45 protein-coding genes (1 of these 45 running past the window's edge) are annotated in these 57,671 nt (G+C 72.3%); 36 read left to right on the plus strand and 9 right to left on the minus strand.

Going from position 1 to position 57,671, the window contains the following annotated elements:
* The first annotated feature begins 343 nt into the window (after window positions 1–343).
* Window positions 344–2,731 carry a hypothetical protein gene (locus H297_RS0122175; RefSeq protein WP_158693718.1) on the plus strand — a complete coding sequence of 796 codons (2,388 nt, stop codon included), beginning with the start codon at window positions 344–346 and terminating at the stop codon, window positions 2,729–2,731.
* A 126-nt stretch (window positions 2,732–2,857) separates the two neighbouring features.
* Window positions 2,858–4,168, plus strand: a complete 1,311-nt coding sequence (locus H297_RS0122180) for a geranylgeranyl reductase family protein (RefSeq protein WP_027738846.1) — start codon at window positions 2,858–2,860, stop codon at window positions 4,166–4,168.
* A 103-nt stretch (window positions 4,169–4,271) separates the two neighbouring features.
* On the opposite strand, the gene H297_RS0122185 is transcribed toward H297_RS0122180, so the two are convergent.
* On the minus strand, window positions 4,272–5,075 hold the full coding sequence (locus H297_RS0122185; RefSeq protein ID WP_027738847.1) for a C40 family peptidase: 804 nt from the start codon (window positions 5,073–5,075) through the stop codon (window positions 4,272–4,274).
* A gap of 783 nt (window positions 5,076–5,858) precedes the next feature.
* Between H297_RS0122185 and H297_RS0122190 the strand changes: the two genes are divergently transcribed.
* The 15 genes from H297_RS0122190 to H297_RS0122260 all read left to right on the plus strand — a co-directional run bounded on the left by H297_RS0122190 (window position 5,859) and on the right by H297_RS0122260 (window position 22,629).
* Complete coding sequence (locus H297_RS0122190; protein ID WP_019354165.1) at window positions 5,859–6,218, plus strand: NADH-quinone oxidoreductase subunit A; 360 nt, start codon at window positions 5,859–5,861, stop codon at window positions 6,216–6,218.
* Between the two features lie 14 nt (window positions 6,219–6,232).
* Entirely contained in the window at window positions 6,233–6,787 is a 555-nt protein-coding gene (locus H297_RS0122195; protein ID WP_027738848.1) for a NuoB/complex I 20 kDa subunit family protein, read from the plus strand.
* On the plus strand, window positions 6,784–7,521 hold the full coding sequence (locus tag H297_RS0122200) for an NADH-quinone oxidoreductase subunit C (protein ID WP_027738849.1): 738 nt from the start codon (window positions 6,784–6,786) through the stop codon (window positions 7,519–7,521). Before H297_RS0122195 ends, H297_RS0122200 begins: the two co-directional genes overlap by 4 nt.
* Complete coding sequence (locus H297_RS0122205) at window positions 7,521–8,852, plus strand: NADH-quinone oxidoreductase subunit D (RefSeq protein WP_027738850.1); 1,332 nt, start codon at window positions 7,521–7,523, stop codon at window positions 8,850–8,852. The genes H297_RS0122200 and H297_RS0122205 overlap by 1 nt, the downstream gene beginning before the upstream one ends.
* Before the next feature lie 11 nt (window positions 8,853–8,863).
* Complete coding sequence (nuoE, locus tag H297_RS37820; protein WP_078514468.1) at window positions 8,864–9,583, plus strand: NADH-quinone oxidoreductase subunit NuoE; 720 nt, start codon at window positions 8,864–8,866, stop codon at window positions 9,581–9,583.
* Entirely contained in the window at window positions 9,583–10,980 is a 1,398-nt protein-coding gene (nuoF, locus tag H297_RS0122215; protein WP_027738851.1) for an NADH-quinone oxidoreductase subunit NuoF, read from the plus strand. Before nuoE ends, nuoF begins: the two co-directional genes overlap by 1 nt.
* Window positions 10,977–13,490: an NADH-quinone oxidoreductase subunit G gene (locus H297_RS0122220; RefSeq protein WP_027738852.1), complete on the plus strand. Its 2,514-nt coding sequence runs from the start codon at window positions 10,977–10,979 to the stop codon at window positions 13,488–13,490. The genes nuoF and H297_RS0122220 overlap by 4 nt, the downstream gene beginning before the upstream one ends.
* Complete coding sequence (nuoH, locus tag H297_RS0122225; protein WP_027738853.1) at window positions 13,487–14,878, plus strand: NADH-quinone oxidoreductase subunit NuoH; 1,392 nt, start codon at window positions 13,487–13,489, stop codon at window positions 14,876–14,878. The genes H297_RS0122220 and nuoH overlap by 4 nt, the downstream gene beginning before the upstream one ends.
* A gap of 37 nt (window positions 14,879–14,915) precedes the next feature.
* Window positions 14,916–15,542, plus strand: a complete 627-nt coding sequence (nuoI, locus tag H297_RS37825) for an NADH-quinone oxidoreductase subunit NuoI (protein WP_486589627.1) — start codon at window positions 14,916–14,918, stop codon at window positions 15,540–15,542.
* Window positions 15,539–16,471 carry an NADH-quinone oxidoreductase subunit J gene (locus tag H297_RS37830; RefSeq protein ID WP_037795118.1) on the plus strand — a complete coding sequence of 311 codons (933 nt, stop codon included), beginning with the start codon at window positions 15,539–15,541 and terminating at the stop codon, window positions 16,469–16,471. Before nuoI ends, H297_RS37830 begins: the two co-directional genes overlap by 4 nt.
* Window positions 16,468–16,767 carry an NADH-quinone oxidoreductase subunit NuoK gene (gene nuoK, locus H297_RS0122240; RefSeq protein ID WP_027738854.1) on the plus strand — a complete coding sequence of 100 codons (300 nt, stop codon included), beginning with the start codon at window positions 16,468–16,470 and terminating at the stop codon, window positions 16,765–16,767. Before H297_RS37830 ends, nuoK (H297_RS0122240) begins: the two co-directional genes overlap by 4 nt.
* A gap of 13 nt (window positions 16,768–16,780) precedes the next feature.
* Window positions 16,781–18,727: an NADH-quinone oxidoreductase subunit L gene (gene nuoL, locus H297_RS0122245; RefSeq protein WP_027738855.1), complete on the plus strand. Its 1,947-nt coding sequence runs from the start codon at window positions 16,781–16,783 to the stop codon at window positions 18,725–18,727.
* Window positions 18,728–18,732: 5 nt separating this feature from the next.
* Window positions 18,733–20,409, plus strand: a complete 1,677-nt coding sequence (locus H297_RS37835; RefSeq protein WP_037795121.1) for an NADH-quinone oxidoreductase subunit M — start codon at window positions 18,733–18,735, stop codon at window positions 20,407–20,409.
* A gap of 5 nt (window positions 20,410–20,414) precedes the next feature.
* A complete protein-coding gene (nuoN, locus tag H297_RS0122255) occupies window positions 20,415–22,085 on the plus strand; it encodes an NADH-quinone oxidoreductase subunit NuoN (RefSeq protein WP_027738856.1) in 1,671 nt (556 codons plus the stop codon).
* Window positions 22,086–22,239: 154 nt separating this feature from the next.
* The gene (locus tag H297_RS0122260; protein ID WP_027738857.1) at window positions 22,240–22,629 is read left to right on the plus strand and encodes a cupin domain-containing protein; all 390 of its coding nucleotides are present in this window, start codon (window positions 22,240–22,242) and stop codon (window positions 22,627–22,629) included.
* Window positions 22,630–22,690: 61 nt separating this feature from the next.
* Here H297_RS0122260 and H297_RS37840 read toward each other — a convergent pair whose 3' ends face one another.
* The gene (locus H297_RS37840; protein ID WP_199787249.1) at window positions 22,691–23,290 is read right to left on the minus strand and encodes a hypothetical protein; all 600 of its coding nucleotides are present in this window, start codon (window positions 23,288–23,290) and stop codon (window positions 22,691–22,693) included.
* A 364-nt stretch (window positions 23,291–23,654) separates the two neighbouring features.
* Between H297_RS37840 and recQ the strand changes: the two genes are divergently transcribed.
* On the plus strand, window positions 23,655–25,733 hold the full coding sequence (recQ, locus tag H297_RS0122270) for a DNA helicase RecQ (RefSeq protein WP_027738858.1): 2,079 nt from the start codon (window positions 23,655–23,657) through the stop codon (window positions 25,731–25,733).
* A gap of 470 nt (window positions 25,734–26,203) precedes the next feature.
* Here the strand turns inward: recQ and fahA are convergent, their stop codons facing one another.
* Window positions 26,204–27,409 (minus strand): fumarylacetoacetase, encoded by a 1,206-nt coding sequence (gene fahA, locus H297_RS0122275; protein WP_027738859.1) that lies wholly within the window; start codon window positions 27,407–27,409, stop codon window positions 26,204–26,206.
* Window positions 27,410–27,578: 169 nt separating this feature from the next.
* Between fahA and H297_RS43335 the strand changes: the two genes are divergently transcribed.
* Together H297_RS43335 and H297_RS0122285 are read left to right on the plus strand one after the other, a co-directional pair.
* A complete protein-coding gene (locus H297_RS43335; protein ID WP_158693719.1) occupies window positions 27,579–29,570 on the plus strand; it encodes a hypothetical protein in 1,992 nt (663 codons plus the stop codon).
* Window positions 29,557–30,909: a hypothetical protein gene (locus H297_RS0122285; RefSeq protein WP_027738861.1), complete on the plus strand. Its 1,353-nt coding sequence runs from the start codon at window positions 29,557–29,559 to the stop codon at window positions 30,907–30,909. The genes H297_RS43335 and H297_RS0122285 overlap by 14 nt, the downstream gene beginning before the upstream one ends.
* A gap of 116 nt (window positions 30,910–31,025) precedes the next feature.
* Here the strand turns inward: H297_RS0122285 and H297_RS0122290 are convergent, their stop codons facing one another.
* A complete protein-coding gene (locus H297_RS0122290) occupies window positions 31,026–33,053 on the minus strand; it encodes a CocE/NonD family hydrolase (protein WP_027738862.1) in 2,028 nt (675 codons plus the stop codon).
* Window positions 33,054–33,142: 89 nt separating this feature from the next.
* A complete protein-coding gene (locus H297_RS0122295; RefSeq protein WP_027738863.1) occupies window positions 33,143–34,582 on the minus strand; it encodes an oligopeptide:H+ symporter in 1,440 nt (479 codons plus the stop codon).
* Between the two features lie 492 nt (window positions 34,583–35,074).
* On the opposite strand from H297_RS0122295, the gene H297_RS0122300 reads away from it, so the two are divergent.
* The 4 genes from H297_RS0122300 (at window position 35,075) to H297_RS0122315 (ending at window position 39,611) form a co-directional block, all read left to right on the plus strand.
* Window positions 35,075–36,088, plus strand: coding sequence for a polyprenyl synthetase family protein (locus tag H297_RS0122300; protein WP_027738864.1), 1,014 nt, complete (start codon window positions 35,075–35,077; stop codon window positions 36,086–36,088).
* A gap of 256 nt (window positions 36,089–36,344) precedes the next feature.
* Window positions 36,345–37,604 carry an outer membrane lipoprotein carrier protein LolA gene (locus tag H297_RS0122305; RefSeq protein ID WP_027738865.1) on the plus strand — a complete coding sequence of 420 codons (1,260 nt, stop codon included), beginning with the start codon at window positions 36,345–36,347 and terminating at the stop codon, window positions 37,602–37,604.
* Window positions 37,605–37,693: 89 nt separating this feature from the next.
* Window positions 37,694–38,662 carry an ABC transporter ATP-binding protein gene (locus H297_RS0122310; RefSeq protein ID WP_027738866.1) on the plus strand — a complete coding sequence of 323 codons (969 nt, stop codon included), beginning with the start codon at window positions 37,694–37,696 and terminating at the stop codon, window positions 38,660–38,662.
* Window positions 38,649–39,611, plus strand: a complete 963-nt coding sequence (locus H297_RS0122315) for an ABC transporter permease (protein ID WP_027738867.1) — start codon at window positions 38,649–38,651, stop codon at window positions 39,609–39,611. Before H297_RS0122310 ends, H297_RS0122315 begins: the two co-directional genes overlap by 14 nt.
* Before the next feature lie 59 nt (window positions 39,612–39,670).
* Here H297_RS0122315 and rarD read toward each other — a convergent pair whose 3' ends face one another.
* The 3 genes from rarD to H297_RS0122330 all read right to left on the minus strand — a co-directional run bounded on the left by rarD (window position 39,671) and on the right by H297_RS0122330 (window position 44,051).
* A complete protein-coding gene (rarD, locus tag H297_RS0122320; protein WP_027738868.1) occupies window positions 39,671–40,696 on the minus strand; it encodes an EamA family transporter RarD in 1,026 nt (341 codons plus the stop codon).
* A gap of 261 nt (window positions 40,697–40,957) precedes the next feature.
* Entirely contained in the window at window positions 40,958–41,992 is a 1,035-nt protein-coding gene (locus H297_RS0122325; protein WP_486589628.1) for a 2-oxoacid:ferredoxin oxidoreductase subunit beta, read from the minus strand.
* A 121-nt stretch (window positions 41,993–42,113) separates the two neighbouring features.
* Window positions 42,114–44,051: a 2-oxoacid:acceptor oxidoreductase subunit alpha gene (locus tag H297_RS0122330; protein ID WP_027738870.1), complete on the minus strand. Its 1,938-nt coding sequence runs from the start codon at window positions 44,049–44,051 to the stop codon at window positions 42,114–42,116.
* Window positions 44,052–44,694: 643 nt separating this feature from the next.
* On the opposite strand from H297_RS0122330, the gene H297_RS0122335 reads away from it, so the two are divergent.
* From H297_RS0122335 to H297_RS0122390, 12 genes are all read left to right on the plus strand, one after another.
* Complete coding sequence (locus tag H297_RS0122335) at window positions 44,695–45,066, plus strand: NADH-quinone oxidoreductase subunit A (RefSeq protein WP_027738871.1); 372 nt, start codon at window positions 44,695–44,697, stop codon at window positions 45,064–45,066.
* Window positions 45,057–45,752, plus strand: a complete 696-nt coding sequence (locus H297_RS37845) for a NuoB/complex I 20 kDa subunit family protein (protein ID WP_078514460.1) — start codon at window positions 45,057–45,059, stop codon at window positions 45,750–45,752. The genes H297_RS0122335 and H297_RS37845 overlap by 10 nt, the downstream gene beginning before the upstream one ends.
* Complete coding sequence (locus H297_RS42890; protein WP_051352084.1) at window positions 45,749–47,413, plus strand: NADH-quinone oxidoreductase subunit C; 1,665 nt, start codon at window positions 45,749–45,751, stop codon at window positions 47,411–47,413. The genes H297_RS37845 and H297_RS42890 overlap by 4 nt, the downstream gene beginning before the upstream one ends.
* The gene (locus H297_RS0122350; protein WP_486589623.1) at window positions 47,413–48,369 is read left to right on the plus strand and encodes a complex I subunit 1/NuoH family protein; all 957 of its coding nucleotides are present in this window, start codon (window positions 47,413–47,415) and stop codon (window positions 48,367–48,369) included. The genes H297_RS42890 and H297_RS0122350 overlap by 1 nt, the downstream gene beginning before the upstream one ends.
* Before the next feature lie 122 nt (window positions 48,370–48,491).
* A complete protein-coding gene (locus H297_RS37855; protein WP_051352090.1) occupies window positions 48,492–49,064 on the plus strand; it encodes a 4Fe-4S binding protein in 573 nt (190 codons plus the stop codon).
* Window positions 49,065–49,087: 23 nt separating this feature from the next.
* Window positions 49,088–49,822: an NADH-quinone oxidoreductase subunit J gene (locus tag H297_RS37860; protein WP_078514470.1), complete on the plus strand. Its 735-nt coding sequence runs from the start codon at window positions 49,088–49,090 to the stop codon at window positions 49,820–49,822.
* Window positions 49,822–50,262: an NADH-quinone oxidoreductase subunit NuoK gene (gene nuoK, locus H297_RS0122365; protein WP_027738873.1), complete on the plus strand. Its 441-nt coding sequence runs from the start codon at window positions 49,822–49,824 to the stop codon at window positions 50,260–50,262. The genes H297_RS37860 and nuoK (H297_RS0122365) overlap by 1 nt, the downstream gene beginning before the upstream one ends.
* Window positions 50,259–52,337 (plus strand): NADH-quinone oxidoreductase subunit L, encoded by a 2,079-nt coding sequence (locus H297_RS0122370; RefSeq protein ID WP_027738874.1) that lies wholly within the window; start codon window positions 50,259–50,261, stop codon window positions 52,335–52,337. The genes nuoK (H297_RS0122365) and H297_RS0122370 overlap by 4 nt, the downstream gene beginning before the upstream one ends.
* A 1-nt stretch (window position 52,338) precedes the next feature.
* A complete protein-coding gene (locus H297_RS0122375; protein ID WP_027738875.1) occupies window positions 52,339–53,973 on the plus strand; it encodes an NADH-quinone oxidoreductase subunit M in 1,635 nt (544 codons plus the stop codon).
* Entirely contained in the window at window positions 53,970–55,577 is a 1,608-nt protein-coding gene (locus tag H297_RS0122380) for an NADH-quinone oxidoreductase subunit N (protein ID WP_027738876.1), read from the plus strand. Before H297_RS0122375 ends, H297_RS0122380 begins: the two co-directional genes overlap by 4 nt.
* 181 nt (window positions 55,578–55,758) lie before the next feature.
* Complete coding sequence (htpX, locus tag H297_RS0122385) at window positions 55,759–56,625, plus strand: zinc metalloprotease HtpX (protein WP_027738877.1); 867 nt, start codon at window positions 55,759–55,761, stop codon at window positions 56,623–56,625.
* Entirely contained in the window at window positions 56,622–57,026 is a 405-nt protein-coding gene (locus tag H297_RS0122390; RefSeq protein ID WP_027738878.1) for a YccF domain-containing protein, read from the plus strand. The genes htpX and H297_RS0122390 overlap by 4 nt, the downstream gene beginning before the upstream one ends.
* A 334-nt stretch (window positions 57,027–57,360) precedes the next feature.
* Here the strand turns inward: H297_RS0122390 and H297_RS0122395 are convergent, their stop codons facing one another.
* Window positions 57,361–57,671: the 3' portion of a YajQ family cyclic di-GMP-binding protein gene (locus H297_RS0122395; protein WP_027738879.1), read on the minus strand. The gene runs 178 nt beyond the window's last position; 311 of the gene's 489 nt are visible here — the last part of the coding sequence; its start codon lies beyond the right edge, outside the window; the stop codon is at window positions 57,361–57,363.

The following is a 57,671-nucleotide window of genomic DNA, read 5'->3' on the forward strand; positions in this document are numbered from 1 at the left end:
GGCGTCTGGGCCTGCCGATGCTGGGGTGTCCGGGCTTGAGCCGCCATTGGTGCCTCCGTCTGCCTCGCCTCCGGCGTCTGGGCCTGCCGATGCTGCGGTGTCCGGGCCTGAACCGCCATTGGTGCCTCCGTCCGCCTCGCCACCGGCGTCCGCGCCTGCCGCGCCTCCGGCTTCCGCGCCTGCCGGGCCTTCGGCGTCCGCGCCCGCCGCGCCTCCGGTGCCTGGGATGCCACCGGCTCCGGGGGCGCCGCCCCCTTCCGCGTCGGCCGGTTCCGGGCCGACCCGGACGCCCGGGTCGGCCGGTGCGCCGCCCGTACCGGCTGGGCCGCCCGGGGCGTCGTACGTGCCGCCTCAGCGGTCGGGGGCGCCCGCGCAGCCGACGCCGGTCGGGCTGTTCGTGGCCCGGACCGTCAGAGGCGACTGGCTGGGGGCGCTGCGGGTCGCGGCCTGGCCGCCGGCCCTCCTGTTCGTGGCGGCCTGCGCGGTCGGCATCTGGTCCAACGACGACCTCGACGACCTCGACATCGGCTGGGGCACCCGGATGCGGGTGGTCCTGGCCGCGCTCCTGCAGGGCGTCGGCGGCGGGTTCGGCGTCTCCACCGACGGCCCCACCGACCTCGACGGCGTCCGCGTCCAGGGCGGTGGGCACCTCACCGGACTGCCGCTGCTGGCCGGCGCCGTGTGGATCGGCGCACTGGTGGTCGCGGCGCGCTTCGAGCGGCGCCGACTGGCGCGGACGACGCCCACCGCCGGTTTCGAGGCGGCACTGCGGGTCGGTGCGCTCTGCGGTCTCGCCGGGCTCGCCCTGGGGCTGTACGCGACACCCTCGTACGAGGGCTTCGAGTTGGACTCCGCACCGGGACTCACCCTGCTCTGGGCGTTCCTGCTCTCCACCCTGGTGACCGCGCTGGTGCTCGCGAGGGACGAGACGGACGCGTGGCTGGCGGCCCGGTCCGGCCCCGGACCGCGCCTGGTCGTGGGCGCGCTGCGGACCGCGGGGCTCGCCCTGGTGCTGGTGATCACGCTGGCCTCCGTCGTGACCGCGGTCGTCCTGCTGGTGAGCGCCGACGGTGTCACCGCCGGGGACGTGTGGGCGGTGCTCGCGATGCTGCCCAACCTCGGGGCCCTCGGCCTGGCGCTGGCCTGGGGCGCGCCCATCGACGTGAAGTGGGATGCCGGCCAATGGGGCTCGGGGCACGAGTCCTTCGGCTATTCGGAGCTGTCCGACCTCGCCGGTGGCTGGGCTGTCGCGGGCGCGCTGGCCGGCGGCCTGGCGTGCGCGCTGCTCCTCGGCCTGCTGGTGGCCCGGCGCAGCTCCGGCCGCGGCGAACAGCTGTTGGCCGCCGCGGCCTTCGTCGTCGGCGTACTGCTGTTGACGTCGATGGCGGGTGCCGGATTCGAGACGGGTTTCCACCGGGTGTCCAGCTCCATGGACGGCGGCGGCCTGGACCACGGCGGCCTGGGCAACGGCGGTCTGGGCAACGGCGATCCCGGGAACGGCGGCCTTGGAGGGGGCGACCTCGGGGGCGGCGACTACGGCGGCGACAGCGGTGACGACGGCGGCTTCGGCGGCGGCGACAGCGACCTCGGCTCGGCGGACAGCCTCACCACCACCGGGGAGATCGCAGCGGGCGCCGCGGAGCTGCTGCTGTTCGCCCTGCTGTGGTCCTTCGGCGGCGCGGTGCTGGTGCCGCTGGTGCGGGCCCGTTTCGGCCGCGGCGGCCCCGGCCGCACCGGGCTCGGCCCGAACGCGCCGCACACCCCGGGCCCGTACGCACATGCCCCCTCCCACCCGGGCCCGTACGGTGCCGCCCCCGGAATCCCGGGCCCGTACGGTGCCGCCCCCGGAATCCCGGGCCCGAACACCCCGGCGCCGCAGCCCCACGGTCCACCGGACGACACCCCGGGTACCCCGCCTGCCTCTGCGCAGGGTCAGGGTGAGTCAGCCCCGGACACCGGGGAGCCGGGGCACCGGCCGCCGCCCGGCGAAGGGGGTGGCGGCCCCGTGCCGCCCCCGCAGCGCAGGCGGGGGCTCTGGTGGGCGGGGCTCGTGCTGGCGGCGTTCGTGGTCGGCGGGGCCGCGACCGGCGGGGCCTTCTACCTGGCGGGCGGTGACGGCGAGGGCGACGGCAAACGGGCGGCTCACGGGTCCGCTGCCTCCGACGAGGCGGCGAAGCGGACACCGGGGGGAACCGGGGGCAAGTCCCCGAAGGGGCCCGCCGACATCCCGGAGCCCGCGCCCGCGGACTCGGTCGGTGCCGGGTCGCCCGACGAGCCGCGGAGCACCGACCTGCCCGACGGTTTCACCATGACCGACGACCCCAAGGGGTTCTCCGTCGGCGTGGGGTCCGGGTGGCAGCGCGAGGTGGACGGCACCCGGATCGACTACACGGCCCCGCGCGGCGGCGACCATCTGCGCATCGGCGTCATCACGAACGTCGGCCAGTCCTCGTACGACAACTTCCAGGGATCGGAGACGAAGGCGGCCAGGCGGGAGGGCTACCGGCGTCTCGCGATGGAGGAGAACACCTTCCGCGGCCGGCCGGGAGCGCGGTGGGAGTTCGTCTACAGGGCGGGCGGCGCCACGGTGCACGCCGTCGACCAGGCGTACGTGGCGGAGGACGGCACCGAGTACAGCCTGTACGTCGCGGGCCGCCCCGGCGAGTCGGAACCGGACGAGGACCAGGTCTTCAACACGGCGCTGCGGACCTGGGACGAGGACGGCAGATAGCGGCCGCCAGGCCCGCGCCTCCCGGACAGGGGCCGGTCCGCAGGAGGGGACCGGCCCCCGGAGCGTCCCGAATGCCCGCATAGACTGGCGCGGTCAGCCGACCCAGCCAGCATCGCGGGAGTCCTCGTGGCCGATCCCCAGCCGAAGGCCGATACCCGGACAGCAGCTTCCGAGCAGTCCGCCGATGTGATCGTCGTCGGCGCGGGGCCCGCGGGCTCCGCGACGGCGTACCACCTGGCGCGCAGCGGGCTGGACGTCCTGCTGCTGGAGAAGACGGCGTTCCCCCGCGAGAAGGTGTGCGGCGACGGCCTCACGCCGCGCGCCACCAAGCAGTTGGTGGCCATGGGCATCGACATCTCCGAGGAGGCCGGCTGGCTGCGCAACAAGGGACTGCGCATCATCGGCGGCGGCCAGCGTCTCCAACTGGACTGGCCGGAGCTGGCGAGCTACCCCGACTACGGGCTGGTCCGCAGGCGCGACGACTTCGACGAACAGCTCGCCCGCCAGGCCCAGAAGGCGGGGGCGCGGCTGTACGAGCGCTGCAACGTCGGCGATCCGGTCGTGGACGAGCGCACGGGCCGCATCACGGGGGTGCAGGCCAAGCTGGGCGAGGAGAAGACCCCGGTCACCTTCTCCGCGCCCGTCGTCGTCGCCGCGGACGGCAACTCGACGCGGCTGTCGCTGAAGATGGGCCTGCACCGCCGCGAGGACCGTCCCATGGGCGTCGCGGTGCGCACCTACTTCACCTCGCCCCGGCACGACGACGACTATCTGGAGTCGTGGCTGGAGCTGTGGGACCGGCGCGGGACGCAGGACAGGCTGCTGCCCGGCTACGGCTGGATCTTCGGCATGGGCGACGGCACCTCCAACGTGGGCCTCGGCGTGCTCAACACCTCGGCCTCCTTCAAGGAGCTGGACTGGCGCGAGATCCTCAAGGCCTGGTGCGCCTCGATGCCCGCGGAGTGGGGCTACACCCCCGAGAACATGACGGGCCCGATCCGCGGGGCCGCACTGCCGATGGCCTTCAACCGGCAGCCGCACTACACGCGCGGGCTGCTGCTGGTGGGGGACGCGGGCGGGCTGGTCAATCCGTTCAACGGTGAAGGCATCGCCTACGCCATGGAGTCGGGCGTCATCGCCGCCGAGACCATCGTGCAGGCGCACGCCCGGGCGACGGCCGCCCAGCGGGAGCTGGCCCTGCACCGGTACCCGAAGGTCCTCAAGGACACCTACGGCGGCTACTACACGATGGGCCGCGCCTTCGTGAAGCTCATCGGCAATCCGAAGATCATGAAGCTGGCCGCCGAACGCGGCCTCTCGCACCCTCTCCTGATGCGCTTCACCCTCAAGATGCTCGCCAACCTCACGGAGCCCACCGGCGGCGACGCGATGGACCGCATCATCAACGGCCTCGCCAAGGTGGCCCCGAACGCCTGACGCGGCCCGGCCGCGCCGCGCCGCCTGAGCCGCTGTACACGCCGAGGGGCCCCGCCGCAGCGCGGCGGGGCCCCTCGAAGCGTTCTGTGAGGGCGCGGGCGTGTCAGAGGACGCGGACCGCGCCGGTGGGCTGGTCGTAGCTCAAGGGACGCTCCACGACGCCCGTGGAGGAGTTCTGGGCGCCGATGAACTTGCCGCCACCGACGTAGACGCCGACGTGGTAGGCGCTGCCGGCGCTGCCCCAGTAGAGCAGGTCGCCGGGCTGGAGGCTGTCCAGCGAGACGGAGGTGCCGGCGGTGGACTGCGGCTGCGAGGTACGCGGCAGGTTGACGCCGACCTGCTTGTAGGCCGCCTGGGTCAGGCCGGAGCAGTCGTACGCGGAGGGCCCGCTGGCGCCCATGACGTAGGACTTGCCGACCTGGGCGCGCAGGAAGTTGATGAGGGTGGCCGCGTTGCCGCCCTGCGGCGCGGAAGCGGACGCCGTCGTCAGGGAGGCACGGTCGGTGGAGCGGGAGGCCTTGGCCTTCTGCGCGGCCTCACGGGCCTTGCTGGCGGCCTCGGCCTTGCGCTTGGCCTCGGCCTTCGCCTTGGCCTCCGCCTTCGCCTTGGTCTCCTTGGCCTCGGCCTTGGCCTTCACGGCCGCGGTCTCCTGTGCCTGCTGGAGCTGGTACTGCTGCGCCGAGTTCTGCAGGGACTCGGCGGCAAGGGCGTTGGAGTCGGCCGTGGAGAGGGTGGGCATCTCCACGGTCTGGTCCGGTGCGCTGTTGTCGGCCGCGAAGGCCGGCGCCGCCGCCGCGGTGAGGGCGATGGTGCCCATGACGCCGCCCGTCATGCCCGCACGCAGCGCCGAGTTCATCTTGCTGGAGCGAGGCTTCCGGTGGCTGGGTATCTGAGCTTTCGGGGACATGAGGGAATGCCTAGCAGGCTCGAAACCCTCCGCTCAACAATCGTGTGTTGCGCCACAGTCGTCGCCTGTGCCGCAAGTTGGGCTCTCCGGACACCGGCGGGCCGTCCTGCCACGACGTGATCAATGCCCAACTACGGGGCTGTGACCACGTAGTTGTCCGCATTGCCGGAATCTCTCGGGTGCATATACCACGGTGAAAAGGCGAAGGCAAAGAAGGCAGTGACTGCCGAAATGACCGAGTGGCGCAGCTCACATGTGGCGGGTCAACTCTTCGGGTGAAAAGCACATTGAGGCCCAATCACCCATCTCGGCCGGTCACGGTGAGGACTCGGCGGGATCGCGGGCCGGTATCACCGGGTGCCTTCGGGGTGCCCACGGCTTGTGCCGCCGTTCACGAACGCACGAGACCCACTGGTCCGCATATAACAGGGGAAACCGTCCAGCGCGAATTTGCCGCTGCATGCAAGTGGCTGGTACGGCGACCGGCCCGCAACGGGTGTGAGCACCGGTGAATGTCACCTCCGGTGATCACTTCAGATCTTTGCGTGTGAAGATCGGCGCTCATCGGACGGGATGATTGCCCGTCAGGTGGTGGAGATCACAAACCAGTTGGTGTCCCCCGTGTCGCAGATCACAGAGGGGCGGGCTTAGGATGCCTGCGAACAGGGCTTGTGAACTGCCTCACATAGGAGCGATCTTCATGAGGTCGATCTACCTGGGACGGGGCACCGGCCCAGCGGTCTGCCGGCAGTCGGAGTCGACGCCTGGAAGGAGACGGGAGCGGTGAACGTCTACACACCAATCCTCGTACTGGGGGCCATCGCGGCGGCGTTCACGGTCTTCTCCGTGGTCGTGGCCTCGATCGTCGGCCCCAAGCGCTACAACCGGGCCAAGCTGGAGGCGTACGAGTGCGGCATCGAGCCCACGCCGCAGCCGGCCGGGGGCGGGCGCTTCCCGGTGAAGTACTACCTGACGGCGATGCTCTTCATCATCTTCGACATCGAAATCGTCTTCCTCTATCCGTGGGCCGTCCATTTCGACTCCCTCGGGATGTTCGGGCTCGTCGAAATGCTGGTCTTCGTCGCCCTCATCGGTATCGCGTACGCCTACGACTGGCGGCGCGGCGGCCTGGAATGGGACTAGGGGCAGGTTAAGCAATGGGACTTGAAGAGAAACTGCCGAGTGGATTTCTGCTCACCACCGTGGAGAAAGCGGCGGGACTGGCGCGCAAGTCGTCCATGTTCCCGGCGACGTTCGGGCTCGCCTGCTGCGCCATCGAGATGATGACGACCGGCGCGGGCCGGTACGACCTCGCCCGGTTCGGCATGGAGGTCTTCCGCGGCTCGCCCCGCCAGGCCGACCTGATGATCGTCGCGGGCCGGGTGAGCCAGAAGATGGCCCCGGTGCTGCGCCAGGTCTACGACCAGATGCCGAACCCCAAATGGGTGATCTCGATGGGGGTGTGCGCCTCCTCGGGCGGGATGTTCAACAACTACGCCATCGTGCAGGGCGTCGACCACGTCGTTCCCGTCGACATCTATCTGCCCGGCTGCCCCCCGCGCCCCGAAATGCTGCTCGACGCCATTTTGAAGCTGCACGAGAAGGTCAAGAACACCAAGCTCGGCGTCAATCAGAAGGAAGCAGCCCGGGAGGCGGAGGAGGCGGCGATGAAGGCGCTGCCCACCATCGAGATGAAGGGGCTGCTGCGATGAGCGCACAAGCGAACGGCGACGGCCCCCAGGAGCCGGCCGAGGGCAGCTCCGTCCCCGTGCAGCGGGGCAACACCGGCGAGGTCGTCGACGTACGCCACGGCATGTTCGGCGCCCGCAACGGCGGCGACACCTCCGGCTACGGCGGCCTGGTGCGCACCGTACGGATGCCCGGGGCGAGCGTGCGTCCCTACGGGTCGTGGTTCGACGAGGTGGCCGACGAACTCGAAGGGGCCCTGGAGGAGCAGGGGATCGCTCCCGAGAACGCCGTCGAGAAGACGGTCGTCGACCGGGGCGAGCTGACCTTCCACATCGCGCGCGAGCACCTGCCCCGGGTGGCCCGCACGCTCCGCGACGACCCGGCGCTCCGCTTCGAGCTGTGCACCGGCGTGAGCGGCGTCCACTACCCGGGCGAGGCGGGCCGCGAGCTGCACGCCGTCTACCACCTGCGCTCCCTCACCCACAACCGGCTGATCCGGCTGGAGGTGAGCGCCCCGGACGCGGACCCGCACGTGCCCTCGATCGTGGACGTCTACCCGACCAACGACTGGCACGAGCGGGAGACCTACGACTTCTTCGGTCTCGTCTTCGACGGCCACCCCGCGCTGACCCGGATCCTGATGCCGGACGACTGGCAGGGCTTCCCGCAGCGCAAGGACTACCCGCTCGGCGGCATCCCCGTCGAGTACAAGGGCGCCCAGATTCCCGCTCCCGACCAGCGGAGGTCCTACACCTGATGTCGACCAGCACACACGCACCGGCCGGGGTCCGGGAGACCACCGAGGGCACCGTCTACGACGTCACCGGCGGGGACTGGGACGAGATGGCCGCGCACGCCGCCAAGAGCGACGACGAGCGGATCATCGTCAACATGGGCCCCCAGCACCCCTCCACACACGGGGTGCTGCGGCTGATCCTGGAGATCGACGGCGAGACGGTCACCGAGGCCCGCGCCGGCATCGGCTACCTGCACACCGGGATCGAGAAGAACCTGGAGTTCCGCACCTGGACCCAGGGCACCACGTTCGTGACGCGGATGGACTACCTGACGCCGTTCTTCAACGAGGCGGCGTACTGCCTGGCCGTCGAGCGGCTGCTGGGCATCGAGGACGACGTCCCCGACCGCGCCAACGTCATCCGCGTCCTGCTGATGGAGCTCAACCGGATCTCCTCGCACCTGGTGGCCATCGCGACCGGCGGCATGGAGCTGGGCGCCACCACGGTGATGATCTTCGGCTTCCGGGACCGCGAACACGTCCTGGACCTGTACGAGCTGATCACCGGGCTGCGGATGAACCACGCCTACATCCGCCCCGGCGGCCTCTCCCAAGATTTGCCGCCCGGCACCGTCGACGCGCTGCGCGAGTTCGTGAAGAAGATGCGCAAGAACCTGCCGGAGTACGACGCGCTGTGCACCGGCAACCCGGTCTTCAAGGCCCGGCTGAAGGACATCGGCCACCTCGACCTGGCCGGCTGCATGGCCCTGGGCGCCACGGGGCCGATCCTGCGCTCGGCCGGACTCCCGCACGACCTGCGCAAGGCCCAGCCCTACTGCGGCTACGAGGACTACGACTTCGAGGTCCCCACCGTCGACACCTGCGACTCCTACGGCCGCTTCCTGCTGCGGCTGGAGGAGATGCGCCAGTCGCTGCGGATCGTCGAGCAGTGCATCGACCGGCTGGAGCCCGGCCCGGTCATGGTGGGGGACAAGAAGATCGCCTGGCCCGCGCAGTTGGCCCTCGGCCCGGACGGGCTCGGCAACTCCCTCGACCACATCAAGAACATCATGGGCACCTCCATGGAGGCCCTCATCCACCACTTCAAGCTGGTGACCGAAGGCTTCCGGGTGCCACCGGGAGAGGCGTACACGGCCGTCGAGTCGGCCAAGGGCGAGCTGGGTGTGCACGTCGTCAGCGACGGCGGCACCCGCCCCTACCGGGTGCACTTCCGCGACCCCTCCTTCACCAACCTGCAGTCCATGGCGGCGATGTGTGAGGGCGGCCAGGTCGCCGACGTCATCGTCGCCGTCGCGTCCATCGACCCCGTGATGGGAGGCGTCGACCGGTGAGCAACGTCGACATGGGCATCCCCGCGATGCCCGCACCCGACTACCCGGACGAGGTACGGCAGCGGCTGGAGGCGGACGCGAAGGAGATCGTCGCCCGCTACCCGGACAGCCGCTCCGCGCTGCTGCCGCTGCTGCACCTCGTGCAGTCCGAGGAGGGGCACGTCACCCGTACCGGGCAGCGGTTCTGCGCCGAGATGCTCCAGCTGACCACCGCCGAGGTCAACGCGGTGGCCACCTTCTACTCCATGTACCGCCGCAGGCCCTCGGGCGACTACCAGGTCGGCGTGTGCACCAACACGCTGTGCGCGGTGCTGGGCGGGGACGCCATCTACGCCTCGCTCCGCGAACACCTGGGCGTGGGCGACGGGGAGACCACCGAGGACGGCAAGGTCACCCTCGAACACATCGAGTGCAACGCGGCCTGCGACTTCGCGCCCGTCGTGATGGTCAACTGGGAGTTCTTCGACAACCAGACCCCCGCCTCGGCCCGCGCCCTGGTCGACGACCTGATCGCCGGGCGCGAGGTCGCCCCCACCCGGGGCGCCCCGCTGTGCACCTTCAAACAGACCGCGCGGGTGCTCGCCGGGTTCCCCGACGAGCGGGAGGGCGCCACCGACGCGTCCGGCCCGGCGGGCCCCGCCTCGCTGGCCGGGCTCCGGCTGGCCAAGGGCGAGAGCGCGCCCGGTGTGGTGGCACCACGCGGCGCGACGGCCGACGAGGAGGGGAAGTGATGACGGTGGCAGCTCCCGACGGCGGCCAGGACGAGGCCTCCCAGCCGCACGCCCACGGCGACGCCGACCCGCAGAAGCTCCTCGCCCCCGTGCTGTCCGCGCACTGGGACGAGCCCGACTCCTACACGCTGGACGGCTACCGGCGGCACGGCGGCTACCAGGCGCTGTCCAAGGCGCTGGCCATGGACCCGGACGACCTCATCGCCTACGTCAAGGAAGCGGGCCTGCGCGGCCGCGGCGGCGCGGGCTTCCCGACCGGCATGAAGTGGCAGTTCATCCCGCAGGGCGACGGCAAGCCGCACTATCTCGTCGTCAACGCCGACGAGTCCGAGCCGGGCACCTGCAAGGACATCCCCCTCCTCTTCGCCAACCCGCACGCGCTGATCGAGGGCATCGCCATCGCCTGCCACGCGATCCGCTCCGCCCACGCCTTCATCTACCTGCGCGGCGAGGTCGTGCCCGTGCTGCGCCGCCTCCACCTGGCCGTCAAGGAGGCGCAGGAGGCGGGGTATCTGGGCACCGACGCGCTGGGCGAGGGCAAGCACCTCACCCTCACCGTGCACGCGGGCGCGGGCGCCTACATCTGCGGCGAGGAGACGGCGCTGCTCGACTCCCTGGAAGGCCGCCGCGGCCAGCCCAGGCTGCGTCCCCCCTTCCCGGCCGTCGCCGGCCTGTACGCGTGCCCCACCGTGGTGAACAACGTCGAGTCCATCGCCTCGGTTCCCGCCCTCGTCGACCGGGGCAAGGACTGGTTCCGCTCGATGGGCAGCGAGAAGTCCCCCGGCTTCACGCTCTACTCCCTCAGCGGCCACGTCGCCCGCCCCGGCCAGTACGAGGGGCCGCTGGGCATCACCCTGCGCCAACTCCTGGACATGAGCGGCGGCATGCGGCCCGGGCACCGGCTGAAGTTCTGGACCCCGGGCGGCTCCTCCACCCCGCTGCTGACCGACGAGCACCTGGACGTCCCCCTCGACTACGAGGGCGTCGGCGGTGCGGGCTCGATGCTCGGCACCAAGGCGCTGCAGTGCTTCGACGAGACCACCTGCGTGGTGCGGGCGGTCACCCGGTGGACCGAGTTCTACGCCCACGAGTCCTGCGGCAAGTGCACCCCCTGCCGCGAGGGCACCTACTGGCTCGTCCAGTTGCTCCGCGACATCGAGGCCGGCAAGGCGCAGGCCGCCGACCTGGAGAAGATCGCCGACATCGCCGACAACATCAACGGCAAGTCCTTCTGCGCGCTGGGCGACGGCGCGGCGTCCCCGATCTTCTCCTCGCTGAAGTTCTTCCGCGAGGAGTACGAGGCCCACCTCGGCGGCCGCGGCTGTCCCTTCGACCCCGAGAAGTCCACCGCCTGGGCCGCAAGCCCCCACTCCGCTCACCTGGAGGTGAACGCGTGACCGTCACCGCTACCGGTGCCTCCACCGGGGGAGGGGAGGCCGCCCCGCCGCCCGAGGAGACGGTGTCGCTGACCATCGACGGCGCACAGACCACCGTCCCCAAGGGCACGCTGGTGATCCGCGCCGCCGAGCAGCTCGGCATCGAGATCCCCCGCTTCTGCGACCACCCCCTCCTCGACCCGGCGGGCGCCTGCCGCCAGTGCATCGTCGAGGTGGAGGGCCAGCGCAAGCCGATGGCGTCCTGCACCATCCAGTGCACCGACGGCATGGTCGTCAAAACGCACCTCACGTCGGATGTGGCGAGCAAGGCGCAGCGCGGTGTGATGGAGCTGCTGCTCATCAACCACCCGCTCGACTGCCCCGTCTGCGACAAGGGCGGCGAGTGCCCGCTGCAGAACCAGGCCATGTCGCACGGGGACGCCGACTCCCGCTTCGAGGGCAGGAAGCGCACCTACGAGAAGCCCGTGGCCATCTCCACCCAGGTGCTGCTGGACCGCGAACGGTGCGTGCTGTGCGCGCGCTGCACCCGCTTCTCCAACCAGGTCGCGGGCGATCCGATGATCGAGCTGATCGAGCGCGGCGCGCTCCAGCAGGTCGGCACGGGGGAGGACGAGCCGTTCGAGTCGTACTTCTCCGGCAACACCATCCAGATCTGCCCGGTCGGCGCGCTCACCTCGGCCGCCTACCGGTTCCGCTCCCGCCCCTTCGACCTGACCTCCTCCTCCGGCGTGTGCGAGCACTGCGCCGGGGGCTGCGCGATCCGCACCGACCACCGGCGCGGCAAGGTGATGCGCCGCCTCGCCGAGAACGACCCCGAGGTCAACGAGGAGTGGATGTGCGACAAGGGCCGCTTCGCGTTCCGCTACGCGCAGCGCCCCGACCGGCTGCACACCCCGCTGGTGCGCGGCGAGGACGGTGAACTCGCCCCCGCGAGCTGGCCCGAGGCGCTGCAGGCCGCAGCGCGCGGACTGGCCGGCAAGCAGGGCCGCACCGGTGTGCTGACCGGCGGGCGGCTGACCGTCGAGGACGCGTACGCCTACGCCAAGTTCGCCCGCGTCGCGCTGCGCACCAACGACATCGACTTCCGCGCCCGCCCGCACTCCGCGGAGGAGGCCGACTTCCTGGCCTCCCACGTGGCGGGGCACGGCCGCGATCTGGACGGCGCAGGGCTCACCTACTCCGCGCTGGAGGCGGCGCCCGCCGTGCTGCTGGCCGGGCTGGAGGCCGAGGAGGAGGCGCCCGGGGTCTTCCTGCGGCTGCGCAAGGCGTGGCGCACCCGCTCCCAGCGCACCTGGGCACTGGCCACCCACGCCACCCGCGGCCTGGAGAAGGCGGGCGGCACGCTGCTGCCCGCCGCGCCGGGCACCGAGACCGAGTGGCTGGACGCGCTCGCGGGCGGCGTCGGACTCGACGAGAGCGGCAGTGCGGCCGCGGAGGCGCTGCGCGCGGAGGGCGCCGTCATCCTGATCGGTGAACGGCTGGCCACCGTGCCCGGGGCGCTCACCGCGGCGCTCCGTACGGCCGTCGCCACCGGCGCCACCCTGGTGTGGGTGCCGCGCCGGGCCGGGGAGCGCGGCGCCCTGGAGGCCGGCTGCCTGCCGGGGCTGCTGCCCGGCGCCCGGCCGGTGACCGACGCCGTGGCCCGTACCGAGGTGGCCCGCGCCTGGGGCGTCGCCGAACTGCCCGACGCGCCGGGACGGGACACCGCGCAGATCGTCGAGGCGGCTGCCACGGGCGAGCTGTCCGCGCTCGTCGTCGGCGGCGTCGGCCTGGAGGACCTGCCCGACCCGGCGCGGGCCCGGCAGGCGCTGGAGGCGGTGGACTTCCTCGTCAGCCTGGAGCTGCGGCCCGGCGCCGTCACCGAGCTGGCCGACGTGGTGTTTCCGGTGTCGGCCACCGTGGAGAAGGCCGGCACCTTCCTCAACTGGGAGGGCCGGGTGCGGATGTTCGAGCCCGCGCTCAAGCCGGACCAGATGACCCGCCGCCACGTCCAGTCCGACGCCCGCGCGCTCACCATGCTGGCCGACGCCCTCGACGTCCACCTCGGGCTGCCCGACGTGCGCACGGTGCGCGGAGAGCTCGACCGGCTCGGCCACCGGCCGGGCGGCGGCCGGCCGGCCGTCCCGGTCCCCGGGGCCCGCTCGGTGCCGCAGCCCGCGGCTGGGGAGGCCGTCCTGGCGGGGCACCGGATGCTGCTCGACCAGGGCCGGCTCCAGGAGGGCGACGAGGCGCTGGCCGGCACCCGGCACGCGGCGCCCGCCAGGCTCTCGGCCGCCACGGCCGCCGAGATCGGCGTCGCCGACGGCGAGACGCTGGCCGTCGGCGGGCCGCGCGGCGAGGTACGGCTGCCGCTGAGCGTCACCGAGATGCCCGACCGCGTGGTGTGGCTGCCGCTCAACACGGTCGGCGGCGGCGTCGCGGCCGACACCGGGGCGCGACCCGGCGAGCTGGTGCGGATCGCGCCCGGAAGCGTCGGCGTGAACCAGACCCCGCAGGAGGTGGGCGCATGACCGGGCCGGTACAGCACCTCGCCCAGGAGGACCTGTCGACGTTCGGCACCGACCCGTTCTGGCTCGTGCTGATCAAGGGCGTCTTCTGCTTCGCGTTCCTGATGGTGACGGTGCTGCTCTCCATCGTCTTCGAGCGCAAGATCGTCGGCTGGATGCAGCTACGCGTCGGGCCCAACCGGCACGGCCCCTGGGGCATGCTCCAGTCGCTGGCCGACGGCGTGAAGCTGATGTTCAAGGAAGACATCATCGTCAAGGGCAGCGACAAGCTGGTCTACCTGCTGGCGCCCATCGTCGGCGCGGTGCCCGCCTTCATGGCGATCGCGGTCATCCCGTTCGGCCCGGCCGGCAACGAGGTCTCGGTCTTCGGGCACCGTACGGCGATGCAGCTGACGGACATGCCCGTCGCCGTCCTCTACATCCTGGCCACCGCCTCCATCGCCTCCTACGGCGTGGTGCTGGCCGGCTGGTCGTCCGGGTCGACGTATCCGCTGCTGGGCGGCGTGCGCGCCACGGCCCAGATCATCAGCTACGAGATCGCGATGGGCCTCAGCTTCGCCGCGGTCTTCCTCTACTCCGGTTCGATGTCCACCTCGGCGATCGTCGGTGAGCAGGCGGACGGCTGGTTCGCGTACCTGCTGCCGGTCTCCTTCCTGATCTACCTGGTCTCGATGGTCGGTGAGGCGCACCGGGCGCCGTTCGACATGCCGGAGTCCGAGGGCGACCTGGTCGCGGGCTTCCAGACCGAGTACAGCTCGATCAAGTTCGCGATGTTCATGCTGACCGAGTACATCCACGTGGTGACGGTCTCCGCCCTCGCGGTCACCCTCTTCCTGGGCGGCTGGCGGGCCCCGGCGCCGATCTCCAGCTGGTGGGCGGGCGCCAACCACGGCTGGTGGCCGATCCTGTGGTTCACCGCCAAGCTGCTCGTGCTGATCTTCTTCTTCATCTGGATCCGCGGCACGCTGCCCCGGGTGCGCTACGACCAGTTCATGAAGCTGGGCTGGAAGGTCCTCATCCCCATCGCCCTGGTGTGGCTGATGCTGGTGGCCACCGTCCGCGCGATGCGCAACGAGGGCTGGGACTACAGCGAGGTCGTCTACTGGGTCGCGGGCACGGCGCTGGCGCTGCTGCTGATCTCCTTCGTCGTCGACTTCTTCCGCCGCGGCCCCGCCGAGGAGGACGAGGCGCCCCAGCAGGACAAGCCCTTCGACCCGATGGCGGGCGGATTCCCCGTACCGCCGCTGCCGGGGCAGACGCTGCCACCGGTGCCCCGGCGTCCCTCGCGTGCCGCGCGGGACCGGGAGCGGGAGCCGGTCGGTGCCTCAGCCGGCGGGCCGGCCGACGCAACTGACGCAACCACCGAGAGCAAGGGGGCTGACGGTGCCTGAGAACCCCGTGGCCGGCTTCGGCGTGACCTTCAAGGACATGTTCAAGAAGCGGCTGACCGAGCAGTACCCCGAGTACAAGAAGCCGACGGCACCCCGCTTCCACGGCCGCCACCAGCTCAACCGGCACCCGGACGGGCTGGAGAAGTGCGTGGGCTGCGAACTGTGCGCCTGGGCCTGCCCCGCCGACGCCATCTACGTCGAAGGGGCCGACAACACCGACGAGGAGCGCTACTCGCCGGGTGAGCGCTACGGCCGCGTCTACCAGATCAACTATCTGCGCTGCATCCTGTGCGGCCTGTGCGTCGAGGCCTGCCCCACCCGGGCGCTGACCATGACCAACGAGTACGAACTGGCCGACTCCTCCCGCGAGTCCCTCATCTACACCAAGGAGGAGCTGCTGGCGGGCCTGGAGGAGGGCATGGTCGACTCCCCGCACGCCATCCACCCCGGCATGACGGAGAAGGACTACTACCGCGGCCTGGTCACCGAGGCGGCCCCCGGCACGGTGCCGCAGCCGGTCACCGACACCGGGGCGCCGCAGGAGTCCGCGGACACCTACGGCGCCGACGAGCCCGCAGCAGGTGAGGCCGCCACCGGTGAGGCCGCCGGGCGCGGTGCCATGACGCACGGCGTGGTGACGGCCAGCGGGGAGGGGGAGCGATGAACGCACTCGCCGTCGCCGCCACCTCCACCGGGGAGGCCGTCCAGTTCTGGATCCTGGGCACCGTCGCCGTGCTGGGCGGGCTGGGTACGGTGCTGCTGCGCCGCGCCGTGCACAGCGCGCTCTGCCTGGCCGGGACCATGATCATCCTGGCGCTCTTCTACCTCGCCAACGGCGCCTACTTCCTCGGCGTCGTGCAGATCGTCGTCTACACCGGCGCGGTCATGATGCTCTTCCTCTTCGTGCTGATGCTCGTCGGTGTCTCCCACGCCGACTCGCTGCGCGAGACGTTGAAGGGCCAGCGCTGGCTCGCCGCCGCCTGCGCCCTGGGCGTGGGCATCCTGCTGATCGCGGGCCTCGGCCAGGTCTCGGTCAAGAGCTTCAACGGGCTGGGCGCCGCCAACGCGCAGGGCAACATCCCGGCGCTGGCCTCGCTGCTGTTCACCAAGTACGTGGTCGCCTTCGAGGTGGTCGGCGCGCTGCTGACCGTCGCCGCGGTCGGCGCCACGCTGCTCACCCACCGCGAGCGCGTCGAGAAGACCAAGTCGCAGCGTGAGCAGGCCGAACAGCGTGTGCGCGAGGGCAAGCAGGTCACCCCGCTGCCGGCGCCCGGCGTCTACGCCCGCCACAACGCCAACGACCGTCCCGCCCTGCTGCCCGACGGCACGCCCTCCGAACTCAGCGTCAGCCGCACGCTGCGCAGCCGCGGGCAGATCCGCGAGGTCAGCGCCGAGCAGATGGCTCAGCTCGCCGCGATCGAGCAGCGCACCGCCGAGTACCAGGGCCGCGCCACCTATCCGGGCCCCAAGGACCCGGGCGAACGGGCCGTGGACCGGGACCGCGACCAGGACGGTGACCGGGACGCCGAGGGGACCGACCCCGACGAGCAGGGCCGCACGGCCACCGGCGAGCGCGAGGAGGCCACCAAGTGAGCCCGGTCAACTACGTCTACCTGGCCGCGTTGCTGTTCACCATCGGCGCCGCCGGAGTCCTCATCCGGCGCAACGCCATCGTGGTGTTCATGTGCATCGAGCTGATGCTGAACGCCGCCAACCTGACGCTGGTCGCCTTCTCCCGCATGCACGGCAACCTCGACGGCCAGATCATGGCGTTCTTCGTCATGGTCGTCGCCGCCGCCGAGGTCGTGGTGGGCCTGGCGATCATCGTGATGCTCTACCGCTCCCGCCACTCGGCCTCGGTCGACGACGCGAACCTCATGAAGCTCTAAGGGGTATGTACCAGTGGAGTCAATGATCGGACTGCTCGTCGGGGTGCCCCTGTTCGGCGCCGCCGTGCTGCTGGTGGGCGGGCGGCGGCTGGACCGTGCCGGGCACTGGCTGGCGACGCTGCTGGCCGCCGCCTCCTTCGTGCTCGGGGCGGCGCTGTTCGCCTCGATGCTGGGCGAGGACGCCGAGGCGCGGGCGATGCACTCGAAGTGGTTCTCCTGGGTGCCGGTGGAGGGCTTCCAGGCGGACGTGGCCTTCCAGCTCGACCAGTTGTCGATGACGTTCGTCCTGCTGATCACCGGCGTGGGCACACTCATCCACCTCTACTCGGTCGGCTACATGGAGCACGACCCCAGGCGGCGGCGCTTCTTCGGCTACCTGAACCTGTTCCTCGCGGCGATGCTGCTGCTCGTCCTCGCCGACAACTTCCTGCTGCTGTACGTCGGCTGGGAGGGCGTGGGCCTCGCCTCGTACCTGCTGATCGGGTTCTGGCAGCACAAGCCGAGCGCGGCCACCGCGGCGAAGAAGGCGTTCCTGGTCAACCGCGTCGGTGACGCGGGCCTGGCCATCGCCATCTTCCTGATGTTCACCACCTTCGGGTCCTTCGCCTTCGCGCCCGTCCTCTCCTCGGCGGGCGACGCGAGCGAGGGCAAGCTGACGGCGATCGGGCTGATGCTGCTGCTGGCGGCCTGCGGCAAGTCGGCGCAGGTGCCGCTCCAGTCCTGGCTCGGGGACGCCATGGAGGGCCCCACCCCGGTCTCCGCGCTCATCCACGCGGCGACGATGGTGACCGCGGGCGTCTACCTGATCACCCGGTCCGGCGCGATCTTCGACGGGGCTCCGGACGCGCAACTGGTCGTGGTCGTCGTCGGCGCGGTCACGCTGCTGTTCGGTGCGATCGTCGGGTGTGCCAAGGACGACATCAAGAAGGCCCTGGCGGGCTCGACCATGTCGCAGATCGGCTACATGATCCTGGCCGCCGGACTCGGTCCGATCGGCTACGCGTTCGCCATCATGCACCTGGTCACCCACGGCTTCTTCAAGGCCGGGCTCTTCCTCGGCGCGGGATCCGTCATGCACGGCATGAACGACGAGGTCGACATGCGCCGCTACGGCGGACTGCGCAAGCACATGCCGGTCACCTTCGTCACCTTCGGCCTCGGCTACCTCGCCATCATCGGCTTCCCCGGCCTGTCCGGGTTCTTCTCCAAGGACCAGATCATCGAGGCCGCCTTCGGCAAGGGCGGCACCGAGGGCTGGATCCTGGGCGCCGTCACCCTGCTGGGCGCGGCCATCACCGCGTACTACATGACGCGGGTGATGCTGATGACCTTCTTCGGCGAGGAGCGCTGGCGCAAGGCACCCACGCCCTCCCCGGCGGAGTCGGATGTGGAGCCGGCCGCCGAGACGCGGGGCGAACACGCCGAGCCGCACCCCCACGAGTCCCCGAAGGTGATGACGATCCCGATGATCGTGCTCGCCTTCGGCTCCGTCTTCGCGGGCGGCATCTTCAAGGCGGGCGAGTCGTTCGTGCACTGGCTGGAGCCGGTCACCCGGTTCGAGCACGGGCACTCCCCGGTGTCGGCCACCGCCGTGACGGCCGCCACGATCGTGGCGCTCGTCATCGGCGTCGGCGCCGCGTACCTCCAGTACGGGCGCAAGCCGGTGCCGGCGCTCGCCCCGCGCGGCAACCTGCTCACCCGCGCCGCCCGCCGCGACCTGCTCCAGGACGACTTCAACCACGTCGTGCTGGTCAGCGGCGGCACGCACCTGACCCGCAGCCTGGTGTACGTCGACAACAAGGTCGTCGACGGCGCCGTCAACGGCACGGCCGCCTCCTTCGGCGGGCTGTCGGGGCGGCTGCGGCGGCTCCAGAACGGTTTCGCCCGCTCCTACGCGGTCTCGATGTTCGGCGGCGCGGCGGTGCTGATCGCCGCCACCCTGCTGATGAGGGCGGTCTGAGATACATGTCTGTAGCAAACACAGGATTTCCCCTGTTGACGGTCACGGCCGCGCTGCCCGCCGTCGGGGCCGTCGCCACCGCCGCGGTGCCGGCGGCCCGGCGCACCGCCGCCAAGTGGCTGGCGCTGCTGGTCTCGGTGGCCACCCTGGTGCTGGCCGCCGTGGTGCTCTTCCGCTTCGACCCGGACGGCGCCCGCTACCAGATGACCGAGTCGCACGCCTGGATCTCCGACTTCGGGGTCCGCTACGAACTCGGCGTCGACGGCATCGGTGCGGCCCTCATGGCGCTGACAGCGCTGCTGATCCCGTTCGTCATCGGCGCCGGCTGGCACGATGCCGACCAGGACGACGGCCCCGACGGCGCGCAGGCGAACCGCCGTTGGCGGCCCACCCAAGGGTTCTTCGCCCTCATCCTCGCCGTCGAGGCGATGGTGCTGGTCTCGTTCGCCGCCACCGACGTCTTCCTCTTCTACATCTTCTTCGAAGCGATGCTCATCCCGATGTACTTCCTCATCGGCGGCTTCGGGGACCGGGCGCACGCGGCCGGTGAGGAGGAGGGCGCCAAGCAGCGCTCCTACGCCGCGGTGAAGTTCCTGCTCTACAACCTGGCGGGCGGGCTGGTCATGCTGGCCGCCGTCATCGGGCTGTTCGTCGTCAGTGCGGACTCCCTGGGGCAGGGCACCTTCTCGCTGCCGGAGCTGCTCAAGGCGCGGGCGAGCGGCGAGCTGACGATGTCGACGTCCACCGAACGGCTGCTGTTCCTCGGCTTCTTCGCCGCCTTCGCCATCAAGGCCCCGCTGTGGCCGCTGCACACCTGGCTGCCCAACGCCATGGGAGAGGCCACGGCGCCGGTCGCGGTGCTCATCACGGCGGTCGTCGACAAGGTCGGCACCTTCGCGATGCTCCGCTTCTGCCTGGGTCTCTTCCCGGGAGCGAGCGACTGGGCCACCCCGGTGGTGCTCGGACTGGCGTTGGTGAGCGTGCTGTACGGGGCGCTGCTGGCGGTGGGCCAGCGGGACATCAAGCGGCTGGTGGCGTACGCGTCCATCTCGCACTTCGGCTTCATCATCCTGGGTGTCTTCGCGATGACCAGCCAGGGCCAGGGCGGGGCGACGCTCTACATGGTCTTCCACGGCATCTCGACGGCCGCGCTGATGCTGGTGGCCGGCTTCCTCATCTCCCGCCGCGGCTCGCGTCTGATCGCGGACTACGGCGGGGTGCAGAAGGTCGCGCCCGTGCTGGCGGGCACCTTCCTGATCGGCGGCCTGGCCACGCTCTCGCTGCCGGGGCTCGCCCCGTTCGTCAGCGAGTTCCTCGTCCTGGTGGGCACCTTCAGCCGCTACCCGGTCGCCGGGATCGTCGCCACCGCGGGCATCGTCCTGGCGGCGCTGTACGTGCTGGTGCTCTACCAGCGCACGATGACCGGGCCGGTGCGCAAGCCGCAGATCGAGGGGATGCCCGACCTGAAGGTCCGCGAGATCGCCGTGGTGGCACCGCTGGTGGCCCTGCTGATCTTCCTCGGGGTCTTCCCCAAGCCGCTCACCGAGATCGTGGATCCCGCCGTGGAGCACACCCTCTCGGACGTACAGAAGAAGGACCCGAAGCCGCAGCATCCGGTCGCGGAGCATGCGGGGCGGTCCGACGACAAGCCGGCCGGGCACGGCGGAGGTGACCACGAGTGACTGGCATGATCGACGTCGCGTCGGCGGGAGGCGGACCGGCTGTCCACAGCCTGTGGACGGTCGCAGCGGGTGCGGGCGACAAGCTCCAGGCGCCCAGCATCGAGTACGGCAAGCTGTCTCCGACGCTCATCGTGCTCGGGGCGGCGGCGCTCGGCGTCCTCATCGACGCCTTCGCACCCCGCAGGGCCCGCTACGGCATCCAGGTGTTCGTGGCCCTGGTCGGGCTGGCCGCCGCCTTCGCCGCCGTCATCGGGCTGGCCGCCTCCGGTGCGGGCACCACCGACGCGCAGGTCGCCGGCATGGGCGCGCTCGCCGTGGACGGGCCCGCCCTCTTCCTCCAGGGCACCCTGCTGCTGGTGGGCATCGTGGGCGTCTTCACCTTCGCCGAACGGAAGCTGGAGCCGTCCGCGCACGGTGCGCGGGTGGACTCCTTCGCCGCCCAGCCCGCCTCGGTGCCCGGCGGCGAGGGGGAGGCCCAGGCCGTCAAGGCGGGCTGGACGACCACCGAGGTCTTCCCGCTGCTGATGTTCGCGGTCGGCGGCATGCTGCTCTTCCCCGCCGCCAACGACCTGCTGACCCTCTTCATCGCGCTGGAGGTCTTCTCCCTCCCGCTGTACCTGTTGTGCGCGCTGGCCCGCCGCCGGCGGCTGCTGTCCCAGGAGGCGGCGGTCAAGTACTTCCTGCTGGGCGCCTTCTCCTCCGCGTTCCTGCTGTTCGGCACGGCGCTGCTGTACGGCTATGCGGGGACGGTCAACTACGCGGGCATCGCCCGGGTCGTCTCCGGCTCCGACGCCCTCAGCGACCCGGTGCTGGCCGAGACCGCGGGCAACGACGCGCTGCTGCTCATCGGCGGGGCGCTCGTGGTGATGGGGCTGCTGTTCAAGGTGGGCGCCGTCCCCTTCCACATGTGGACCCCCGACGTGTACCAGGGGGCGCCCACGCCGGTGACCGGTTTCATGGCCGCCGCCACCAAGGTCGCCGCCTTCGGCGCGCTGCTGCGGCTGCTGTACGTGGTGCTGCCGGGCCTGCGCTGGGACTGGCGCCCGGTGATGTGGGGCGTGGCGATCCTGACGATGCTGGCCGGTGCGGTGGTGGCCATCACCCAGACGGACATCAAGCGGCTGCTGGCCTACTCCTCCATCGCCCACGCCGGGTTCCTGCTGGCGGGCGTCATCGCCACCTCGAAGGACGGCATCTCCTCGGTGCTGTTCTACCTGGGGGCCTACTCGTTCGTGACGCTGGGCGCCTTCGCCGTCGTCACCCTGGTACGGGATGCGGGCGGCGAGGCCACGCACCTGTCCAAGTGGGCGGGGCTCGGGCGGCGTTCGCCGCTGCTGGCGGCCGTCTTCGCGATCTTCCTGCTGGCCTTCGCGGGCATCCCCCTCACCTCGGGCTTCGCCGGGAAGTTCGCCGTGTTCAAGGCGGCGGCCGAGGGCGGCGCGGGCCCGCTGGTGGTCGTCGGTGTGATCGCCTCCGCCATCGCGGCCTTCTTCTACCTGCGCGTCATCGTGCTGATGTTCTTCAGCGAGCCGCAGGCCGACGGTCCCAGCGTCGCCGTGCCCAGCGCCATGACGACCTCCGCCATCGCGCTCGGCGTGGTGGTGACGGTCGTACTGGGCGTCGCCCCGCAGTACTTCCTCGACCTCGCCGGTTCGGCGGGGGTGTTCGTGCGGTGAGCCGCCCGCACCGTACGACGGACCGCTCGACGCTCGTCAGCTCGCTGTCCTAGCGGTACGAAGCGCCGCCAGAGGCCCCGAAAAGGTCGCATCTGGCGGCGCTTTCTGTTGCACGGGTGACAACAAGTGTGCGGGAAAGGTAGGAACTTCAAGCATGGGTTGTGTGATTCTCCGCCAGCAGCAAGGCGACGGCGGATACCAAGGGAAACAGGGCGGGATCTTCACGGAGGGGGTGTCCGCGGAATCCGTGGGCGCCAAGGGACTGTGCCTGCACGTGTTGCACATCCCCGCGAACTCGAAGGGGGAGCCGCACCTGCACGCGGGACACGAATCGGCCATCTATGTGGTCAGCGGGGTGCACGAGATGTGGCACGGGGAGGACTTGGAGAACCGCGACACCCTCTACCCGGGCGACATGGTGTACGTCCCGGCGAACATGCCGCACATGCCGGTGACCGGCGACGAGCCGGTCACCGTGGTGGTGGCGCGCACCGACCCCCGCGAACAGGAGTCGGTGCACCTGCTGTCGCCGCGCGACCCGTGAGCCGGGCCGCGCACTGACCGGATACCACCACGGGCCGCGAGGCCGGGCCCCGGGGAGCGGCTCAGTTCCCCGGGTACTCCCGGACCTTGCGGCCCTTGTCGCCGCTGACCACCTCGTGGTGCGGCTTCTCGGTGACCTTGTCCAGGCCGTCGGGGAGGTGGAGGCCCTCGCGGATCTCGTCGGGGTCCTTCGGCAGCTTCGCCGGGGCCTTGGCGGCCTTGCTCCAGGTGTCGGTGGCCCCGCCGTTCCAGGTGACCTTCAGCGAGTCGGCCGACACCGCGGAGACCTTGCCCGTGGAGCGGTCCTCGCCGACGCCGGCCGGGCACTTGAGGACCAGCGAGGTGTCGGGGCCGGCCTTCATGACGTGGCCGGTGCACACCTTCTTCTCCTTGCTCCACAGCAGGGAGGCCGCGTCGTCGACGACGGTCAGCGTCAGCTTCTGGCCGTCCGCGGTGGTGGTCCACACCCCCGGCACGGCGGCCTTGTCCACGGGCTCGTCCTTCTCGCCGCCAGGCGTGGGTTCGGCCGACTTCTTCCGGTCACCCCCGGATTTGTCGCCCTTGTTGCTGTTCCCGTCGTCGCTGCTTCCGCAGCCACCCACCAGCAGCGCGATGGCCGCCGCGGCGACCACCGCCCCCGTCGTCCGCGCTGACGTGCGCACGGCTCCTCCTTGGTCGTCGTCACCCTGCTGTTCTTCAGGGCCACGTCAACCTAACAGGGGCCGGGGCGGGCGCCGGGCCGGAACGGGGCCCTCGCGCAGGGGGAGGCGGTCTCCCGTGCTCGTGGGCCAGGTCGAGCGAGGCACCGCTGAGGCCGCCCTCGCACCGGTCGGGCAGCAGCAGGAAGACACACTTGTCGCGGGTGACGCCGAAGGCGACGGAGCCCCCCGGCGGCCGCTGCCGCGGCGAGAGCATCCGGGATCTGCGCTGGTGTGCGCACGCTCCTTGCCTTTCGCCGGTTCCCGGGTACGGGCGGTTGTCCACAGGCGTCCGCGGATGTCACCGGGGCCGCCTATCGTGGCGGGCATGCTTCAGGAGAGTGCCGAGGGGTCCGGCGGGGCGACCGAGACGGCAGCGCTGCGCGTGCTGCGCAAGGTCTTCGGATACGACGCGTTCCGCGGACAGCAGGAAGCCGTCATCGAGCACGTCACGGACGGCGGTGACGCGGTCGTGCTGATGCCGACCGGCGGCGGCAAGTCGCTGTGCTACCAGATCCCGGCGCTCGTCAGACCGGGCACAGGAGTCGTCGTCTCGCCCCTGATCGCGCTCATGCAGGACCAGGTCGACGCGCTGCGGGCGCTCGGCGTGCGCGCCGGGTTCATCAACTCCACGCTCGACTTCGAGGAGCGGCGGGTGGTGGAGGCCGAGTTCCTCGCGGGCGAGCTCGACCTGCTCTACCTCGCACCCGAGCGGCTCCGCCTGGAGGCGACGACGGCACTGCTGGAGCGCGGCAAGGTGTCGCTCTTCGCGATCGACGAGGCACACTGCGTAGCCCAGTGGGGCCACGACTTCCGCCCCGACTACCTCTCCCTCTCGATGCTCGGCGAGCGCTGGCCCGACGTGCCCCGCGTCGCACTGACCGCCACCGCCACCCGCGCCACCCACCAGGAGATCGTCCAGCGGCTCGGGCTGAGCGGCGCACGGGACTTCGTCGCCAGCTTCGACCGGCCCAACATCCAGTACCGCATCGTCCCCAAGCGCGACCCGAGGAAGCAGTTGCTGCGCTTCCTCGAGGAGGAGCACCCCGGCGACGCGGGCATCGTCTACTGCCTCTCACGCAACTCCGTGGAGCGCACCGCGGAGTTCCTGTGCCGCAACGGCGTCGAGGCCGTGCCGTACCACGCGGGGCTCGACGCCGGCACCCGCGCCGCACACCAGGCGCGGTTCCTGCGCGAGGACGGCCTGGTCGTGGTGGCCACCATCGCCTTCGGCATGGGCATCGACAAACCGGACGTGCGCTTCGTCGCCCACCTCGACCTGCCCAAATCGGTCGAGGGCTACTACCAGGAGACCGGCCGCGCCGGCCGCGACGGCGCGCCGTCCACCGCCTGGCTCGCCTACGGCCTCCAGGACGTCGTCCAGCAGCGGAAGCTGATCGAGAACGGCGAGGGCGACCCGGCGTTCCAGCGGCGGGCCCGCACCCACCTGGACGCCATGCTCTCCCTGTGCGAGACGGTGCGCTGCCGACGGGGCGAGCTGCTCGCCTACTTCGGCCAGGAGCCGCAGGAGGGCGCCGAGGAGGCGGCCTGCGGCAACTGCGACACGTGCCTGACCCCGCCCGAGTCCTGGGACGGCACGGTGCCGGCGCAGAAGGTGCTGTCCACCGTGGTGCGGCTCAAGCGGGAACGCGGCCAGAAGTTCGGGTCCGGGCAGATCGTGGACATCCTGCTGGGCCGCCGGAGCGCCAAGGTCATCCAGTTCGACCACGACACCCTGTCCGTCTTCGGTGTGGGTACCGAGCTCGGCGAGGCCGAGTGGCGGGGTGTCGTCCGCCAGCTCATCTCCCAGGGGCTGCTGGAGATCGAGGGCGAGCACGGCACGCTGGTGCTGACCGACGCGAGTGCCACGGTGCTGCGGGGCGAGCGGGAGGTGCGGCTCCGCAAGGACCCGGAGCCGGTGCGGGCGGCGGCCTCCCGGTCCGGTGCGGGGTCCGGCTCCCGGGGCGGGGGCGCCAAGGGCCAGGCACCCGTCGACCTCCCGGCAGCGGACCTGCCCGTGTTCGAGGCGCTCCGCGCGTGGCGTACGGACCAGGCGCGGGAGCAGGGCGTGCCGCCCTACATCGTCTTCCACGACGCCACCCTCCGGGAGATCGCCGCCCGGCGTCCCACGACGATCGGGGAGCTGGGCGGCATCGCCGGCGTGGGGGAGAAGAAGCTCGCGACGTACGGCGAGGGCGTGCTGGCCGCCCTCGCGGCCTCGCAGGAGGCGGCACCGGACGGTGCGGCGCCCGAGGAGTCGGCCACGGGCGGTGCGGCCCGTGCCGGGGCGGTGGCCCCGGACGGGGTGCCTGCCGAGGAGTCGGCGGGCTCGCAGGAGCCGCCCGGCTTCGAGGAGTGGGCTTTTCCGGAGGAGCCGCTGGAACCGGAGGACCCGGCGTTCCGCTGAGGCCGGAGGGGCCCGCGTTCCCTGAAGGGCCCCGCGTTCCCGGGAGGGGCGCGGAGGTCGTCGTCCGCGAGCGGTCGCCGGGGCGCGCCCCGCGGTGGCGAGTGCTCCGACACCTGCGGGCCCGCGCCGCGCCGTGCGGCGGGACTCGTGCGGGCCCGTGTCCTGGTGTGCGGCTGGACTCGTGCAAGTCCCCGCATTCGGCGCGGTCACGGCGGAACGGAGGGGCGCGGGTGAAAGGTGCGGCGGGAGGGGCCCTGGGCACCCGGGGGAGACGTCGGTCGTGCCGGTGCCGGTGCGGGCGGAGGGGGCGACGTCGCTGTAGAGGCCGACCCGCTCGGCGCTCCAACGGCATCGGGGACCGGCCTCACGGGCCCCGGTGACGCGGCAGCAGTCGGCCGGTGACCGGGGCGGGTGACGGCGGGGCCGGGTGGGCGTCGGTCAGGCGGTTGCCGGACCGAGCGGCGGCGGGGTCAGGTGGTGGCGGGGGTCACCCGGCCGGTGACCTCGCCCAGCCCGATGCGGGCGCCGTCCGGGCCGGGTGCCCACGCGGAGAGGGTCACCTCGTCGCCGTCCTGGAGGAAGGCCCGCCGGCCGTCGGGCAGTTCGAGGGGCTCACGGCCGCCCCAGGTCAGCTCCAGCAGGGAACCGCGCTGCCCGGTGTCGGCTCCGCTGACGGTGCCGGACGCGTACAGGTCGCCCGTGCGCAGCGAGGCGCCGTTCACCGTCATATGGGCGAGCTGCTGGGCGGCCGTCCAGTACATGGTGGAGAACGGCGGCTCGGCGACGACATGGCCGTTGAGCCGCACCGTGATCCGCAGGTCGTAGCCGCCGGGCTCGACGCCGTCGACCGCGTCGTCCAGGTACGGAAGCAGGGGCTGATCCCGCTGCGGCGGGGTGACGCGGGCGGAGTCCAGGGCGTCCAGCGGGGTGATCCAGGGCGAGACCGTGGTGGCGAACGACTTGCCCAGAAACGGTCCCAGCGGGACGTACTCCCAGGCCTGGATGTCCCGCGCCGACCAGTCGTTGAGCAGCGTCACGCCGAACACGTGGTCGCGGAAGTCCGTCAGCGCGACGGCGGCGCCCAGTGCGCTGGGGGCGCCGACGACGAAGCCGACCTCGGCCTCGATGTCCAGCCGCTGCGAGGGGCCGAACACCGGCGTCGGCTCACCGGCGGGCCTGCGCTGGCCCTGGGGGCGCACGACGGGCGTGCCCGAGACCACGACGGTGCCGGCCCGGCCGTGGTAACCGATGGGCAGATGCTTCCAGTTGGGGGTGAGGGCGTCGTCGTCGGGCCGGAAGATGCGGCCGACGTTGGTGGCGTGGTGCTCGCTGGCGTAGAAGTCGACGTAGTCGGCGACCTCGAAGGGCAGATGGAGCCGCACCCCTGCAAGCGGCAGCAGGTGGCCGGTGGCCCTCCCGCGGTGCGCCGCGTCGGTCAGCCAGCCGCGGACCTCGGCGCGTACGGCCTGCCACACGGGGCGCCCCGCGGCCATCAGCGGGTTGAGCGAGGGCTGGGACAGCAGGTCGGCGTAAGCGGAGCCGAACGCGGCGGCGGCCGCGCCCAGGTCGAGCACGTCGTCCCCGAACCGGACGCCGAGCCGGCGGTGGCCGGGTGCGTCCGGGGTGCTGAAGAGGCCGTACGGAAGGTTGTCCGGGCCGAAGAGAGTGTCACTCATGGAGGTCACACTAGGAGGAGCGGGACCGTCGGCCCACCCCGCACGGGCGGCAAGGGCGCGGGCACGGACGCCGGATCGTGCCGGTCGTCCGGCCGGACGGAACCGGGTGAAGGCGCCGGGACCGGGCCGCGTAGGATCCGTACGCACAAACGTCTGAGGGGGCAGCGTTGTGCGAGGTGTGAAGGCTGCCGCGGGCGCCGTACTGCTGGCGGCAGTGCTCGGGCCCGTGCAAGGGGCAGCGGCCACGGAACCGGCCGGCGCCCGGTCCCGGGCCGGACTGGCCCATGAGGCCGCCTGGTTCGCACGGCAGTTGAGGGAGCACCCGGTTCACGTCTCGGACCAGATACCTCTCGCGGTTCCGCGCTCCGCCGCGCCCCGCTTCACCGCCCAGGCGAAACGCACGAAGGTGCCGACGTACGTCCTGGTGGGCCCCTCCGATCCCACCTACCTGCCCGACGAGATCCTGTCGGCCGTCCACCGGAAACTGGGCCGCAAGGGGCTCTACGTCGTCGTCGACGGCACCCTGGCCGGCTCCGACCAAGTCAGCGCCGCGGCCTACGGGGTGGATGTCCCGGCGGAGGACGCCGCCGGGGCGGCGGGGCTGGAGATGCCCTCGGACGCCACAGCACTGGACACCTTCACCCGGTTCGTGGACATCCTCGGCAAGGGCGAAGACGAAGCCGCCGAGCGCCGGTCGGACGCCGAGGAGAAGTACCTCGACGGGGATCAGGAGCCCGAGCGGTTGTACACCTCGCGGGAGGACCGCTCCGTCAGCGCGGGCGTGGCCGGAGTCCTGACCGGGGCGGTGCCGGTGCTCGTCCTCGCCGTCGGCTGTGCCGTCCACCGGCACCGCCGCCGTCACCGCCACCCGCTCCTCGGCTACGGGGTACCGGTGGCCGGTGCGCTCGCCGCCACCGTGCTGGCGCACTCCGCGACGGTCGCCTTCGCGGGCAGGGAGACACCCGTCCCCATGGCCCGTCCGACCGCGCACGACCTCCAACTGCGGGCCGAGAGGGTCGCCGACGGCCTGCGTACCGCGTCGGTCTACCAGGACGCGGAGTCGCCTCCCGCGCTGAGCGGCAGCAAGCTGACCGCCGTCGAGAAGCGCCTGGCCGCACTGGAGGTGCCCGCCCGGCTCGTCGTCCTGCCGTCCCTCACTCACGACGACGAGTCGAGCGGGGAAGCGGACCTGTTCCTGCACCGGCTGCACAAGACCCTCGACAAGGACGGTCTCTACATCCTCGCGGGCGGCGACGGCTTCGAGGGGTACGACATCACCGTCGTCAACCACGGCGTGAAGCTCGCCGGCAACGAGCTGGACGACTACAGCGAGTGGATCCACTCCGGCCCCGAGGACACGCAGGCCGGCCCGCAGCTCGACCGCCGGATCGCCGCGCTGGCCCGGCACATCGAGAAGGTCCCCGAGGGCCCGCCGGGACACCCGGACCTCCCCGGGCGGGCGCACGTCGAGGACACGGCTCTCCAGCCGATCGACTCCGGCGCCTACTGGCCCGCGGCCGGCATCAGTGCCGGTGCCGTGCTGGTCGGCTGGGGCGGGGTCGCCCTCCGGCGACGCGGCGGAGGCGCACGTGTGGCCGGGGCCCTGCCGGGACGGCCGGCAGGCGGGGCAGCTCCCGGCAACGGGACGCCGGAGGCCCCCTCGCGGCCCCGTCCCGCCTGGCTCCGCAGAACGGCGGGAAGGGAACTGCGGGACCTGGCCGACGCGTACTCCGAGGCCGAGGACGGGCTGAACCCCACCGTCCACAGCTACGTGTGGAGCTGTCTGGACGCCGCGACTCTCCTGCTCGACCAGCAGGGCGACGGGCGCATCGACGCGGACGCCCGGGCGGGCGATCTCGCGGCGGCACTCGCGCTGATCAGGGCGGGACGCGCAGGACTCGACCGGAACGGACGCCGCGTGCACCGGCGCCGGTTGTGCTCCGTCAACCCGCTGCACGGCACCTTCGAGCACGGATGTGTCCCCTGCCGCACGGCCCCCCAGGGGCAGGAGAGTCTCCGCCTGCTGCTGCCGGGCGCGGACGGCGCCCCGGTGCCGTACGAGGACGCGCCGGGACCGCTGGGGCCCGGCCGGGCGACGGACGTCCGACGGCTCATCGATCAGGTCAGGGAGCAGCTCCATGTGTCCGATGTCGCTGAGTGACCGCTCCCGCCGGGCGGGCGCTGTCGCCCTTCTGCTGGGTACGGTCGCCCTGGGCACCTCCGCCCACGCGCGGGCCGCAGCCCCGGTGGCCTCGCCCGGTGACCGGATCGCCTCCGCCCTGCGCTCCTCGCCGGTGTACGTCGCCGACTCCTACCGCTCGAAGATGTCCCGGGCCCAGGAACGCACGCTGGAGCGGCACATCGAGAAGACCGGGCTGCCCCTCAAGGTCGTCCTGATGCCCTTCACCGACGGCACGGGCGAGGGCTCCGACGCCTGGAACGGCTCCCCCGAGCAGCTCGCCGGGATCCTGCACGACGCACTGGCCCAAGGCGATCACGAGTTCATCGTGCTGACCAACTCCAGCTGGGACGACGGTTCCCTGGAGGGGTACGAGTGGCCGGACGAGGAGCGGTACGAGGCCCGGTACGCGGCCTGGGCCGTGGACGAGTTGGACGCCATGGAGAAGAAGGGCTACCCGCAGCGCTTCTCCCGTGCCGTCGACCTCACCGCCGAGGGCGACGGGATGCGCGTCTACGAGAAGGCACGAACCAAGGACGACGACTCCGCGGCACCCGGGACGGCGGACGGGAAGGACTCCGGCCTCCCGGCACCGGTGCCCTACCTCGCGGGGGCGGGCGCCGTGCTCGTGCTCGGCGTGGCCGGCCTGCTGTGGTGGCGTGCGCGCCGGGCCGCGGGGCTGCCCGCGGTGCTGACGCAGTCGGTGTTCGCCGCAGCCCGCCGCGAGAACGAGCGCGCCCTGCGCAAGCGGGTGCGGGAGGAGGTCGTCCACCTCGGCGAGGACGTGGCCGGATACACCGGGCCCGCCGGGGACGCGGCGGCGGACGGTACGGACGCCTCGGGTGACGCGCTGCGCCGGGCACTCGACGCGTACGAGGCGGCCGCGACCGTGTCCGACGCGGCCGCGGGCGTGCCCGACCTGGCGGGCGCCCTGGCGCTGGTCGCCGAGGGCCGCGCCGCTCTGCGGGCCGCCGGCAAGCGGGGCCCACGGGCGGCGCGGCGCCGCGAGCCGCTGCCCCTGTGCTTCTTCCACCCGCTGCACGGGGGCGCCGTGCGGCGGGTCCGCTGGCGCCCGCTCGGGCAGCGGGACGCCCTGGACGTGGCGGCGTGCGGGCGGTGCGCCGAGGCCGTCCGGGCGCACCGCCCCCCTGAGGTGCTGAGGGACACGGACGGGGACCGCGAGGTGCCCTACTTCCAGGTCCCCGCCGAGCGCAGCCTGTGGGCCGCCACCGGATACGGCTCCCTCATCGCAGAACCGCTGGCCGCCCGCGTCCAGCGGGGCGACTTCACCCGCGCCGCCCACCGCCGCGACCGCACCTGACGGCCTGTCAGCACGGCATCGGTGCGGGTCGGCCTGCCGTGCGTGCCCGGCACCTGTACGTGCCCGCGCCCGTGCGGGCCGGCCCGCGGTGCGGGGCCGGGTGTCCCGTGCGGGGGTCAGCCTGCCGTGCGGGGGATGCGGCGCTCCCAACGCCGGCGGAAGACCTCGCTGCCGCCGTCCCGGCACACCACCTCGTTGACGGCGATGAAGTCGTTGCGGTCGGCACGCAGTTCCGAGCGGGTCTCCAGCGTGGCGTCCCAGGCGAGGGCGGGCCTGCGCAGGCCGACCTGCCACCGGGAGACGGCCCGGGCGCGGAGCGGGTCGCTCTCGTGGATCTCGTACGACTCCAGGGCGTCCTCCGTGAACTCCAGCCCGTCCGGGTACACGCGGGTGCCGCCGTAGCGCGGGTCCACCTCCAACTGCCACGTTCCGGCAGCCACGTCCCGCACCACCCGGCGCTCGGGTCGCTGCCCGCCGCCCTCCGCGTCGGGGTAGCGCACCCCCAACGGCTCGGCCTGTTCGGGCTCCTCGAACCGGATCGGGGGCGTGTCCGCGTCGGCGCCCGGGTCGCGGACGGGCAACTCCAGGGTGCTGCGCGAGGGGTCGAGCACCCAGCCGGCCTCGCTGCCCGGCTGCGGCCAGATCCAGGGCCAGTACGCCGAGGAGAGGGCGAGCCGGATCCGGTGCCCGGCGGGGAAGGCGTGCCCGATGCCGTTGAGGTCGAAGGTGACGTCCTCGGTGGTGCCGGGCTGCCACTCCACGATGCGGTCCCGGCCCTGACGTGCGGTCAGGTTGAGCACGCCGCGGGTCACCAGCGTGGAGGAGCCGTCCGGTGCCACGTCGCACACCCGCGCGATGACCTGGCCGCGGGGTACGTCGCTGGTGAGGCGCAGCCGTACGCGGGGCCGCCCCAGCACCTCCACGCGCCCCTCCAGCACCGCCGAGTCGAAGCAGACCGAGCGCCCGTCCTCCTCGCGCTGGTCGGGCGGCAGGTCGGCCTCGTTCCCGAACGGGAAGAAGCGCCCCGCGTCCACCCCGGTGTGCTGCGGTGAGCGCACCACGAAGGGGCCGCTGCCGGGCAGTTCGTACGGCGTCATGGTGACCGCGGGGGAGGGCCACGCCGGGTCGCCCACCCAGCGGCCGTCCAGCCGGTCGTACACGGTGGCCGGCGGGTGCGAGTCGCTGATCCACGAGCGCAGCAGCGGCTCGTCCATGACGCCGGTGTCCTCGTCCTTGAGCCACTGGTCCCACCAGCGCAGCGTCTCCTGGAGGAAGCCGATGGCCGGTCCGGGCGGCAGCCCCCGGTCGGGGTACTGGTGCGACCAGGGGCCGATCAGCCCGCGGACCGGGGCGCCGCTCTCCCGCGGCAGGTGCTCGACCAGCCGCAGCACGGTGTCGCGGTAGGGGTCGTGCCAGCCGCCGACGGCCAGGACGGCGGCGCCGATGGAGCCGTAGTCCTCGCAGGCGCTGCCGTGCTTCCAGTAGGCGTCGCGCGTCTGGTGGTCCAGCCAGGTGTGGATGAACGGGTCGACGGCCTCCAGGCGGCGCAGCCACATGTCCCGCCAGGCGTCGCCGACCTGCGCCGGGTCCGGCGGCCGGCAGGCGAAGGCGAGCATGGTGGAGGCCCAGGCGTGCATGTCCACGGCCAGCACGGAGCCGCCCATGTAGTGCACGTCGTTGTCGTAGCGGTCGTCCGTGGAGCAGACGGTGACGATCGCCTTGAGCGCTTCGGGTGCGCGGGCGGCGAGCTGGAGGCTGTTGAAGCCGCCCCAGGAGATGCCGAACATGCCGACCTTGCCGCTGGACCACGGCCGGCCGGCGAGCCAGGCGATCACGGCCTCGCCGTCGGCCAGCTCGCGCTCGTCGTACTCGTCGCCGGGCAGGCCCTCCGCGTTGCCGTGGCCGCGCACGTCCACGCGGACGGAGGCGTAGCCGTGCCCCGCGTACCAGGGGTGGCGCTGGGCGTCGCGCGGGGCGGTCCAGTCGCTGAGCCGGTAGGGCAGGTACTCCAGCAGCACCGGGACGGGCTCGTCGGTCACCGGCCGCCATACGCGCGCGTACAGATGCTCGCCGGTCGGCGTGGGGATCCACAGGTCCTCACGGACGACGCGGTAGGGGAACTGGTCAGGGGTGCGGATGTGCATAGCTGTAAATCCTCGGACATACGCGGAATGATCCCGCGCACCGGGGGTCCGCCGAGTCGGAGCGATGGGCGGACCGGGTGGGGCGCGGCTCAGTGGATCGGGTGCATGGTGCGGCGCAGCCACGGGGCCACCGCGAAGACGGCCGCCGCCACGACGACGGCGACCGCGCCGTTGACCGTGAAGTAGAGGCTGTCGGAGACCTGCCCGTAGAACTTCACCGTCTGCGCCTGGACGCCGGTGGCCAGGGCGAGCGAGAGGAACCACAGGGCGAGCGCCTGGCTGCTGAAGGCGGCCGGTGCCAGCTTGCTGGTGGCCGACAGTCCGGTGGACTCCAGCAGCACGTCGCCGACGCCGATGAACAGCACGGACAGCACGATCCACACCAGGCTGATCCGCCAGCCCGTACCGCCGGAGGTGCCCAGCAGGACGGGGACGAGGACGAGGAAGCCGAGCCCGCCCAGCAGCACACCGGCCGCCAGCTTGTTCGAGGCCTGCGGCTGCCGGGGCCCCATCCGCTGCCAGGTCCGGGCGATGAACGGCGCGGACAGCACCGAGACGGCCCCCAGCGCGGAGCTGATCCAGCTCGACGGGGCGTGGAAGCCGAAGATGCTGGTGTTCACATGGGCGTCCGTGAGCAGCACCAGCACCGTGTAGGACTGGAAGAGCACGAAGTTGAACGCGACGGAGGCCAGCCACAGCACCAGGAACGGCCGCAGCCTGCCGCGCTCCTGCGGCGTCACCCGGGGGCTGCGCCACATGACCGCGAAGTAGACGACGGGCGCCGCCATGGACACGTACGTCAGCGCGTCCACGAAGCCCGACAGGGTCAGCGCCCCCAGCAGCGACAGCGCCACGCACACCGCCGCCACCACCGCGACCCCGGCGACGCTCAGCCACACCGCGCGGCGCATGGCCGCGGGCGGCAGCGGGAACTCGGCGCCCTCCTTGCGCCCGGCCAGGTGCCGGCGCCCGGCGACGTACTGGATGATGCCGAACGTCATGCCGACGGCCGCCGCCGAGAAACCCCAGTGCCAGTCGATGTCCTCGCCCAGCAGGCCGGTGACGATCGGACCGAGGAAGGCGCCGATGTTGATGCTCATGTAGTAGAGCGAGAAACCGGCGTCCCGGCGCTCGTCGGTGGCCGAGTACAGCTTGCCGACCATGGCGGCGACGTTCGGCTTGAGCATGCCGGTGCCCGCACTGATCAGGCCCAGGCCGACCCAGGTGGAGGCGTCCGTGGGAATCGCCATCGCGTAGTGGCCGCAGGCGATGAGGAAGGCCCCGTAGAGGACCGAACGGTAGGAGCCGAGCATCCGGTCGGCGATCCAGCCGCCCGCCACCGACAGCAGGTAGACCAGCGTGCTGTAGCCGGCCGCGATCGAGGCGGCGGCGCCCGGCTCCATGCCCAGGCCGCCGTCGGCGGCGGTGGCGGAGAAGAAGAGGACCAGAATGGCCTGCATGCCCAGGAACGAGAAGCGCTCCCAGACCTCCAGACCGGAGAGCGGGAGCAGACCGCGGGGCTGCCCCAGGAAGTCACGCCCGGTGGGCGGAGGCCCGTCGGGCGCAGCGGCGCCAGGGGGACCCGCGGTGTCCGCGGGGCCGGTGGGGGACGTAGGGTTCCCGCCCGCGTCCCGTCCGTCCGGCGTCGGGTCCTGGCTGGGTCTGGGGGACACGGAAGCTGCTCCTGACACGTTCGGCGATTCGAGTGCGTCTGCTGTCCCGGATGCTCCGCCGCAAACCGCACGCAACAGGTGACTTGCAACATAACCCGTATATCCCGGCATGGCGCGCCAAGAGCGTTCTGCTGGGCAGGCGCCGACCGTGATCGTTATGTGACCGGTTACGCTGCCAGGAGAGGGTGGCCCACGCGACGCGTGCCCCCAGCGGCGCGCAGGCGGATGCAGCAGGCGAACCAGCAGCGGAACAGCAGCGGAACAGAGCAGCAACGCAGCACAGCAGTACAGCAAGCAGTAGGCCACCCGTAGCCGTTCGTTCCACGTACGCAGACAGGAGTACCCCTCGTGACCGTCGTCGGGCCCTTCGGGCTGAGCGTGCGGGACCAGGCTCTCGAAGCCGATGTCCTGGCCGGATTGGCGGCCGTCGAGGAGGGCCTCATCGAGGCCACCAAGAGCGACGTGCCGTTCATAACGGGCGCGGCGCAGCACCTGGTGCGGGCCGGAGGCAAAAGGTTCCGGCCGCTGCTGGTGATGCTGGGGTCGCAGTTCGGCGACTCCCACGCGCCCGGTGTCGTCCCCGCCGCGGTGGTGGTCGAGCTGACCCACCTCGCGACGCTGTACCACGACGACGTCATGGACGAGGCCGACGTCCGCCGCGGCGTGCCCAGCGCCAACGCCAACTGGGACAATTCCGTGGCCGTGCTCACCGGCGACTTCCTCTTCTCCCGTGCCTCCCACATACTGGCCGACCTCGGTCCCGAGGCCGTCCGGATCCAGGCGCAGGCGTTCGAACGCCTGGTGACCGGGCAGATCCTGGAGACCGCGGGCCCCGCCGAGGGCCACGACGCCATCGACCACTACCTCGACGTGATCGCCGGCAAGACCGGCTCCCTGATCGCCGTCGCCTGCCGCTTCGGCGCCATGATGTCGGGCGCCGACGAGCGCACCGTCTCGGTGCTCACGCAGTACGGCGAGCGGGTCGGCATCGCCTTCCAGCTCGCCGACGACGTGCTCGACATCGCCAGCGACGAACACGAGTCCGGCAAGACCCCCGGCACCGACCTGCGCGAGGGCATCGCCACGCTGCCGGTCCTCTACCTGCGGGCGCGCGCCGCGAGCCCGCAGGCCACCCGCGAGGACCGCGAGCTGTGCGCGCTGCTCGACGGGGACCTGAGCGACGACGGCCGGCTCGCCGACGCGCTCTCCCGGCTGCGTGTCCACCCCGCGCTGGAGCAGGCCCGCCGCACCACCGTCCGCTACGCCGACGAGGCCCGCGAGATGCTGGCGCCGCTGCCGGACAACGCTGCCAAGGAGGCCCTGTCCGGGCTGTGCACCCTGGTGGTGGACCGGGCGGGCTGACGGGCCCCGGCCCGCGCGGACCGTTCCAAGTCTGCTGCGGCGCCCCTGAGATGGCCCGTGCGGCTGCCAACCGGAAGGTGGAGCCCTGTCATCCCGGGGGAGTAGCCCGATCTGCCTCCGGCGGCTGACGCGGCTCGGCGGGGGATTTGTTGCCATGGAAGCACCCACCCCGCACCGATTCGGGTGAGAATGGCGGCCAGGGGTGGACGAGTGCGACCTTTCCAGCCGCCGCCGAGCACGGAGGTAGGACAGACAGATGGCACAGATCCAACCGAGGAACCCGCGTCGCAAGGCGGCGCGGTACGGCGTGCCGGTCGCCGTCGCCGGGCTGGCCGCGGCAACCGTCGGCCTGGTGCCGGCCCTTGCCAGCTCCGGAGATCCCGACCTGCCGAAGATCAGCGCACAGGACCTGGTCGCCAAGATGGCCGCGTCCGATGCCGAACACCTGTCCGGAACCGTCAAGGTCGGCACCGACCTCGGACTTCCGTCGCTCCCGGGCGGCTCCGGAGGCTCCGGCGGCGGCTTCGGCGGTACGCACGGTCCCGGCGGCGAGGAGGCCGGCGGGAGCAGCGGCGACAGCGGGAAGCCCGACGCCTCGCCGGGCGCCAAGCTCACGGAGCTGGCCTCCGGGGACCACACCCTCCGCTTCGCCGCGGACGGCCCCGACAAGCAGCGCGTCTCCGTCCTGGAGGACGCCGCCGAGTACAGCATCGTCCACAACGGCCGCTCCCTGTGGGCGTACGACAGCAGGACCGACGCCGCCTGGCACGCCGAGGCACCCGGGCACGGCAAGCAGCAGGGCGGCGACGGCGGCCGTACGGGCATGCCCGAGGACGTCACCCCGCAACAGGCGGCGCGGCAGGCCCTCAAGGCGGTCGGTCCGTCCACCTCGGTGCGCGTGGACGGCACCGCGAAGATCGCCGGGCGGGACGCCTACCAGCTCGTCCTGACGCCCAAGAACGCCCCGGAGTCCACGGTGGAGTCCATCCGGATAGCCGTGGACGCGGACAAGGGGCTGCCGCTGAAGTTCACCCTCACTCCGAAGGAGGGCGGCAAGCCGGCAGTCGACGTGGCCTACACCAAGATCGACTTCGGCAGGCCGGATGCGAGCGCCTTCGACTTCACCCCGCCGAAGGGTGCGAAGGTCACCGAGGCGGAGCCGCACCACGGCTCCGGTGACCGGGGCCGGTCCGGCAAGGGGCTCCTGGGATCCTCGGGGCTCTCCGGGCTGGAGGTCGTCAACAAGAAGGCCGGGGACTGGGGCAAGGTCGCCAAGCTCGACAGCGGGATGCCGGGCGGACTCGGCGGTGCGGAGCCGGGCAAGGGCGGCGGCAAGGGCGGGCAGGCCGGCAAGCTGCTCGACAGCCTCACCGAGGAGGTCGAGGGCGACTTCGGTACCGGCCGGATCCTCCACACGCGCCTGGTCAACGCCCTGATGACCGACGACGGCGAGGTCTACGTCGGCGCCGTCACCAAGAAGGGCCTCGTCGAGGCGGCGAACCAGGCCGCCAAGTAGCAGCGACGAAGAGAACAGGAAGCCAAGCAGCACCGGGGCAGCACCGGGGCAGCACCGGGGCAGCACCGAGAAGAAGGGGAAGGGAGGCCATGAGCGAGCCGGCCGCCGCACAGGAGGGTGCGAGTGCCGTGATCTCCACCCAGGGGCTCACCAAGCGCTACCGCGGCGGTCAGCTCGCCGTCGACGGCCTCGATCTGTCGGTTCCGCGCGGCAGCGTCTTCGGCTTCCTGGGCCCGAACGGCTCCGGGAAGACCACCACCATCCGGATGCTGCTCGGCCTGATCGAGCCCACGGACGGCACCGCGCACCTGCTGGGCGCTCTAATGCCCGGCTCGGCGCGACAGGTACTGCCGAGGGTGGGCGCCCTCATCGAGGGCCCCGCCCTCTACGGCTTCCTCACCGGACGGGAGAACCTCCTGCGCTACGACGCGGCCGACCCCACCGCCGACCCGCGTACCCGCGCCCGCCGGGTCGAGGGAGCGCTGGAGCGGGTGGGCCTGTCCGCGGCGGCGGTCAAGAAGGCCCGCGCCTACTCCCTCGGCATGAAACAGCGCCTGGGGCTGGCCGCCGCCCTGCTGCGGCCGCGGGAGCTGCTGGTGCTGGACGAGCCCACCAACGGGCTCGACCCGCAGGGCATGCGGGAGATCCGCGCGCTGATCCGGGAGCTGGCGCACGACGGCAGCACCGTCTTCCTCTCCTCCCATCTGCTCGACGAGATCGAGCAGGTGTGCACCCATACCGCCGTGATGCACCGGGGGCGGCTGGTCACCCAGGGCCGGGTCGCGGAGGTCGCCGGGACGGCGGGCGGCCGGGGCAGGCTGGCGGTCACCACACCGGACCCGGGCGAGGCGGCGCGGGTGCTCAAGGAGCAGGGTGTGGCCGATCTGGTCACCGAGGGGGACGAGGTCAGCGGGGAGCCGCCCGAGGGGGAGCTCGCCGAGCTGAACGCGGCACTGGTCCGCGCCGGGGTCCGGGTCCGCTCCTTCGCGCTGCGCCGGGCCTCGCTCGAAGACGTGTTCGTGTCACTGACCGGGGAGGGCTTCGATGTCGCGGGCTGAGACGGCACACGACGCCGGGGCCGCCGCCCGGGGCGCCGCGGGCTTCGAGCAAGCGGTTGGGCCGAAGGAGGCGGACGGGTCCGCGGGCGCTCCGGCCGGGCGGGGCCCCGGCATGCTGTGGACGCTCGGGCTCTTCCGCAGCGAGCTGGTCGTCACCTTCCGGCGCTGGCGCACCCTGGCGCTGCTGACCGTACTGGCGGCCGTACCGGTCCTCGTCGGCGTCGCGGTGAGGATCGAGGCCGGCGACGGCGGATCGGCCGGCGGGGAAGGCGGCGCGGGGCCCGCCTTCCTCTCCCAGGTCACCGGCAATGGGCTCTTCCTCGTCTTCGCCGCCCTGGCCGCCACCCTGCCCTTCTTCCTGCCGATGGCGGTCGGGGTGATCGCGGGCGACGCCGTGGCGGGCGAGGCCGGAGCCGGAACGCTGCGCTACCTGCTGGTCGCCCCCGCGGGCCGGACGCGGCTGCTGCTGGCGAAGTTCACCACCGTGCTGGCCTTCTGTCTGGCCGCCACGCTCACCGTCGCCGTCTCCGCGCTGGTGACCGGAGCGCTGCTCTTCCCCACCGGCGAGGTCACCCTGCTGTCGGGGACCGCCGTCTCCTTCGGCGAGGGGCTGCTCCGCGCGCTCGCCACGGCGGTCGCGGTCACCCTCAGCCTGGTCGGACTCGCCGCGCTGGGGCTGTTCGTCTCCACGCTGACCGGCAGCGGCATCGCGGCCATGGCGACCACCGTCGGGCTGCTGATCACCGTGCAGATCGTCGGCGCGATCCCACAGCTGGACGCGGCCCGCCCCTATCTCTTCTCCACGTACTGGCTGAGCTTCGCGGACCTGCTGCGGGACCCGGTCTACTGGGACGACCTCGTCAAGAACCTGGGCCTCCAGGGCCTCTACACGGCCGTGTTCGGCTCCGCGGCGTGGGCCCGGTTCGCGGGCCGCGACATCACGTCGTAGCCCGGCGGTCACGAGGGGCCCGGCGCTCACGTCGTGGCCGGGCTGTCGCAGTCCGGCGCTCAGGCGCTGGGGGAGGCCTCGGGGGTCTCAGGCGTCCCGGGGGCCTCGGGCGGTGCGGCCGACGCCTGCGCCACGGCCGTCGCGGCGCCGCCCTCGCCCTGGGCGCGGGCCCGCTCGGCGGCGGCGCGCAGGGCGGCCCGGCCGCGGCGCGCGTTGCGCAGGGCGTCCCAGGTGAGGAGGCACAGGGCCAGCCACACCAGGCCGAAGCCCGCCCACCGCTCCGGAGGCATCTCCTCGTGGAAGACCGTCAGCCCCAGGACGAACATGAAGGCCGGGGCCAGGTACTGGAGCAGCCCGATCGTGGAGAGCGGCAGCCGCACGGCGGCGCTGCCGAAGAAGATCAGCGGCAGTGCGGTCGCCACCCCGGCGCAGGCCAGCAGCAGGGTGTGGCCGGTGCCCTCCGCGGTGAAGGTGGAGTCGCCGCGTGAGCCGAGGTAGATCAGGAAGCCGAGCGCCGGCAGGAACTGCACCGCCGTCTCCGCGCTGAAGCTCTCCACACCCTCCAGCTTGACGTGCTTCTTGATCAGCCCGTAGGTGGCGAAGCTGAGGGCCAGGCAGAGGGAGACCCAGGGGAGCCGGCCGTAGGCGACGGTCATCACCACGACGGCGAGGGCGCCGATGCCGACGGCCACCCACTGGGCGACGCGCAGCCGCTCCCGCAGCAGCAGGACGCCGAACGCGATGGAGACCAGCGGGTTGATGAAGTAGCCCAGGGAGGACTCCAGCACCTTGCCGGCGCTGACGGCCCAGATGAACAGGCCCCAGTTGACGGAGATCACGGCCGCGGCGGCCACCACCAGGGCGAGCGTCCTGGGCTGCCGTATCAGCGCGGTCACCCACGACCAGCGGCGCAGCACCGCCAGGATCACCAGGGCGGTCGGCAGCGACCACACCATGCGGTGGGCGAGGACCTCACCGGCGCCGGTGTCGGCGAGGGCGTGCCAGTACAGCGGGAGGAGCCCCCACAGTCCGTACGCCGCGAAGCCGAACAGCAGCCCTGTGCGCTGTGCGCTCGGTGATCCCATGAGCCCTCCCTGCCTTGCGTCCCGGATGCGTCGTACGTGTGTGCCTGCGACTGCTTCCTGCGGCCGCTGTCCGTGCGTCCGTGTGTGCGGGTCTGCGTGCCTGCGACCGGCGCGCACCGGCCCGTCGAAGGTAACCGGGCGCCTCCCCTGTTGTCATTTCCGTACCGGATTATGGTCCTGTCGCGGCTCAGGTGGCAGACGCTGTGAGGCCCGGCATCCCACCGGGTGCCGGGCCTCACGAGGTGCTGTGCGGGGGCGGGGTCAGCCCACCACCGTCCAGGTGTCGTTGCCGTGCAGCAGCGCCGACAGGTCGCCCTTGCCCTGCTGCTCGGCGGCGCGCTCCAACTGGGTCGCCATCTCGGTGTCGTAGACCGGCCGCCGCACGTCCCGCAGCACCCCGATCGGGGTGTGGTGCAGCGTGTCCGGGTCGGCGAGCCGGGAGAGGGCGAAGGCCGTCGTCGGGCTCTCCGCCCGCGGGTCGTGCACCAGCACGTCGGCGGTGCCCTCCTGCGTCACGTCGATGACCCGCAGGTCACCGGTGGCCGGGTCCCGCACGACGCCCTTCGAGCCCAGGCCGTCCTCGGCCGGGGCGCCGAACCGGATCGGCCGGCCCTCCTCCAGCGGGACGACGGCCTCCTGCGCCTGCTCATCTGCTTGTGGAGAAGACGCAGCCTTGAGGGCCTCGAAGGCGCCGTCGTTGAAGATGTTGCAGTTCTGGTAGATCTCCACCAGCGCCGAGCCCGGGTGGTCGGCGGCGGCCCGCAGCACACCGGTCAGGTGCTTGCGGTCGGAGTCGACCGTGCGGGCCACGAACGAGGCCTCGGCACCCAGCGCCAGCGACACCGGGTTGAACGGACTGTCCAGCGAGCCCATCGGCGTGGACTTCGTGATCTTCCCGGCCTCGGATGTGGGGCTGTACTGGCCCTTGGTGAGCCCGTAGATCCGGTTGTTGAACAGCAGGATCTTCAGGTTCACGTTGCGGCGCAGCGCGTGGATGAGGTGGTTGCCGCCGATGGACAGCGCGTCGCCGTCACCGGTGACCACCCATACGCTCAGGTCGCGCCGCGAGCTGGCCAGACCGGTCGCGATGGCCGGGGCGCGGCCGTGGATGGAGTGCATCCCGTAGGTGTTCATGTAGTACGGGAAGCGGGACGAGCAGCCGATGCCGGAGACGAAGACGATGTTCTCCTTCGCCAGCCCCAGCTCCGGCATGAAGCCCTGGACGGCCGCCAGCACGGCGTAGTCGCCGCACCCGGGGCACCAGCGGACCTCCTGGTCGGACTTGAAGTCCTTCATCGACTGCTTGCCCTCGGCGCGGGGCACCAGCGACAGCGCCTCCGGGACCGGGGCCCCGGCCGGCGCGGCCCCGGCGGGCTGTGCGGCCCCGGCGGACCCGGGGGCGAGGCCGGGGGTGGTCTCAGCCATGTGCGAGAGCCTCCTTGAGTGCGGTCGCGAGCTGCTCGGCCTTGAAGGGCAGCCCGCGGACCTGCGTGTACGACTGCGCGTCGACCAGGTACCGGGCGCGGACGAGCGTCGCGAGCTGACCGAGGTTCATCTCGGGAACGACGACCTTCTCGTAACGCCGCAGCACCTCACCGAGATTCCGCGGGAACGGGTTGAGGTGGCGCAGATGGGCCTGCGCGATCTCCTCGCCGGCGTTCCGGACGCGGCGGACGGCGGCGGTGATGGGACCGTAGGTGGAACCCCAGCCCAGCACCAGCAGCTTCGCGGAGCCGCTCGGGTCGCTGACCTCCACGTCCGGCACCTCGATGCCGTCCACCTTCGCCTGGCGGGTGCGCACCATGAAGTCGTGGTTGGCCGGGTCGTAGGAGATGTTGCCCGTGCCGTCCTGCTTCTCGATGCCGCCGATGCGGTGTTCGAGCCCGGGGGTGCCCGGTACCGCCCAGGGGCGGGCCAGGGTGTGCGGGTCGCGCTTGTAGGGCCAGTAGACCTCGGTGCCGTCGGCCAGCTCGTGGTTGGGGCCCGAGGCGAACTGCACCCGCAGGTCGGGCAGGTCGTCCACGTCGGGGATCCGCCAGGGCTCGGAGCCGTTGGCCAGGTAGCCGTCCGACAGCAGGAACACCGGCGTGCGGTAGGTGAGCGCGATGCGGGCGGCGTCCAGGGCCGCCGTGAAGCAGTCCGCCGGGGTGGCCGGCGCCACGATCGGCACCGGCGCCTCGCCGTTGCGGCCGTACATCGCCTGGAGCAGGTCGGCCTGCTCGGTCTTGGTCGGCAGGCCGGTGCTCGGGCCGCCGCGCTGGATGTCGACGATGAGCAGCGGCAGCTCCAGGGAGACGGCCAGGCCGATCGTCTCCGACTTCAGTGCCACACCGGGCCCCGAGGTGGTGGTGACCGCGAGGGAGCCGCCGAACGCGGCACCCAGCGCCGCGCCGATCCCCGCGATCTCGTCCTCCGCCTGGAAGGAGCGCACCCCGAAGTTCTTGTGCTTGCTCAGCTCGTGCAGCACGTCGGAGGCCGGGGTGATCGGGTAGGAGCCCAGGAACAGCGGAAGGTCCGCCTGCTGAGACGCGGCGACCAGTCCGTAAGACAGGGCGAGGTTTCCCGAGATGTTGCGGTACGTCCCGGGCGGGAAGGCGGAGGAGGCCGGGGCCACCTCGTAGGAGACCGCGAAGTCCTCCGTCGTCTCCCCGAAGTTCCAGCCCGCCCGGAAGGCGGCGATGTTCGCCTCGGCGATGTCCGGTTTCTTCGCGAACTTCGACCGCAGGAACGCCTCGGTCTGCTCGGTGGGCCGGTGGTACATCCACGACAGCAGGCCCAGCGCGAACATGTTCTTCGACCGCCCGGCCTCCTTGCGGCCCAGCTCGAAGCTCTTGAGCGCCTCCACGGTCAGCGTCGTCAACGGCACCCGGTGCACGCTGTAGCCGTCCAGCGAGCCGTCCTCCAGCGGGCTGCCGTCGTAGCCGACCTTGGCCATCGCCCGCTTGGTGAACTCGTCCGTGTTGACGATGATCTCGGCGCCGCGCGGCACGTCCGCGATGTTGGCCTTCAGCGCCGCCGGATTCATCGCCACCAGCACGTCCGGTGCGTCGCCCGGCGTGAGGATGTCGTGGTCGGCGAAGTGCAGCTGGAAGCTGGAGACGCCCGGCAGCGTGCCCGCGGGGGCGCGGATCTCGGCCGGGAAGTTCGGCAGCGTCGACAGGTCGTTGCCGAACGACGCCGTCTCGGACGTGAAGCGGTCCCCGGTCAGCTGCATGCCGTCGCCGGAGTCGCCCGCGAACCGGATGATCACCCGGTCCAGGCGCCGGACCTCTTTGCTCTCGGCGTCCCGCCCGGCCTCCTGGCCCCCCTGCGGGCCGGAGTGTGGGCCCACTGGGCTATCGACCTGACTGGTCACGGTGGATCGGACCTCCCTCAAGGCGGCGGCTCGTCAGCCATCGTACGTTGCTAAGGGTTGCCTTCCCGGGGCTGTTCCCATCGTGGACGCCTGATTGAGACGCTGGTCGTCCTGCGGGCCGCACGCCACCGCGTACCGCACTGCCGCCGGGCCGCCCCGGCACCGCGAAACCCCTGGCAGTGCCGCTTCCAGGCGCCGCGGAGCCCGACGCGTCCCGGCAGTGCGGTACCGGCTGCCTCCAGCAGTGATCCGCGTCACCCCGGGGCGGATCCAGCCCTTCCCGAAGATGGTGCCCGCGTGCTCCTCGACGGCCCGGGACGGCCACGAGCTCCCCCGCGATGGCGGAACTCCCCAAAGGCGGCTCGCGGCGCAGCGGTGCGGAGGGCCGGGTGATCCCCGTAAGGGGAAGTCCCGCATCCGGAAGGACCTCGCCCGTCGAACGGTCCCGCCTCGTCGAACGCCCCCGTCGACCGGCCGCGCCTCGGCGCGGCCCCGGTCATCCGGTCGGCCGCCGCCCCTCGTACAGGGCCCGGCGCGCAGGCCCGTCCCGGAGTGTGACGGGGCTGCCCTGACCGGTTGCGGCAGGGCCTACACTCCCTGCGTACAGATCCTCGAACGCAGACACCGACACAGGACGGGACAGGTGCCGGACTACTTCCACGGCTACTCGGTCGTCGGGCTGGTCGCCGTCGTCGGTGTGCTCTTCGTCGGCGTGGCCTTCGCGGCAGGCCGGCTGCTGCGCCCCGTGGTGCCCACGCGAGAGAAGATGCTGACGTACGAGTGCGGCGTCGACCCGGTCGGTGACGGCTGGGCACACACCCAGGTCCGCTACTACGTCTACGCGTTCCTGTACGTCGTCTTCGCCGTCGACTCGGTCTTCCTCTTCCCCTGGGCGACGGTCTTCGCCGCACCCGGCTTCGGTGGCCTCACCCTCGCGGAGATGTTCGTCTTCATCGGCTTCCTGGCCGTCGGCCTGCTGTACGCGTACAAGAAGGGCGTCCTGGAATGGACGTAACGCACTCCCCGAGCCCCGCACAGCCGCCGAGCTCCGAGGGCCGTACCCGGCTGGGCCTGCTCTCGCGGCTGGCGCCCGAGCCGATGAAGGTGGTCCTCAACTGGGGCCGCCGCTACAGCCTGTGGGTCTTCAACTTCGGCCTGGCCTGCTGTGCCATCGAGTTCATCGCCGCCTCCATGGCGCGGCACGACTTCATCCGGCTCGGCGTCATCCCCTTCGCCCCCGGGCCACGGCAGGCCGATCTGATGGTGGTGTCCGGCACCGTCACCGACAAGATGGCGCCCGCCGTCAAACGGCTGTACGAGCAGATGCCGGAGCCCAAGTACGTCATCTCCTTCGGCGCCTGCTCCAACTGCGGCGGCCCCTACTGGGACTCGTACTCGGTCACCAAGGGCGTCGACCAGATCATCCCCGTCGACGTCTACGTGCCCGGCTGCCCGCCCCGCCCCGAGGCGCTGCTCCAAGGCGTGCTCAAACTCCAGGAGAAGATCGCCGCCGAGTCCGTCGCCGACCGCTACGCCCGCACCGCCCCGCCCTCCGCCGCGGCGCTCACCAGCGACCTGGTGGCCCCGCCCGCCGGACCGGCCGCCCCGGCGCCGGCCTCCGAGCGGGAGGCGCACAGCCCCGGGCGCGGCACGGCAGCCCTCGGGGAGGAGACGCGGAACCCCGAGGAGGGCGAACGGTGACCGAAGAACCGCCCGGCCACCCCGGCTGGCTGCCCCGCCCCGCCGAGGACCTGTTCGGCGCGGGCGCCACAGCCGACGAGGCGTACGGCCTGCTCACCGTCGACGTACCCGCCGACCACTGGATCCCCGCGCTGACCGCCGCCCGCGACGCACTGGGCTGCACCTTCTTCGACTGGCTCAGCGCCGTGGACGAGCCCGGCACCGGACTGCGGGTCTGCGCCCATGTGGCCGCCCTCCACCTGCCCGGCGCCGGGGTGCGCGGGCTGCTCCTGCGGACGACGGTCCCGCACGAGGCGCCCGCCCTGCCGACCGCCACCGGGGTGTACGCCGGTGCGGCCTGGCACGAGCGGGAGACCCACGAGATGTTCGGCGTCGACTTCCCCGGCCATCCGCAGCTCGCGCCGCTGCTGCTGCCGGACACCTTCGAGGGGAATCCGCTGCGCAAGGACTTCGTCCTCGCCGCGCGGGTCGCCAAGTCCTGGCCCGGCGCCAAGGAACCCGGCGAGTCGGGGCACGGCGGCCCCAAGCGCCGCCAGATGCTGCCGCCCGGCGTGCCCGATCCCAACGAGTGGGGCCCCCTCAAGGGACAGCTCCCCCCGGCCCCCACCCGTGAACGCCCCCGCCGAGGGGCACGCGGGACGGGCGACACCCCGCGCCGCACGCGCAGCGCAGGGGCCGGGTCGGCCTCCCAGCAGCCGGCCTCCCCGGCACCGGCGGAGCAGGCGGAGGACGCCTCCGACGCCCGGGACGCCCCGCGCAGGCCCCGCCGCGCCCGCTCCGCGAGCAGCGGCTCGGCGTCCCAACGCACCACCCCCGAGCCCCCCACGGAGCAACCACCCGCGGGCGAGCAGGCCGCGGCCGAGGCACCTGCGGATGAGCGCACTGCGGCTGAGGCACCTGCGGGAGGGCGCACTGCGGCCGAGGCTCCCGCGAACGGGTCGTCTGCGGGTAAGTCCGCTGCGGCTGGGTCACCTGCGGGTGAGCCATCTACGGGGGAGCAGGCCGCGGCCGAGGCACCCGCGGATGAGCGCACTGCGGCCGAGGCACCTGCGGGAGGGCGCACTGCGGCCGAGGCTCCCGCGACCGGGTCGTCTGCGGGTAAGTCCGCTGCGGCCGGGGCACCTGCGGGTGAGTCACCTACGGGCGAGCAGGCCGCGGCCGAGGCACCCGCGGAAGGGCGCACTGCGGCCGAGGCACCTGCGGATGAGCGCACTGCGGCCGAGGTTCCCGCGACCGGGTCGTCCGTGGGCGAGCAGACCACGGGAAGGCGGGCCGCGGAGGAGGCGAGCCCCGCACCGGAGGCGGAGCCCGCTCCGGAGAGGGAGACCGCGCCGGAAAAGGGCTCCGCACCCGAGTCGGCCCCCACGTCCGGCCCCGGCGAACCGCCCCGCTCCGCGGACGCGCCCTGGCACCACGCCCGACCGGCCGGCGGCGACGAGGCGGAACCCGCCCCGGGCAGTGCCCCCGCGGGCAGGCCGTCGACGACACGTCGGACCGGACAGGAGCAACCCGAGGAGGTACGGCCCGAGGGGGAGCGGCCCGAGAAGCAGCAGCCCGGACAGCGGCAGCCCGACCAGGGGCGAAGTGAGCAACAACAGTCCGACCCGCAACAGCCCGAGCCGCAGCAGGACGCTCCCGACCGCAGAGAGGACGGATCCTGATGGACGCCCTCGATGTGACCGTCCGGATCGCCGCCGTCTTCCTCGCCTTCCTCCTCCTGCCGCTGCTGGTGGGTCAGATCGAGCACAAGGTCATGGCCCACATGCAGGGCCGGGTCGGCCCGATGTACGCGGGTGGCTTCCACGGCTGGGCGCAGCTCGTGGCGGACGGCGTGAAGTTCGCCCAGAAGGAAGACGTGGTGCCCGACGGGGCCGACCGCCGCGTCTTCCAACTGGCGCCCGCTCTCGCCCTCATCCCCTACCTCCTGGTGCTGGTCGCGATCCCCGTCGCGCCGGACGGGGGAGTGGGCCAGGCGCTGGACGCCGGCGTCTTCTTCGTGCTGGCGGTGATGGGCGTCGGCATCCTCGGTTCGCTGATGGGCGGCTGGGCGTCGGCCAACAAGTTCTCCCTGCTGGGCGGCCTGCGCACCGCGGCCCAGCTCATGGCGTACGAGCTGCCGATGCTGCTGGCCGCGGCGTCCGTCGCCATGGCTGCGGGCACCCTCTCCCTGCCGGGGATCCTCGGCGTGTGGGAGTGGTGGTGGCTGCCGTGGCAACTCGTCGGCGCGGTCGTCTTCTTCACGGCGGGCCTCGCGGAGCTCCAGCGACCGCCGTTCGACGCGCCGATCGCCGACTCGGAGATCATCTTCGGTGCGTACACCGAGTACACGGGGCTGCGGTTCGCACTCTTCCTCCTCGCTGAGTACGCGGGCATCGTCGTTCTCTCGGCGCTCACCGCCGTGCTCTTCCTCGGCGGCTGGCACGGTCCGTCCGCCGGCGGGCTGGGCTGGCTGTGGATGCTGCTGAAGACGGGCGTGCTCGCCTTCGGCGTGATCTGGCTGCGGGTCAGCTACCCGCGGCTGCGCGAGGACCAGATCCAGCGGCTGGCCTGGACCGCGCTCGTTCCCCTCGCTCTCTTCCAGATCGCCCTCACCGGTGTCGTCAAGGTGGTGATGTAGCCGTGTCCTCCACACCCCCCGAGCGCCCCGTCGAGGGGCCCGTCCCCGAGAAGCCGGGCAGCTCCTCGCGCGGGGTCTTCGGCTCCGGGTTGGCCAAGGGCCTGGCCGTCACCCTCCGGACGATGACCCGGAGGTCGGTCACCGAGCACTATCCGGACGTGCAGCCCGATCTGCCGCCGCGCAGCCGGGGCGTCATCGGGCTGTTCGAGGAGAACTGCACCGTCTGCATGCTCTGCGCCCGGGAGTGCCCCGACTGGTGCATCTACATCGACTCCCACAAGGAGACGGTGCCCCCCGCCGCGCCGGGTGGCCGTGAGCGCAGCCGCAACGTACTGGACCGGTTCGCCATCGACTTCGCCCTGTGCATGTACTGCGGTATCTGCATCGAGGTGTGTCCTTTCGACGCGCTGTTCTGGTCGCCCGAGTTCGAGTACGCGGAGACCGACATCCGGGAGCTCACCCACGAGCGGGACAAGCTCCGCGCGTGGATGTGGACCGTGCCCGAGCCGCCTCCGCTGGAGGAGGGCGCCGAGGAGGCCAAGGAGCTGGCAGCCGCCCGCAAGGCGGCCGACAAGGCCGCACAGACGGCCGAGGCCGACCGCCTCGCCGCTCACCGCGAGCAGCCCGCCCAGGAGACCGGCCCCGACGCGGCGACGGGCCGGGACACCGCCGGGCCGCAGGGCGGTGACGCGTGAACGCCGCCGTGGCCGCGCAGGCCCTGTCCGCACAGGCACAGGCACAGGCACAGGCGCACGCCGCCGGGCACCCGGGCTTCCTGTCCCCGGCGGGAGCGGAGATCGTCTTCGTTCTTGTCGGGCTCGTCACGCTCGGGGCCGCCCTGGTGACCGTCGCCACCAAGCAGCTCGTGCACGCTGCGCTGTGGCTGGTGGTCGCGCTGGGCGGGATCGCCGTCGAATACCTCCTGCTGACCGCTGAGTTCATCGCCTGGGTACAGGTGCTGATCTATGTCGGTTCCGTCGTCGTTCTCCTCCTGTTCGGCCTCATGCTGACCCGGGCGCCCATCGGACGCTCGCCCGATGCCGACTCGGGCAACCGCTGGGTGGCGCTCGCCGTCTCCCTCGCGGCGGCGGCCACCCTCGTCACCGTCGTCGTGGACGCCTTCCGCACCACGTGGATCGACCTGGAGGCGCCCGCCGGCCCCGGCAGCGGTTCGACCGAGGTGACCGGCACGGCCCTCTTCCGGCACTGGGTGCTGCCCTTCGAGGCGCTCTCCGTCCTGCTCCTCGCGGCGCTGGTCGGCGCCGTCGTGCTCTCCCGTCGCCACCAGGCCGCCACCGCCGACCTGGCGGACTCCACCACCACCGCCGGAGGCAACCCGCCCCCCGGCCCCGGCACGAGGGGCGGCCCCGCCCCCGAGCCCGGCACCAAGGGCGACCCCGCCCCCGGAAACACCACGGCGGACCCCGTCGACGGCAAGGCTGGTGAGCGCTGATGCACCTCGCCTACCCCGCTGTCCTCGCCGTCCTCCTCTTCTGCATCGGCCTCTACGGCGTCCTCGCGCGCCGGAACGCCATCCTCGTCCTCATGGCCGTCGAGCTGATGCTCAACGCCGTCAACCTCAACCTCGTCGCCTTCGACGTCTGGCTCCGCGACACCCTGCACGCGGGCCAGGCGCTCACCCTCTTCACCATCGCGATCGCCGCGGCCGAGATCGGCATCGGCCTGGCCGTCGTCCTGCTCGTGTACCGCAACCGTGGCAGCTCCGACATCGACGGACTCCGGGACCTGCACGAGGACGACGGGCCCGTCACCGGCGCCCCCGGCGGCAGTTCACGCGAGAGGAAAAGTCTGACACCCGCCACTGACAACGACGCCGATCAGGGCCCTGACCAGGCACGTCAGGGTCCGGCCGCCGGGAGGCGCCCCGCGTGAGCACCGTGACCCTCGCAGCGCTCGTCCCCGCTCTTCCCGCGCTCGGTGCGCTCGCCGGAATCCTGTTGGGCCGCCGCGCCCCCGGCTTCGTACGGCCGCTGGCCGTGCTGCCCACCCTCGCCGCCGCAGCGCTCGCGGTCGTCGTCGCGGCCCGGCAGGGCGGCGGGGCGCCGGTGCGGGCCGCGACGGAGCTGGCGCCGACCGGCAACGACGCGCTGCCGGTCCAGTTGGCCCTGCACCTCGACGGTTTCGCCGTGCTCGTCGCCGTCCTGGTGGGGGTCGTCGCCACCTGTGTGCAGCTCTACTCGACCGGCTACCTGCGCGACGACCCGCGCTACGCCTCGTACGCGGCGCTCGTCTCCCTCTTCACGGCCGCGATGCTGCTCGTCGTCTACAGCGACGACCTGATCGTGCTGCTGGTCGGCTGGGAAGTCATGGGCGCGTGCTCGTACTTCCTGGTCGGGCACTACTGGGAGACCCCGGCGGCGCGGACCGCCTCCCTCAAGGCGTTCCTGGTCACCAAGCTGGGTGACGTGCCGTTCCTGATCGGCATCCTGGCGCTGGGCTCCGAGGCGGGCAGCTTCCGCATCAGCACCGTCGTCACCCGGCTGACGTCCTCCCTCTCCGGTTTCGAACTGACGCACCCCACCCTGATCGCCCTGTTGCTGCTGGCCGGGGTGGCGGGCAAGTCGGCGCAGTTCCCGCTGCACTCCTGGCTGCCCGACGCGATGGCCGGCCCGACGCCCGTCTCTGCGCTGATCCACGCGGCGACGATGGTCGCGGCAGGCGTGTACGTGGTGGCGCGGCTGCTGCCCGTGTTCGCCGCGTCCGCCGCCGCGCTGACCGTCCTCGCGGTGGTCGCCGCCGTGACGATGGCCGGCTCCGCACTGGCCGCGCTCGCCCAGGACGACATCAAACGGGTGCTCGCCTACTCGACGATCAGCCAGCTCGGTTACATGGTGGCCGCGCTGGCCGTCGCCGACCGCGGGGCGGCCGTCTTCCACCTGCTCACCCACGGCGCGTTCAAGGCGCTGCTCTTCCTCGCCGCCGGGGTCGTCATCCACGCGGCCGGCACCAACTCGCTGACCGTCATGGCACGGACCGGCGGTCTGGCCAGACGTGCGCCCGACGCCTACTGGACGATGACCATCGCGCTGCTCGCCCTCGCCGCCATTCCGCCGTTCTCCGGCTTCTTCTCCAAGGAAGCCGTGCTGGCGGGTGCCGAGCACGCGGCTTTCGGCGGCGCGCACGCCCCGTTCGCGGGGGTGCACGCGGCACCGGCGAGCGCCGGATGGATCGTCCTGGTGGCGGGGCTGGTCACCGCGCTGCTGACCGCCGGATACGCGGTCCGCCTGTGGCTGCTGGCCTTCCGGGGCGCCCCGGCCGAGGCGCCGCTGGAGGTCGACGAGGAGAAGGCCGCCGAACACGTGCCCGACCGGGTGCCGGAGCAGGCGCCCGAGACGGAACTCGCCTCCCCCGGGGCGGCGTCCGGCCACGCACTCGGGCAGCACCCCGGGCGCCCCGGCACGGCGGGCCACCACCGCGTCCCCCTCGTCATGAACGCCGTCCTGTGGGTGCTCGCGGTGCCCTCCCTCGCCCTCGGGCTCGGCTTCCTCGTCCTGCCCGACTGGTTCGACGGCGCGACCCTCACCCCCACGCCGACCACCTCCGTGCTCGCCACCGGCGTGGCCCTGGTGGGCGGGCTCGTCACCTACGCGACCTGGCGTCACAGCACCGCCCTGGCCACGCTCCACCCCGAGTACGACGCCGACCCCGGGGTGCTGCTGCTCGGCCCCCTGCACCGGCACGCCGCCGCGGGCTTCCACCTGGACGCGCTCTGCAGCGCCCTGGTGGTACGGCCGCTGAACGGTGCGGCCCGGGTGGTGCGGTTCGTGGACCGCGAAGTCGTCGACGCGTACGTGCGGGGCGCCGGACGCGGTTCGCAGTTCCTCGGCGCGGCCGTACGGCGCGCCCAGACGGGCAACGTGCAGACCTACCTCGGCGCGCTGCTGACGGGCTCCCTGGTGGTCGCCGTGATCGCCGTGGTGGCCGCGACCGGAAACGGAGGGGCGTGACGTGATCCCGCTCGACGACACCGCCCTGCAGGCGCTCCTTGCCGCCGTCGTCGCCCTGCCGCTGCTGGGCGCGGTGGCCGCGCTGCTGCCCGCGCCGCCCGGCCTGCGCGGTCGCGGTCCCGACCAGGCGGTGCTGCGGCACGGCGTGACCGTCACCGGTGCGGTGCTCGTGGTGAGCGTCCTGGTGGCGCTCGGATTCGACCACGACCACCCCGGCACCATGCAGGCCGAGACGGACGTCGGCTGGATCCCCGCACTCGGCGTACGGCTGCACCTGGGCATCGACGGCATCTCCCTGCCGCTCCTCGTCCTCACGGCGCTGCTGACGTTCCTGTGCGCCGTCTACGGCTACAAGAAGATGCCGGCCGGGCCGAGCCCGAAGGGCTTCGTCGCCCTGTTGCTGCTGCTGGAGTGCGGCACGCTCGCCACCTTCGCCGTCCTGGACCTGGTGCTGTTCTTCCTGGCGTTCGAGACGGTGCTCATCCCGATGTACTTCCTCATCGCCCGCTGGGGCGGCGAGGGCAGGGGGCCGGCCGCGTGGAAGTTCGTCCTCTACACGCTGCTCGGCTCCGTCGTGATGCTGCTCGGGCTGCTCGTGCTCGGACTGAACGCGCACACCTTCGACATGGTGCGGCTCGCCCAGCAGCACGGTGCGGGGCTGAGCCACACCGTCCAGGTGGTCGCCGCCCTCGCCATCGGACTCGGCCTGGCCGTCAAGGCCCCCATGTGGCCGCTGCACACCTGGCTCCCCGACGCCCACACCGCGGCGCCCACGGTGGGCTCCGTCCTGCTGGCCGGTGTGCTGCTGAAAATGGGCACCTACGGGTTCGTACGGATCCTGCTGGCGGGCGTGCCCGAAGGGGCGCACACCTTCGCGCCGTACCTGGCGGCCTTCGGCGTGGTCGGCATCATCTACGGATCGCTCGTCTGTCTCGCGCTCGCGCGCTCAGGGGCGAAGGGCGATCTGAAGAGGCTCATCGCGTACTCGTCCGTCGGACACATGGGCTTCGTCCTGCTGGGCATCGCCACCCTCACCCACACAGGCGTCAACGGAGCCCTCTACGCGAACATCGCACACGGCCTCGTCACCGGGCTGCTGTTCTTCCTCGTCGGCGCCCTCAAGGACCGCGCGGGCACCAGTGACCTCGACACGCTCGCGGGTACGACGGGCGCCGCGCTCTACGGCAGGGCGCCGCGCCTGGGCGGTCTGCTCGCCTTCGGCGCCGTCGCCTCACTGGGGCTGCCCGGCCTGGCGGGCTTCTGGGGCGAACTGCTCGCCCTGCTGGCCTCCTACCACCCCGCGGCAGGACTCAGCAGGCCCGCGTACCTGGTCTTCCTCGCCCTGGGGGCGCTGGGCACCCTGCTGACGGCCGCCTACCTGCTGGTCGTCGTACGCCGCGTGTGCATGGGCGTCCCGAACGCACCCGCGGGGTCCGGGGAATCTGCGCAACCCGCAGGAACCGCGAGGCCCGCCGCTTCCGCGGGGACGGCGAGCATGCCCGACGTCCGCGGGCACGAGTTCGCGGCCTGGACACCGCTGGTGGTCCTCACCGTGCTCGCCGGGCTGTGGCCCGCGGCCCTCCTGGGGCTGACCGACCCGGCCGTGCAGAGCCTCCTGCCAGGAGTGACCCGATGACAGCCCTCACCGCCACCCACGGAGCGCACACGCTCGTCGGCAGCGCGGCGCCCCAGGCAGCGCACGCGCTCGTGCAGAGCGTCGACTGGGCCGCCGTCGCCCCGCCCGCCATCGCGGCTGCCGCCGCACTGGTCGTCCTGGTGGCCGACCTGTTCCTGCCGGAGCGCCGCAAAGGGCTCCTCGGTCCGCTGTCCGCCACCGCCCTCGCCGTCGCCGGGCTGGCACTCGTCCCGCTGATCGGCGAGAACCGTTCCACCTTCTGCCTCACCTCCGGTACGCACGCGTGCAGCTACGTCGCCGACCCCTTCGCCCTCTCGCTCCAGCTCCTCGTCCTGGGTGGCGCCTTCGTGACCGCGCTGCTGTCCATGGCGCCTGTCCGGCAGGAGCGCCTGCCCGCCGGGGAGTACTGGTTCCTCCTGCTGTCCTCCGCCGCGGGCGCGGCTCTGCTGCCCGCCGCGCGCGACCTGGCGACCCTCGTCGTCGCCCTGGAGGTCGCCTCCCTCCCCGCGTTCGCGCTGGTGGGGCTACGGCGCTCGGAGCGGCTCTCGTCCGAGGCGGCGCTGAAGTTCTTCCTGTCGTCCGTCGCCGCCACCGCCGTGATGCTGCTGGGCGTCAGCTTCGTCTACGCGGCCACCGGCAGCATGCACCTGGAGGTGGTCGCCGAGGCGCTGCCCCGGGCCGACAGCCGACTGGGCACGCTCGCCGCGGCAGGCGCCGCCCTGACCCTGGTCGGTTTCGCGTTCAAGACCGCCGCCGCGCCCTTCCACTTCTGGGTGCCCGACACGTACGTGGGCGCGCCCGTGCCGGTCGCCGCGTACCTGTCGGTGGTCGGTAAGGCAGCCGGTTTCTCCGGGCTCGTCCTGGTGGCCGTGCGGGCCTTCCCGTCGTACGCGCACGCCTGGGCGCCCGTCGTGGCGGTGCTGGCCGCGCTCACCATGACCGTCGGCAACCTGGGCGCCCTGCGGCAGCGGACGGACCGCGCCCACGGGGCGGTCCGGCTGCTCGCCTGGTCCTCCGTCGGACAGGCCGGCTACCTGCTGGTGCCGATCGCCGCAGCCGGACAGTCACAGGGCGGCGGCCGCGCCGTCGGGGCGACGGTCGCCTACGCGCTGATGTACGCCGTGGTGAACCTGGGCGCCTTCGCTGTCGTCGCCGCACAGCGGCAGCCCGGCGGTGACGGCCGGCTCGACGACTTCCGCGGTCTCGCCCGCACCCGCCCGTGGGCCGCCGCGGCGCTCGCCTTCTTCCTGCTGTGCCTGGCCGGACTGCCGCCGGGCATCGTCGGGCTCTTCGCGAAGGTCACGGTCTTCTCCGCGGCCGTGGATGCCGGGCTGGGCTGGCTGGCCGTGGTGATGGCCCTGAACGTCGTCGTCGCTCTCGTCTACTACCTCACCTGGACGGCACTGCTCTTCCGTCCCGCCGCGGAGCCGGCCGCTGCCGGTGCGCAGGCAGGAGAGGGTGCGCCTGCTGCCGGGCACGCCTGCACGCACGCACGCGTGCCCGCACCGTTGCTGGTGACCGTGGCGCTGACCGGCGTGCTCGCCCTGGCCACCTCCGGCGCTCCCCAGCTCCTCCTCCGCTTCGCCGACCTCGCCCTCTTCTGAGGAAGCCGTCGTGCAGGGGCCCGGCGTGGAGGGGCCCGTCGTGAAGGGGTCCACAGCGGGCGGGGGAACCGAGGACAACCGCTCTCCGTTGACGAGAAAGGGAGGGTCCACAGGACGGGGCCGCTGAGGGCGGAAGGTCCGCTCGGCTCAGGGCCCCGGAGCACCATCTGGAGGGCGTACCGTGCACCGCCGGCACAACGGGCTGAGGACAGCTCTTCTCCTGGGAGGGCTGTCCGCTCTCATCCTCGTCATCGGGAGCTTCTTCGGCACGACAGGTCTGGTCGTCGCCCTGCTGGTCGCGCTGGGTACGAACGCGTACGCGTACTGGAACAGCGACAAGCTCGCACTCCGTGCCATGCGCGCCCGGCCGGTCAGCGAGTTCGAGGCCCCGCAGCTGTACCGCATGGTCCGTGAGCTGTCGACGGCCGCCCGGCAGCCCATGCCCCGGCTCTATCTCTCGCCCACCCAGGCACCCAACGCCTTCGCGACCGGCCGCAACCCGCGCAACGCGGCCGTGTGCTGCACGGACGGCATCCTGCGCCTGCTCGACGAGCGCGAGCTGCGCGGTGTGATCGGGCACGAGCTCAGCCACGTCTACAACCGCGACATCCTCATCTCCTCCGTCGCCGGAGCCCTCGCCTCCGTGGTGCTCTTCCTGGTCAACTTCGCCTGGCTGATCCCCTTCGGGCGCTCGGACGACGACGAGGGGCCCGGGCTGGTCGGCATGCTGCTGATCATGCTGCTGGGCCCGGTCGCCGCCTCCCTCATCCAGCTCGCCGTCTCCCGCTCCCGCGAGTACGAGGCGGACGCCTCCGGCGCCCAGCTCACCGGCGACCCGCTGGCGCTCGCCTCCGCGCTGCGCAAGCTGGAGGCCGGCACGTCGCAGCTCCCGCTGCCGCCCGAGCCCCGGCTGGAGACGGCCGGGCACATGATGATCGCCAACCCGTTCCGGCGGGGCGAGGGCGGCATGACGAAGCTGTTCTCCACCCATCCACCGATGGCCGAACGTGTCGCTCGGCTGGAGAAGATGGCAGGCTGGCGCGGGTGAAGACCCTTCTCAATCTCATCTGGCTGATCCTGTCCGGACTGTGGATGGCCATCGGCTACGTGCTGTCCGGTCTCGTCTGCTGCGTGCTCGTCATCACCATCCCGTGGGGCCTCGCGTGCTTCCGCATCGCGGCGTACGCGCTCTGGCCGTTCGGCAGGACCGTCGTCCAGCGGCACGACGCGGGTGCCGCCTCCGGCGTCGGCAACATCATCTGGCTGATATGCGCCGGTATCTGGCTCACCATCGGCCACATCACCCTGGGCGTGGCCCTGTGCGTCAGCATCATCGGCATTCCCTTCGGGATCGCCCATTTCAAGATGGTGCCCATCTCACTGATGCCGCTGGGCCGCGAGATCGTCCCCACGGGCACCCCGGCCGCCTACCCGCACTACCGCTGGTGAGCTTCGGCCCCGCCACTGCCTGCGGCTGCGTACCCGAAGCCGTCCTCGACGCGCGGGGCGGAGCGGAGCCGACGGCGAAGGCGCCCTGTGCCTCGTCCTCGACCCCGCGCCGTTGACCGGCCTCTCCCTCGACGCCCCGCCGACGAGGGAGAACTCACCACTCGCCGCTCCCCGCTCTCCTCACCCGCCCGCCCCCGGCCGACCGCGACCGAGGACAACGGCACGTCCCTCGCCGCGCTCCGCCGCCTGCTGACCTACGGCCGGGCACGGCGGGGGCCGTCATCCGGAGCGGCCCGCGCCACCCGCACGCGTCCGCGCCGCCCCGCGCACCGCTTCAGCGGTAGTTGACGAACTGCAGGGCGAAGTCGAAGTCCTGGTTCTTCAGCAGGGTGATGACTTCCTGAAGGCTGTCGCGGCTCTTCGACGTCACCCGCAGCTCGTCCCCCTGCACCTGCGCCTTGACGCCCTTGGGGCCCTCGTCCCGGATCACCTTGGCGACCTTCTTCGCGTTGTCCTGGGAGATGCCCTCCTGGAGCGACGCGCTGATGCGGTACTCCTTGCCGGAGGCCTGCGGGTCGCCCGCGTCCAGCGCCTTGAGCGAGATACCGCGCTTGATGAGCTTGGACTGGAAGATGTCGAGCACGG

The organism is Streptomyces sp. CNT360, assembly GCF_000424785.1.

Bases quoted from the DNA above. Each gene is read 5' to 3' on its own strand.
- H297_RS0122185 (WP_027738847.1), bottom strand. From the start codon at position 5,075: ATGTCCCCGAAAGCTCAGATACCCAGCCACCGGAAGCCTCGCTCCAGC.
- H297_RS0122195 (WP_027738848.1), top strand. From the start codon at position 6,233: ATGGGACTTGAAGAGAAACTGCCGAGTGGATTTCTGCTCACCACCGTG.
- H297_RS0122200 (WP_027738849.1), top strand. From the start codon at position 6,784: ATGAGCGCACAAGCGAACGGCGACGGCCCCCAGGAGCCGGCCGAGGGC.
- H297_RS0122205 (WP_027738850.1), top strand. From the start codon at position 7,521: ATGTCGACCAGCACACACGCACCGGCCGGGGTCCGGGAGACCACCGAG.
- nuoE (WP_078514468.1), top strand. From the start codon at position 8,864: ATGGGCATCCCCGCGATGCCCGCACCCGACTACCCGGACGAGGTACGG.
- nuoF (WP_027738851.1), top strand. From the start codon at position 9,583: ATGACGGTGGCAGCTCCCGACGGCGGCCAGGACGAGGCCTCCCAGCCG.
- nuoH (WP_027738853.1), top strand. From the start codon at position 13,487: ATGACCGGGCCGGTACAGCACCTCGCCCAGGAGGACCTGTCGACGTTC.
- nuoI (WP_486589627.1), top strand. From the start codon at position 14,916: ATGTTCAAGAAGCGGCTGACCGAGCAGTACCCCGAGTACAAGAAGCCG.
- H297_RS37830 (WP_037795118.1), top strand. From the start codon at position 15,539: ATGAACGCACTCGCCGTCGCCGCCACCTCCACCGGGGAGGCCGTCCAG.
- H297_RS37835 (WP_037795121.1), top strand. From the start codon at position 18,733: ATGTCTGTAGCAAACACAGGATTTCCCCTGTTGACGGTCACGGCCGCG.
- nuoN (WP_027738856.1), top strand. From the start codon at position 20,415: ATGATCGACGTCGCGTCGGCGGGAGGCGGACCGGCTGTCCACAGCCTG.
- H297_RS0122260 (WP_027738857.1), top strand. From the start codon at position 22,240: ATGGGTTGTGTGATTCTCCGCCAGCAGCAAGGCGACGGCGGATACCAA.
- recQ (WP_027738858.1), top strand. From the start codon at position 23,655: ATGCTTCAGGAGAGTGCCGAGGGGTCCGGCGGGGCGACCGAGACGGCA.
- fahA (WP_027738859.1), bottom strand. From the start codon at position 27,409: ATGAGTGACACTCTCTTCGGCCCGGACAACCTTCCGTACGGCCTCTTC.
- H297_RS0122285 (WP_027738861.1), top strand. From the start codon at position 29,557: ATGTCGCTGAGTGACCGCTCCCGCCGGGCGGGCGCTGTCGCCCTTCTG.
- H297_RS0122290 (WP_027738862.1), bottom strand. From the start codon at position 33,053: ATGCACATCCGCACCCCTGACCAGTTCCCCTACCGCGTCGTCCGTGAG.
- H297_RS0122305 (WP_027738865.1), top strand. From the start codon at position 36,345: ATGGCACAGATCCAACCGAGGAACCCGCGTCGCAAGGCGGCGCGGTAC.
- H297_RS0122310 (WP_027738866.1), top strand. From the start codon at position 37,694: ATGAGCGAGCCGGCCGCCGCACAGGAGGGTGCGAGTGCCGTGATCTCC.
- H297_RS0122315 (WP_027738867.1), top strand. From the start codon at position 38,649: ATGTCGCGGGCTGAGACGGCACACGACGCCGGGGCCGCCGCCCGGGGC.
- rarD (WP_027738868.1), bottom strand. From the start codon at position 40,696: ATGGGATCACCGAGCGCACAGCGCACAGGGCTGCTGTTCGGCTTCGCG.
- H297_RS0122325 (WP_486589628.1), bottom strand. From the start codon at position 41,992: ATGAAGGACTTCAAGTCCGACCAGGAGGTCCGCTGGTGCCCCGGGTGC.
- H297_RS37845 (WP_078514460.1), top strand. From the start codon at position 45,057: ATGGACGTAACGCACTCCCCGAGCCCCGCACAGCCGCCGAGCTCCGAG.
- H297_RS0122350 (WP_486589623.1), top strand. From the start codon at position 47,413: ATGGACGCCCTCGATGTGACCGTCCGGATCGCCGCCGTCTTCCTCGCC.
- H297_RS37855 (WP_051352090.1), top strand. From the start codon at position 48,492: ATGACCCGGAGGTCGGTCACCGAGCACTATCCGGACGTGCAGCCCGAT.
- nuoK (WP_027738873.1), top strand. From the start codon at position 49,822: ATGCACCTCGCCTACCCCGCTGTCCTCGCCGTCCTCCTCTTCTGCATC.
- H297_RS0122380 (WP_027738876.1), top strand. From the start codon at position 53,970: ATGACAGCCCTCACCGCCACCCACGGAGCGCACACGCTCGTCGGCAGC.